The following is a 45,440-nucleotide window of genomic DNA, read 5'->3' on the forward strand; positions in this document are numbered from 1 at the left end:
CACACTCACCAGCGATTCGAAGACGCGCCACGACCAGTTCCATCTGATTCATCGCCATCAGACGAGATTACGCGGCTGTCGATGTGATCGACTGATGCTGGAAAGCTATTATGATACTCTTGCTTAACATCGGTATCAACTAAGTCTAGGTATTGTTGAGTTGTTGATATATCCTCATGACCAAGATGCTGACGAATAAACGATATGTCGATCCCCGACTTTAGCGAGTGAACCGCATGGCCATGTCTGATAGCATGACTAGTGATCCGGTATCGGGGATCCCCGTTAACATCCTCTCCTACCTCTTCCTGAATTCCCGCTAACTCGGCAGCCTTCCGAACTACCTTGTTGATGTTACCGGGTGCGATTCTCTCTGATTTCCGTGAGACGAATAGATAACTTGAGTTTTCGGCAGATGTGAATCTACTCCGGTATCCACCATTGATGTATTGTTCCAGTAGAATATCTAGACTAGGCTGATAGAATACTTCTCTCCAAGTCCCGGTTTTCGGAGCGAATATATCGATCTTCCGTTCGTCCCAGACAATATCGTTCAATTCGATCAACGATGCTTCAGATTGACGTATGCCGGTTTGCCACATTAGTTCGATCAGTAGCTCATTACGGAGTTTAGGATCCGGGACGTTAGCTTTCAGAAGGTCTTTTTCTTCTTTATTGATGTATTTGATTTCCTCTTTATCCTCTCGCTTCTTTCGCTCTTCGGCAGAACCGGATGAATCATTCGTATAATCGGCATTTTTGAGTTTACTGCTATTGAAAGGTGATTCATCCTCTTCGGTAATGTAGTCGTAATACTTTTTGAGAGAGTAGTATCGGTTAGAAATACTTGCGTCAGAATATCCGTTCTGCCGTATCTCATTCAGATATTTGTTAATTTCATCGTATCCAGCATCAGCGGGATCTGTGCTATTATCTTGGCACCATTCTAGATAATCTTCTAAGTCCGCTCTTCTCTTGGCTACCGTCGCATCTGCCAAACTTCCACCTTCTAACTCTTGCTGAATGAATCTCTGGATATTCATTTACACGTCTCTCCAATACCGTTCTACTCCATTATGGTCCGTCGTTCGAACCCTTCCCGACATATCAGACGCTAGCTTCTCTAAGGCCTTTCTCATGTCCAATTCAGTTACTTCAAACACCTCTGCTAAGGCGCTCGGGGTTCCTTCCCAACCGGCTTTGAATTCTTCGGGGGATCGCTCACCCTCATTATGCTCAAGAGCCTGTATTTCTCTTCTTTTAGCTTCCCATTTTTTCGAACCCGGCTTTTCGTCCGGGAGAAGAGAGAATACATTATTTGCTAGTCGGCTAATCTCGGGATCTTCTTGAGTCGTGTGTTCTACTCTCTCAAGTCGTGAATCTAGCTTTCCGATTTCAGTCTGAATTTGCTTGAGAGTCTTACTGATATCCTCCAAGTGTTCCGATCCACTATCAGAACCTTCCCGTTGGCCGTTGATCTCCTTTTCAACGGAGAGGCGAATAAGATCGGACATGCTGTTAACTTCCATCGATTCATCAGCGTATTCTTGCCACCGTTCTTTCGCCTCCGAAGCGACTTTGACATTGACTTGTTTTCGTTCAGGCATGGCAACACGTCGCAGTTCGGTACCGAGTAGTAAAACACTTTCTACCAATTTTGTCTAATATGGACCGGATCTCCGCGTTACGGAACGTCGAGGACGCGCTCCGTGCGTTCGAGAACGGCGAGGAGGACCTGTCGGGGACCGAGCGGCGCGTCGCGGCCGTGTTGCGGACGTACGCCACGGAGTTCGACGGCGAGGACGACGTCTTTCGCGCCGTCGGCGACCCGCCGATCGACGGACGCGTCGTCGTCGCCCCCTCGAAGCCGGCGGCGCGAGAACGGGTGCTGGCGGCCGCCGGGATCGATCCCGCGACGGACGACGACCCTCCGGCGTTCGACCTCGAACGCGTCTGAGTTCGGCGCGTTTCCGACCGATCGATGACGCCGACCGCCGACGAACACCTACTTCCGCCGCCGACCGTCGATCGCGTTCGGAACCGATTTATTTCCCACCCGAGCACCGACGCTCGTGTTACTGGTCGTAACGTACTCGGAGGCTGCCCGGACCGGGCTCCGCAACGCGTGCCGCCGTCACGACGACCAGGTCGCCCGACGGTTCGGCCGCGCGGCGTTGCTCGAAGCGACGGCGTACGGCGCGTTCCTGGCGTTGCGGCTGCGCGAGACGCACGGTGACGCCGTCCAGATCGAGCGGACGGAGCCGTTCAACGAGTTCACGCTCGTCGACGACGCCGTCAGGGAGGCCGCGAGCGCCTACGCCGATCGCGAGACACGATCGACGCCGTACGCGTCGTTCGCCGCCGGAACGGACCATCCCGATCCGGAGACGATGAAGCGCCGGGAGCTGTGACCGCGCCCGAATCCGGTAACGTCGACGACGCACCCGTGGCGGGAGACGCAAGCACGTCGGACGCGTCGAACGGTCGCGACTCCCCCGACCGCGAGTCGTCGTCGCTCCCCGACGACGAACCGGTACCGGACCCGGAGGACGTGCTCGGACGGCTTCCGACGGGGACGAGCCTTCGGCGGGAGCTCGCCGCCGCGGCACGCTCTCGCGGGCTGGAGTCGTCCCTCGCGGACGAGATCGCGACGGTCCACGCGGATCTGACGACGATCGAGGTTCCGGCGATCGACCTCGAGAGCGCCCGGCGGCGGCTCGCCGACGCCACCGGCGAGGAGGACCGACTGAAGGAACGCGTCGCGACGGCCCGCGGCGACGTTCGGGCTCGCCGGGCGGTCGACGCCGATCCCACGGAGGCACTCGCCGACCTCGAGGCGGCCGCGGCGGAACTGGCGGAGGCACAGACCGCACGGATCGCCGCCGAACAGGCACTCGAGCGGGAGCGCGAACGGGCGGCCGCGGCGCGCGACGTTCGCGAGCGTCGGCTCGCCCTCCGCGATCGGCTGGAGAATCGAAAGCGCGACGCACGCGAGGAGCTCGCCCTCGCGGCGTACGCCGAGTTCCGCGAGGCGCTGTCGACGGTTCCGGGAGGCGATCCCGTGGACGCCGGGACGCGTCCGAGCGAGTACGAGGGCTCCGACCTCGCCGCCTCGTTCGCGGCGATACGGATCGCGGAGATCGAGGGGCCGGTGGCCCTGGACCCGTCGGTCGTCTCCGTCCTCGAGGCGGCGGAGGGGACGCGCCCGGAAGCGGTCCTCGACGTTCCCGTGACCCGTCCCGACCTTTAGATACGATGGGGCGTCAGTCGGCGCATGAGCGTGGACCTCTCCTGGAGCGTCGAACGCGAGGAGGGCGTGCGGTTCGTCGCCTGTCGCGTCCACAACGCCGCCGCCGTTCCCCGACGCGTGCGCGTTCGGAGCCGGATCGAAGAGCCGGTCCTCCCGCCGCGACGGGCCGGCGTGCCGGAGGAAGGGTGGGACTCGACGGGCGTGACTCTCCGGCTCGACCCGGACGAGCGCCGCGGCGTCGGATTTGCCGTCGTCGCGCCGGCGGACGAGCCGGTCCCCGAACCGCCGGTCGAGATCGCTGACGCGACCCCGATCGATGACTCCGACCCGGTCACCGACGCCGACTCGCCCGCCGTCACGGCCGATGAGGCGGTCCGATCCCTCGGCGATCACCGTCCGCCTCGCGACGCGCTCGTCGGTTCCGAACGGGCGGGTCCCTCCGTCGTCGACGGTGAAGGAGTGGAGACGCGGGCGACCGGAGAACGCGGGCGGATCGAGGATGCCGATGCGTGCGTGGACGACGAGTCCGTCGAAAGGAACACAGAACCGCCGAGCGACGGGGATGCAGAATCGTCGAGCGACGAGGATGTGGCATCACCGGCCGACGACGCGTCCCCACCACCGGCCGACGACGACTCGGACGACGTGGCGGAACGTCGCGCTCTGCGATCACAATCCGGGGATCCGAACGTCGTTTCGACCGAACCGGACGCTTTCGAGGACCGGCTCGAACGGGTGGAGCGTCGTCTGGAGCGGGCGGAGCGATTGACTGACGCCGACCTCGGGACGGCCACGGAGGAAGTGCAGCGTCTCGACGGCGTGAGCGCGGCCTCGACCCTCGCGGATCGGATCGCGGAAGACGCGACGGCGCTCCGGCGGCTGAGCGAGCGCGCGTCGTCGCTGGCGGCCCGCGCGGAGGCGACGGACGTGCCGATCGACGCGCTGGAGCGGCTCGCGTGATCCTCGCCGTCGCGGGCGGCAAGGGCGGCGTCGGGAAGACGACGCTCGCGTACAACGTCGCCGCCGCGCTCGACGCGGTCGTCGTCGACGCCGACCTCGGCATGGCGGACCTCCCGGCCGGCCGGGGCCCGGACCTCCACGACGTGCTCGCCGGGCGCGCGTCCGTCACGGAGACGATCCGTCCCGGTCCGGTCGACGTCGTGCCCTGCGGTCGGACGCTCGCCGGCGCACGGGCGTCGGACCTCACCCGGCTCGCCGACGCCGTCGAGGCCGTCGAACGGACGCACGGGACGGTCGTGATCGACTGTCCCGCGGGCCGGCGCGCCGACGCGGGCGTTCCGCTGGCGGTCGCCGACGCCTGCCTCGTCGTCGTCTCCCCGCGGGCGTTCGCGCTGGCCGACGCGATCCGGACGCGGGAGCTGGCGCGCGAGCTCGACGCCGGGCTCGTCGCGTGCGCGGTCAACCGGGTCGTCGAGGAGCCGCCCGCGGACGCCATCGCCGACGCGCTCGGCGCGCCGACGGCGGTTCTCCCCGCGGACCCCCGCGTCGGCCGCTCGGTGGTCGAGGAACGCCCCGTACTCGACGCCGCCCCCGACGGCGCTGCCGCCGACGCGATCCGGGAACTCGCGCGTCGGGTACCACGATAGCGGGACGGATCGCGGCGCAGCTCCGTCGAGACCGCGCCCTTTTAGCCTCGGCGCGCTCGACGACGGAGCGATGCTCACGGTCGCGCTCCTCCTCGGCGTCGTCGTCCTGGCGTTCCTCGCCGTCGAGGTCGGCCCGCTCTACGCGGCCGACCGCTTTCGAGAGCTCCGCGGGCCGACCGGTCCCGAGCGTGCGGCGCTCGACGAGCTCCGCCGCGAGGCCGGCCTCGACGTCGACCGGGTCGCGATCGTGGAGTCCGCCGATCCGGACTCGGTCGACGTCGCGGTGAAGGGCCCGCCCCGCCGGCAGGTGCTCTTTCTCACCGAGGCCGTCCTCACGGACCTCGACGAGGACGTCGCGGTCGGCCTGCTCGCGGCCGAGTCCGGACGGGTCGGGACGTACTACGGCGAGTTCCGCGCGGTCGCGATCGCGGTCGTCGTCGGGCTCCTGGCCGCGATCGTGACGGCGACCGTCGCGTTCGACGCCGGGTTCCTCGCGCTCGTCACGATCGGCGTGGCCTCCTTCTGGGTCGGGCGACGCGTCCAGTACGCCGCCGACGACCGCGCCGCCGACGCGGTGGGAGCGACACGGGTCGCGGACGCCTTCGAACGCGTCGCGGAGCGGCGCGACCTCGAACCCGAGACCGGCGACTGGTCGACGTGGTTCGAGGTCCAGCCCCCGCTCGGCGACCGGATATCGGCGTTGCGGGAACGAGCGAAATCGGACGACACGGCAACTGACGGCACTGACGGCACCTGACGGCGAGCGCTACTCGGCGATTCGGGCGACGGCCTCCTCGCCGTCGACCCGGACCGCGTACCGGCCGACGGTGAACGAGAGATCGAACTCCGCGTCGGAGCGATGAGCGACGAACGCGTCGATCGCGTCGGGATCGACGTGGTCGTACAGGACGATACCCGCCTCTTCCGCAAGGAACTCGGCGTCCGTGCCCGCGAGCCCGGAGATCGCCTCCACGACGGCGAGACTCGGCGAACGGACGCCACGGCTGTGGTCGACGCGAACCGTCTCGAGGGTCGATCTGCCGTCGAAAGCGCCCGCCGTATCACTGCTCATGTCCGTTCTTTTCCGGATCTGCTTATAAACCATGACTTCCGGGTCTCATAGCCGATAATTCGGGGTTTCGACGAACCGGAGACGGAGACCGCCGTCGGCGTGATTCCGGACGCCGACGGGCGAGGGTCCGTCTCGCCCGTCTGTCGGCTCGCACGGGGGTGTGCGGACCGAACGGATCGAGCGAAACGTATACTTACTCGGAAGGTCCACGCGGGGACATGGCACCCGAACACGCCACGAACGGGACCGTTCCCAGGACCGACGGCGGCGCGTTCGGGCCGTTCTTCGCGTGAACCGCGCGCGGTGGAGCCGTCCCGCGGCGGGGCGGTGAAACCGCGCGGTTCGGTCGGCGGCGAGGTGGAGGGGAACCGCGATCCGCTCGGGCTGCGATCCCGTCCGCCCCCGCCGCCAGGCACTGCGCCGGCGACGTGCCGGAACCGTTACCACTCAGCCACACACGTATCCACACAATCGAATGCGACTCCCGGAACGACAGCTCGCGGTCCTCGAGGCCGCGAGCGCGACGGACGAACGGACGATGGACGAGATCGCGGCCGAGACGGACCTGAAACCCGAGACGGTCACCGGCGCGGCCTTCGACCTCCGCGACGAGGGACTGCTCGCCGTGACGGAGACGGCGACCGAGGTCGCCGAACTCACCGACGAGGGGCGCGACTACGTCGCCGACGGCCTCCCGGAGACGCGCCTCTACCGGGCGGCGGTCGACGCCGGCGCTGCCGACGGGGCCGTCCCGATGGGCGAGGTCATCGGTCGCGCCGACCTGGCGGGGCCCGAGGTCGACATCGCGCTCGCGAACCTCCCGCGGAAGGGGTTCGGCCGGATCGATTCGGGCGAGCTCACCGTCGACCCGGACGCCGACCCGGACGCCGACCCCGAGGCGGCCGCGCTCGAGGCGCTCGCGGACGGCGAGAGCGTCGACGACGAGGCCGTTCTCGACCGGCTCGCCTCGCGCGGGCTCGTCGACCTGGCGGAGCGCACCACCCGGGCGGTCCGGCTCACCGACGACGGCGTCGACGCGCTCATGGAGGGCGTCGAGGCGGCGGAGACGGTCGGACAGGTCACGCCGGAGCTGCTCGCGAGCGGCGAGTGGGCCGACGTCGAGTTCGCCGAGTACAACGTCGAGGCGGACGCGCCGGCGGTCGAGGGCGGCCGGAAACACGTGCTCCGGCGGACCGCCGACCGCGTGAAGGACGTGCTCGTCGGCATGGGGTTCCAGGAGATGGAGGGCCCCCACGCCGACAGCGACTTCTGGATCAACGACTGCCTGTTCATGCCCCAGGACCACCCGGCGCGGACCCACTGGGACCGGTTCGCGCTCGACGTCGACCCGATGGAGGATATCCCCCCCGCGCTTCTCGATCGTGTCGAGACCGCCCACCGCGACGGATGGGGCGAGGACGGCGACGGCTACCACTCGCCGTGGTCCGAGGAGTTCGCCCGCGAGGTCGCCCTGCGGGGACACACCACCTCGCTGTCGATGCGGTACCTCTCCGGCTACGCCGGCGCGGAGCTGGAGCCGCCCCAGCGCTACTTCTCCGTCGAGAAGGTGTACCGCAACGACACGCTCGACCCGACGCACTTACTGGAGTTCTTCCAGATCGAGGGGTGGGTGATGGCCGAGGACCTCTCGGTGCGCGACCTGATGGGCACCTTCGAGGAGTTCTACCGGCAGTTCGGGATCACGGACATCCGCTTCAAGCCGCACTATAACCCCTACACCGAGCCCTCCTTCGAGCTGTTCGGCGACCACCCCGAGACCGGCGAGGAGATAGAGATCGGCAACTCCGGCATCTTCCGCGAGGAGGTGACCGGCCCGCTCGGCGTCGACTGCGACGTGATGGCGTGGGGACTCGCCCTGGAGCGGCTCGCGATGCTGACCACCGGCGCGGAGGACATCCGCGACCTCCACGGGACGCTTGCCGACATCGACTTCCTGCGGACCGCGGAGGTGAGCTACTGATGCCCGTCGTGGACGTCGACCCCGACGCGCTCCGGGGGCTCACGGACCGTACGGAGAAGACGAACGAGGAGTTCAAGGAGGACCTCTTCGGACTTGGACTGGAGTTCGAGGGCGAGACAGACGACGGCGAGCTGCAGTTCGAGTTCGCGCCCGACCGCCTCGACCGGCTGAGCGTCGAGGGCGTCGCCCGGTCGCTCCGCTATCACTACGGCGACGACCGCGGGGTGTACGTCCCCGACACCAACGACGCCGAGTGGACGATCGAGGTCGACGAGTCGGTGCCCGACGAGCGCCCGTACGTCACGGGCGCGGTGGTCCGCGGCGTCGACCTCGACGAGTCGGCGCTGGAGTCGCTGATCCAGCTGCAGGAGAAGCTCCACGCCACGATGGGTCGCGGCCGCGCGAAGGGCGCGATCGGGATCCACGACCTGGCGATGGTGAAGGGCGCGCCGCTCCGGGAGGGCGCGGAGCGCTCGATCACCTACCGGGGGATCGAGCCCGACGGCGAGACGTTCGTCCCGCTGGATTCGAACGACGAGCTGACGCCCGCCGAGGTGCTGGCGGAGCACGACACCGGGCGAACGTACGCCGACCTCGTGAGCGAGTACGACCGCTACCCGGCGATCTACGACGAGCTCGGCCTGTTCTCGTTCCCGCCCGTGATCAACGGGAGGCGGACCGAGGTCGACACCGAGTCCCGCGAACTCCTCGTCGAGCTCACCGGCACGGACCAGTGGACGATCGACAAGATGTGTACGATCGTCTGCTACGCGCTCTCCGCGCGCGGCGCGACGATAGAGGAGGTCGAGGTCGCGTACGCGGACGGGACGACTCATCCGGAGGAGTACGGCTCCGACCTCGTCCGACCGAACCTCGAGGTCGACGAGAAGTCGGTGAGCCACGACCGGATCGAGACGCTGCTCGGCGTCGACTTCGAGCCCAGGGACGTCGTCGACTGCTTCGAGCGCTCGGGACTGGACGCCAGCTACACGCTCGACGAGGCGGTGACCTACGAGGTGGAGATCCCGCCGTACCGCGTGGACGTGCTCCACCCGCTCGACCTCGTCGACGACGTGGGACGCGCGCACGGCTTCGACGAGCTGGAGCCGCGCTATCCCGACGTGGGAACCGTCGGGGGGCGTCACGAGCGCACCCGACTCGAGGACGCCGTCCGGACGAGCCTCGTCGGACTCGGCTTCGAGGACCTCCTCAACTTCCACATGACGAGCGGGGAGGAGAACTACGACCGCATGCGGATCGAGCCGGGGACCGACGTCCTCGGCGGGGACGAGCCCGTCCGGATCACGGAGCCGTACAGCGAGGAGTACACCCAGCTCCGGACGTGGGCGCTTCCCTCGCTTTTGCTCCTGCTCGAGGGCAACACCCACAACGCCTATCCACAGGACGTCGCCGAGGTCGGCTTCGTCGCCGAGCGCGACGAGACGGAGAACACGAACGTGGCCGAGTCCCGCCACGTCGCCGGCGCGGTCGCGCGGCGCGACGCCTCCTACGAGGCCGCGAAGGGCCGGCTCCAGGCGGTGTGTGACGACTTCGGCGCCGAACTCGAGACGCCAAGGACCGACCACCCGACCTTCATCGACGGTCGGACCGCGGCGGTCGTGCTCGACGGCGAGTCGGTCGGCGTGATCGGCGAGGTCCACCCGGCGGTCCTCGTCGACCACGACCTCGAGGTGCCCGTCGCCGCCTTCGAGTTCGACCTCGACGCGCTGCGGTGAGGTGGACGGCCGCGTAGTTCGGCCTCGCTTTTCGCGATCGGTCGGGGAGCCGAAGACCGCTGACCCGGGGTTCAGAACAGGCCGGGAACCAGGACGTACGTCAGCAGCATGCCGAACAGGCCGGCGAACACGGCGAGGATCGCCATCGGGACGATGGCCTTGCGCAGCAGGTCCCCCTCGCGACCGGTGATCCCGACGACGCCGCAGATGGCTGCGACGTTCAACACCGAGACCATGTTCCCGAGGCCGCCGCCGACGTTCTGGAGGCTGACGACTATCGTGCGGGAGAGCCCGACCGTTCCGGCGGCGTCGTACTGGAGCACGCTGAAGAGGATGTTCGAGGACGTGTTGCTCCCGGTCATGAAGGACCCGATCGCGCCGACCCACGGCGAGACGGCGGGGAGTAGTCCCCCGGCACCCATCGCGAGCGCTCGGCTGAGCGCCTCCATCATGCCGAGCAGGCCGGCGGCGTTCGTCTGCGACTGGATCATTATCTGCGTCATCGAGACGGCGATGACGAGCGTGAGCGCGGCGGGCGCGACCTGCTCGACCGAGCGCCGCCACGCCGCACCCATCTCGTCGACGTCCATCCCGTGGAGGAGCCCGGTGAGCACGGCGATGGGGATGAACGGCATCGTCCCCGGGAGATAGAGGTACTGGAGGGTGTAGCCGAGCTCCGTCCCCAGGATCGAGTCGAGACCGACGGTGAAGCTCTGGATCCACGCGAGGACCTCGGTGCCGGCGACGGTCAGGTCCGGCCACCGCGTGACGAGCAGTGCGAGCGCGACGAGCAGGTACGGCGTCCACGCCAGAAGCACCGACATCTCCCGTCTCGGCTGGTCCCGCGAGATCTCCTCGAGTTCGAGGCCGCCGAGCCACGTGTCGCTCCACGTCGAGTCGTCGGGGAAGTCCCACTCGTCTCGGGGGATCAGGACGTCGTTGCTCGCGAGGAGGAGCCCGAGCGCGAGCACGACGAACCCGGCGGCGATGTCCGGAAGCTCGGGCCCGACGAACCACGCGATCAGCAGCTGCGTGCCGCCGGTGACGGTACCGAGAAGCAGCGCGAACGGCGCGATCGGGAGGGTACTTCGGACGGCACGCGTGACGCTTCTGCCGTCGTCGCCGCCGTGACCGAACCAGTACGTCAGGAAGAACACGCCGAGAAGCCCCCAGAACACGTACGTGATCCCCGTGACGACGCCGGACCACGCGGAGACCATCGAGAGGAACTCGGCGACGCCCATCGACCCGGACAACGCCGGTTCGATGACCGCGCCGGTGCCGCCGATGACGGGCGTCCCGGCCGCGCCGAACGGCGGGTTCGGGGCGTTAAAGAAGAGACCGAACACCGCGGCGGCCAGCGGCGGGAACCCGAGACCGATGAAGAGCGGCGCGGCGAGCGCGCCCGGCGTGCCGAAGCCCGTGGCACCCTCGATGACGGTCATGAACCCCAGCCCGATGAGCAACACCTGGACTCGGCGGTCCTCCTCGATCTGCCCGAAGTACCACCTGATGGTAGCGATCGCGCCGCTTCCCTCGAGGTAGTTCATCAGGAGGATCGCGCCGAAGACGATGAGGATGATGTCGACGGCCTGAAGCGCGCCGTAGACGGCCGACGCCACCAGCCAACCGGGTTCCATCCGCCAGTACGTGAGTCCGATACCGCCCGCGAGCAGCCACCCAACCCCCATCGCGCGGGCCGCCGACCAGCGAAACCCGGCGAGAAGCACGAACGCGACGGCGATCGGGACGGCCCCGACGAGCGACAGCGTGAGTACATTCGTCATGATCGTGGTCCTCCGGTCCGTTTCGTCGTCTCACGACCACCCATTTGTAATTTTCTTTCCGATGATACCATCCGTCGGATGTCGTCGCAGGACCGGAGATCACGGTAATATCTAATTATGATATATCCCGCCCGTCCGGGAGGGGAAACGCCCAATAGGCCGTTCGATGAACGTTCGGTGTATGTCAACGGAACCGCTCGCGACGTTCGAGTCGTCGCTCACGGAGATCGGGGTCGAGCTCTTGCGGACGACCGCCGAGGAGTTCGAGTCGACGCTCGCCCCGCGTCTCGACGAACCCGCTGTCGGCACGCCGCTCCCGTTCGAGGGCGTCGGCCTGCCGGACGCCGTGGAGACGGACCCGACGGTGGCGGACCTCGAGGCCGCGAGGACCGGCGTCACCGCCGCCGGGTACGGCATCGCCGACTACGGCTCCGTGGTCGTTCAGGGCGGACACGCCGGCGAGGAACCGGTGAGCCTCTACGCGGACGAACACGTCGCCGTCGTCGCCGCGAGCGACGTCCTCCCGGACATGGACGCGGCGTTCGATCGGTTGGCCGCGGACGTTCGGGAGGGAGCCGGACGGGCCGTCATCGCGACCGGGCCGAGCGCCACCGCCGACATGGGCGCGCTCGTGAAGGGGGCCCACGGGCCGATGGAGGTCACGGTCGTGCTCCTGGAGGACGCGTAGATGAGCGTCGACGACCGCCGGCGGAAGGCCGAGCGCATCCGCCACCTCCTCGACACCGAGGGCGACAGCGTCCACGAGAACACGCGGGTGTTCAACGAGGGCCGATACGAGTCGGTCGCGAAGCTCGACGACTACGAATCCCTCAAGGACGAGGCGAGATCGATCAAGGAGGACGCGATCGAACGGCTCCCGGAACTCCTCGACCACCTCACCGAGACGGTCGAGGCGAACGGCGGCACCGTCTACGTCGCCGACGACGCGGCCGACGCGAACCGATACGTTTCCGAGGTCGTCGACGGCCGGAACGTGGTGAAATCGAAGTCGATGACGAGCGAGGAGATCGAGGTGAACGACGCGCTCGAGGCGAACGGCGCGGAGGTCTGGGAGACCGACCTCGCCGAGTTCGTCCTCCAGATCGCGGAGGAGGCGCCGTCACACATCGTCGCTCCGGCCATCCACAAGTCCCGCGAGGAGATCGCCGACCTGTTCAACGAGGTGTTCGACCCCGACGAGCCCCTCGAGACCGCCGAGGAGCTCACGCGGTTCGCCCGCGAGTACCTCGGCGAGAAGATCCTGGACGCCGAGGTCGGCATGACCGGCGCGAACTTCGTCACGGCGGACACCGGCACGCTCGCGTTGGTCACGAGCGAGGGCAACGCCCGTAAGTGCGTACAGGCCACGGACACCCACGTCGCGGTCGCTGGCGTCGAGAAGGTCGTTCCGAGCGTCGAGGACCTCCAGCCGTTCGTCGAGCTCATCGGCCGCTCGGGGACCGGACAGGACATCACCTCCTACCTCTCGCTTCTCACGCCGCCCGGCGACTCGCCGACCTTCGGCGGCGATGGGTCCGATCCCCTCGACGATCGCGACCTCGGGCCGGGCGACGACCGCGAGTTCCATCTCGTGTTGATCGACAACGGCCGGATGGAGATGCGCGAGGACGACGACCTCCGGGAGACGCTGTACTGCATCCGGTGTTCGGCGTGTGCGAACTCGTGTGCGAACTTCCAGCACGTCGGCGGACACGCCTTCGGCGGCGAGACGTACTCCGGCGGCATCGCAACCGGCTGGGAGGCGGGCGTCCACGGGCAGGACAGCGCCGCCGAGTTCAACGACCTCTGTACGGGGTGTAGCCGCTGTGTGAACCAGTGTCCGGTGAAGATCGACATCCCGTGGATCAACACCGTCGTCCGCGACCGCATCAATCGCGGGAAGGACGGCGACCTCGACTTCCTCGTCGAGGGACTCACCCCCGACGAGGAACCGGGCGGGGTCGACCTCCGGAAGCGGCTGTTCGGGAACTTCGACGCGCTCGCGAGGCTCGGGTCGGCGTTCGCACCGCTCTCGAACCGGGTCGCCCGAACCGACGTCGCCCGCTCGGTGATGGAGCGAACCCTCGGCGTCGACTCCCGTCGCGAACTCCCGGAGTTCGAGCGCGAGTCGCTCGTCGAGTGGTTCGAGACGCGCGGGTCGCGCGTGGCCCCCGAGGAGGCGCGGCGGCGGGTCGCGCTGTATCCCGACGCGTACACGAACTACGTCCGGACCGAACGCGGGAAGGCGGCCGTCCGCGTCCTGGAGGCGCTCGACGTCCACGTCGACGTTCCCGCGGCCGGCGAGAGCGGGCGCGCGCCGCTCTCACAGGGGATGGTGGCGACCGCCCGCTCCAACGCCGAGGCCGTCTACGAGGCGCTCTCGCCCGCCGTCGCCGCGGGCCGCGACGTCGTCGTGATCGAGCCGTCGGACCTCGCGATGTTCCATCGGGAGTACGAACGGCTCCTCCCCGAGGACGAGTACACGGCGCTGAAGGAGGACAGCTACGAGGTCATGGAGTACGTCTACGGGTTGCTGGAGAACGGCGCGAGCGTCGACGTGCTCGCCGACGGGAACGGCGAGCGGATCGCCTACCACAGCCACTGCCAGCAGCGCACGCTCGACCTCGAGCCCTACACGCTGGCCGTCCTCGAGGACTGCGGGTTCGACGTCGCGACCTCGGAGGTGGAGTGTTGTGGCATGGCCGGGAGCTTCGGCTACAAGTCGGAGTACTACGAGCTCAGCGTCGACGTCGGCGAGGCGCTCGTCGACCAGTTCACGACGGACGACACCGCGGACCGAACCGTCGTCGCCAGCGGCACGTCGTGTCTCGAACAGCTCGACGCGCTGCTGGCACGCCGACCGACACACCCGGTTCGGCTGCTCGACGGGCGATGAGGTGGCTTGCCGTTGCGACGTTCCCCGTCCCGCGTCACCCCTCGAAGCCGTCCTCCCACCGGAAGGTCCCGTCGCGCTGGACGACCTCGCCGTCGACGCTCATCGTCGACTCCGCGCTCACGTCGCTTATCATGTCGACGTGGACCGCGCTCTCGTTGCCCGATTCCCCGTCGGGCAGGCAGGCGTCGTAGGCGCGGCCGAGCGCGAGGTGGACCGTGTCCCCCATCTTCTCGTCGAAGAGGATCGAGTCGGTGAACCGGTCGATCCCGCGGTTCATCCCGATCCCCAGCTCGCCGAGTCGACTGGCTCCGGGGTCCGTCTCGAGCACGCTCGCGAGCGCGTCCTCACCCGCCTCCGCGGCGAAGTCGACCACCTCGCCGCCCTCGAAGACGAGGCGGACGTTCCGGACGCGCGTCGACTCGATCGTCATCGGCACGTCGAAGAGGACCTCACCCTCGGCGTCGTACGGCGCGGTGAACACCTCGCCGCTCGGCAGGTTGTGTGAGTCGTACGCGACGGAGGCCGCGGAGTTGACGGCGGTCCGACCCGCGATCGACATCCGAAGGTCGGTGTCGGGCGCGTCCGCGCGCTCGGTGACGATCCGGACCTCGTCGCCGTCGTCGAGGACCTCCTTCATGTGGGCCATCTCCTCGGCGAGCGCCTCCCAGTCGCGGAGGATCGCGTCGTAGACGAAGTCCTCGTACTCCTCGTGGGCCATCCCGGCCTGCTGGGCGAGGCTCCGGGTGGGGTGGACCGTCGACACCCAGTCGGTGTCCATCCGCGCCTCCCGGACGCCCTTTCTGGCTCTGGTGTAGGCCTGACGCGTCTCGCGGTCGACGTCCGCGGTCGCGGCCGTGTTGCGGCCGCCGCCCAGCCGGAGGTAGACGTCGGCAGCCTCGAAGATCGCCAGGTCGACCGCGGAGTCCTCGTCGAAGTCGGGCGTCCCGCCCTCGGCACCCGCCTCGGCTCCCTTCAGGTAGGCGCGAGAGACCTCGTCGGAACCGTACAGCGTCGTCACGGTCGCGCCCCGTTCGCCGAGCGCCTCCGCGACCGCGACGCCGAGGTCGTGGGCGTCCTCGGCGACGCTCACGACGACGTGTTCTCCCGGGTCGACCCGCGCGCTCCAGTCGACGAGCACCTCCGCGTGTTCGCGTACGCGTTCGTCCATGCGTGGGGCTCGCGTGCCGGGAATATAACGGATCGGCTCCGCCGCTACTCTTCGGGCAGTCCGAAGCCGAAGCCGACGCCGCCGGCGACGATCCAGTCGACCTCGGCTCCGTGAGGTGTTCGAGCGCGTCCGCGGCGGCCTCCCCCGCTCACTCCCCCGACTCGTCGGTCGTCGGCGGCAGTGGGACGTCGATGGCCGTCTCCTCCGGTTCGTCGCTTCCGTTCCGGGTACGGACGTCGTCGTCGATCGAGCGACGATACGTCAACCGCAGACGTAGCGTGCTCACGTCGTCGCCGACGTCGGGAAACAGCACCGTTCCGGTGCCGTCCGCGCTCCGGACCACCCGCACGTCTTCACACGGATCGAAGGCGTCCGCGGGCGGGACGGTTCGACGGTGTCCGACCGTTCCCCGCGGGCCACGCAGCCTGAACGTCGTCGGCGTCGGAGGGAGCCGGCCGGCCGCGTCCCCGTTTCGCGCCCGCCCGACCACGCCTGCCGGCAGGTCGGCGTCCGTCGGCGGCTGGTCGGCGATCCGGACGCGGGTGCCCGCCGGAAGCGCCGGCTCCGACTCGAAGACGTGGTACGGCACCCAGCCGTCTCCCGGTGCGGTGACGCGGACGTCCTCGAACCGCGCGCCGACGTTGGCCCGGCAGTAGACGCCGACCCTCCCGGCGTCGATGACCGGGTCGGTGACCGCGAACAGCCGCTCACCGTCGAGGTAGCCGACGATCTCGTCGTCCACGCAGTCGATCGTGAGGAGGTACTCGCGACCGACCTCGTACGGCTCGTCGTCGGCCCACAACACCGTCGTCTCACCGTTCGAACGGCGGGTGAGTCGACGGTATCCGCGCTCGTGGTCCATCGAGAACCGATAGAACTCGTCGTGACCACGGTACCGGAAGACGGCCCCGATCGCGTCGTCGTCCTCGGAGCGGAGGCGAACGGAGAGCCGGTAGTCGCTCCACGCGTCGTCGCCGGTCACCGCGTACGTCCCCGGCTGTCGGAAGCGGTTCCCGACGAAGCCGTACAGGTTGCTCGTCTGTTCGAGCGTGCCGTCGCGGGTGCGCCAGCGCGAGTGACGGGTCGTGTACGGCGGCTCGTCGACCACCTGCCAGCCGGCGACGTCCTCCCCGCCGGAGGCGTACGGTTCCTCGGACGCGTCGCTCTCGGCGGTTCCGTCCGCTTCGACCGGGTCGTCCTCCGCGAACGCGTCCGCGAGGAGTCGTGCGTCGGCGACCGACGAGTGAACCGACAGCGACGTGAACGTCGCGTCGTCGGCGGTGGTGAACATCCCGGCTGTACCGCCGCCAGGGAACTCGTCGTCGACGCCGAACAGCGGAACGTCGTCGACGGAGACCCACAGCGTCGTGTCGTCCGCACGAACGCGGAGCGTCAGCGGACCCGCCTCCGACCCGTGCTCGAACGGCACTCGCCGAAGGGCCTCGACGCCGTCGCCGGTCCGACGCTGGAGGGCGACCTCACCGTCGCCGACGGCGACCGCGTGGTAGTGGGTCTCGTCGTGGAGGCGGAAGAGGAGCCCAGCCCGTCCGGACGCGCCCGGCGAGACCGTCGTTTCCCAGACGCTCGATGTCTCCTCGACGGGACGAACGAGCCCGGTCCAGCCCTCGGTGCTCGCCGAGAGGCCGTCGTCGTCGACGGTCCACTCCGCGTCCGGATCGGGCGTTCGGGCGTCGCCTTCCGCCGCCGCCGCGAGCGACGCGATCTCGGACGACGTCGACGCGATCCGGACCGACCCCTCGGCGGGGTCCTCACGCGAGGGTACCCGGTTTCCGGGCGCTCGAACCGCGGCGGCCGCCTCGATAAGCTCGTACTCCTCGTCGGTGAGGCCGACGTCGGCGACGAGGTCCGGATCGACCGCCGCCGCCTCCAGCGCGGCCAGCGGGTTCGCGGGGTCCACCTCGACGTCGGCGTTTCGACCGCGGAGCGCCCGCCCGATCCGATCGGAGACGGCCGAGAGCCGGTCGTCGTCGATCGCCGGGTCGAACGGTCGCGACGCGGATGAACCGTCGCTCGGGTCGCTGTCCGGGGCGTCCGGGTCGCTGTCCGGGGCGTCCGGGTCGCTGTCCGGGGCGTCCGGGCCGACGTTCGGACCGTCCGGATCGACGCTCGGATCGAAAAACGGGCCGTCCGGGACGGAGCCCGGGATCGGCCCGTCCGGGTCGACGTCGGGCGGCAGGATCTCGCCCACGAACCCGTCGAACGGGTCCCCCGGCGTCGGCAGGTCACCGACGTCTCCGGGCTCCGGGGTGGGGACCCGTCGGTAGGGGGCGAGGACGCTCCGGTCGAGGAACTCGTCGTCGATCCCCTCGCCGACGGGCTCGGGGGTGAACCCCTCCTCGCCGGTCAGCCGTCGTTCGACGACGTGTCCCTCGGGAGGTTCCGTTTCGGCGAAGAGCACTTCGACGCTCTCGTCCCCGTCCGCCGTGGCTTCCCCGTCGTCCGCGCTCGACTCTGGCGCCCCGTACCGCACGTCCGTCACCTTCGTCACGTCGGGTTCGGTCTCCGGCGGGAGCGCCGTCTCGCTACAGCTCACCGCCGCGGTCGTCCGCGTCCAGTCGATCGGTTCCGGGCTGCGAACGAGGAGCGCGGTCGGCGCGTCCCCGTCGAGGAGCCACGTGGCGTCGAGCCCGTCGATCGACGGTCGATCGCCTGGCGTCAACGCGTGGAAGACGCGATCGTACGCCCGGGCCTCCGCCTCCCCCGGCGGGTCCGGATCGGCGTCCGGAAGCGGGACCGCAGCCTCGGGCGTGTCCACGGGAACCGCCTCGAGCGTGGCTTCGGAGGCGACCTCGAACGTCTCCCCCGGGAAGCTGTGGACCTGATGGACGAAGTCGGCGAAAAGCGAGGTCGTGAACGGGAACCGGTACGCGACGGGTGACCCGGTGCCGAACCCCTCGACGAGCACCTCGGGCACGACGAGGCCCTGAACGTCCGCGAGGCGGACGGCGACGCCGCCCGGCCCCAACGGGTCCGGATCGTCGACGACGAGCCGACGTTCGTCGTCGACGAAGACGTCCACCCGACCGTCGATGACCTGTATGCGGAGGCCGACGTCCATGCCGTCCTCGATCGGCGGCGCGTCGGTCGACGCGAGCGTCGTCGACGCGTCACCGTCGAGACGAACGAGCCGGTAGACGTCCTCGTCCGCGTCGACCTCGAACCGATAGCCGCGGCCCGCGTCGGGTGCGTCGCGGACGACGACGCCGGCCGTGCCGCTCGCGCCGCCCGTGAACCGGAGGTTCGTCGTCACGGCGTAGTCGTCCCACGTCGCCGGCGACGAGTCGCCGGGCGCGTCCGTGAGACGCACCGTGGCGTCCGCGCCGACGGCCGACGACAGCTCCACCCGGCGTTCGGGAGCGATCCGCCAGGTGCCGTCGTCGCCCAGGTCCGGAACGCCCGCCAGCGTGACGGTCCCGTCGGTCGCGTCCACGCCGACGATCCGATAGGTTCCGTCGGGGCGCTCGCGGTCGCCGCGGAACCACACGGCGTCGTCGTTCGGCGAGAGGACGCCGAGGTCCGCGTCGTCGTCGAGGGCGACGGTCGCCTCGCCGTCTACCGTCGACGTCACCGTCGCGGCGTCGCCGTCGAGGCCGTCGTGGCCGTCGGTGGTCACGTCGGCGGTGCCGGTCACGGACCACCGATCGCTCCCGCCGTCGAACGTCTCACGCAGGAGCGCCGGAACGAGCCGGGCCTCGAGCGTCGCGTCCGGGTCGAACACGAGCTGCGGGTCCCGATCCTCGAGGACGTCCTCGTGCGGAAGCGTCTCCTCGTCGACGCCGCCACACTCCTCGGCGACCCTGGAGAGCCACGTCCGGTCGTGTCGCTTCAGCGCGCGGCTCCCCGCCTTGCCCCATCTGGCCGAGCCGAGCCGCCCGTCGACGTCCCGAACCGGCCGGTCGTCCGCGTCGTACACCTGGAGTCGAAGGTCGCGGTCGGCCATCGCGTACAGCGTCTCGACGTACGCCTCCCCGAACCTGACGCCGACGTCGTAGGCGCGGTACACCGGCCGTGGCGTCGACGGACGCTCCCCGTCGGGGGTCACGCTCTCCGGGACGCTCCCCTCGACGTATCGCGAGAGCGTGTCGAACGATCGCACCTCGTCCGCGTCGGTACCGTTCCCGCCGTTGCCGCCGGGTGTCAGGGGCGTGCTCACGTCCGCGAGCGCCGGCGGCCCGCTCGTCTCGAAGTACGCGACCTCCCGCATCGTCCCGTCGTCGGGCCAGCGGTGCTCGAAGTCGGCGAGCGGTCCGCCGGCGACGCCACGGGCCTCGACGACGGTGTCGACCACGAGCCGATACCGCTCGTTCGGCTCCAGTACGCGGGGCTCGTCGCTCCATCGATCGAGTCGGTCCCGCACGTGTGCGGCGCCTTCGACGCCGCCGGCTCCCAAGGTTCCGATCGGGACGGTCGCCTGACAGACCTCGACGATCCCGAAGGTGCCGGTCGAGGTCAACACGACCCGGTCGATCCCCGGCTCGGCGTCGAACGTGACCGTGTGTCGCTCGAAGCCGATCGGTTCGGCCTTGGCGACGTGGTCGCCCTCGTCGGGGCGGAGGTCGAAGACCTCTTGTGGAACCGAACGGATGTCCGTGTCCTCGACGACCCCGTGCCCGTACGCGGTCGCGGTGAGGTGTGTGTGATCCCGCCGGAGCACGAGCGTGACCTCGACGGACCGATGGCTCCCGTCGAGGTCGATCGTCGCCGACCGCGTCGTCCCGCCGCCGTCCTTTCGGCTGGGGCCGGCGTACGTCAGCGCCTCGAACGTACCCTCGTCCGTCGGGAGCGTCGCGACCGACGGGAGCGCGCCGGTCGTGTTCGAGACGAACGCGGGCCATCCCTCCTGCTCGTGGGTGACCGTCACCTCGTCGGCCGTCTCACGGACCAGCTCCTCGCCCACCTCGGTGCCGGCGAGCCGGAAGCACCGGCCGTCGGCGTAACACGGGTACGTACCGAGGAGGCGGTCGGTCCCCTCCTCCCACGCGCCGCCCGTGTTCCGCCCGTAGTCGTACGGGTTGACGGACCAGAGCCGGAGTTTCGTGTTCGCGGTCGGCGGCGTGCCCGCCTCGTCCGGGGCGCCTCCCGCGCCGATCCGCGTGTCGGGCAGCGGCGCCCAGGAACCGAAGACGGGGCCGTCGTCGACCCACCCGTCGGCGTCGGCGTCCCAGCGCTCCAGCGAGACGTCCCGTAGGCCGTAGCGCGCCTCGACGGGGCCGTCGTCGGTCGGGTCGCCGACGAGCCGCCACTCGGGGCCCGCCGTCGACGCGTTGACGCCGACGTCGCCGTCGTCGATCACGGACTTCGAGAAGGTCAATTCGGGCCGCACGTCAGGGGGCACGACGGGGACGTCCTCCGGCGGGACGGTCCCGTCGTCGGGCGGCGTCGGCAGCCCCTCGTCGTAGCCGAGCAGCCGGTCGCCGTTCTCGCCGCCCTCGCCCGCCGTCGCGTAGTCGGGCGTCAGGAGCGACTCGGAGCGCGGGAGCGGCCACCGCGTCGTCACGCGTTCGTGGCCGAGCGCGACGCCGTCCAGCGGGGCGGGCACCGGCGGCGGACTCGGCACGGGCCCCCACTCGAGCGAGACGCTCGCCTCCGGATCGGGCAGCGGCCAGGGCGTCTCGAGCGCGACGCGCACGTCGCCGTGTAGGTGGAACGGATCGAGCGCCTCTGCGCCGAGCGCGGCGTCCGCGGTGATCGACGCGCCGACGCCGAACGCGGACAGCTCGACCGAGCCGTGGAGAAGCACCTCACCAGAGAAGTGGGTCGGCTGCCAGCTGAGCCGGACGTGTCCGGCGACCCACGCCTCGAAGGAGACGGCGAGCGGGCCGAACTCGAACGATTCGTCGTAGCCGGCGCGGGCACCGGTGGCGACCCGGTCGGCGTCGATCATCAGGTACCCCTCCGCGGTGAAAAGCAACGCCTCCGCCCGCACGCGGTCCTCCCGCGGCTCGCGCCGACCGAGGTTCAGATACCAGGCGGACGGGTCGGCGAAGTCGTAGTGCGCCTCGACGCCGGCCCGCACGTCGAGGAGGGTCGCGTCCGCCGACCGCTTCGTGAACGCGGCGTCGATGCCGAAGGTCACGTTTCCGGCGTCGCCGTCGAGCACCGCGAGCGCGCGTAACGCGCCCTCCGCGTCGACGTCCGCACCCGAAGAGAGGACGTCGGCACGTCCCTCGAGCATGATCACGGGGCCGGGGAACGCGATGACGAGCAGCAGGTCGGAGCCGAGCGCGAAGCCGTTGTCAGCGCTCGTGCCGAGCGTGACCCCGGCGCCGAACGCGAACGCGCCGGCACTGGGTCGCCACTGGGCGTCGAAGTCGTCGACGCGGGGCTCGCCGCTCGCGTGATACCAGCTCTCGTCGGCCTCGCCGCTCAGGGCGTACCACTCGCGGTCGCCGCGGTGCGGCTCCATGTTGTGCGCGTACAGCCCGCCCATGCCGTAGATGGACAGCCCGGTCGAGAAGAGGGGAATACCCGCCGGGAGGCTCGCGTCGAGCGAGACCCCGAGGAAGGTGAACGCCTCCCCGTCCGGTCCGGTCTCGCGGCCGACGATCAGCGTCGCCGAGATCGAGGTGTCGAGGGCGAGCAGGTCGAGGTCGACGTCGCCGTAGTACCGTTCGTCCGCGGGGTCGAAGGCGATCGATCCGGAGAACGCGAGGGCGTCCGGCACCTCGAACTCGACGCCGATGCGGTCGAAGGTCACCTCGACGCCGTCGCCGTCGGGGTTCCACGCGACCCGGAGTCCCTCGGTCGACGCGCCGGCGGGGATCCCCTCGACGATGGCGATCGACCCGCCGAACGCGACGTACCGCCAGCCGTCGTCGCGGGTGCCGAACCCGAGTTTCGTCACCTCGAGCTCGATCCCCTGGAGCTCGGTCGACCGCTGTGACGGCAGTTCGATCCAGCTCCCCTCGAAGTCGACCTCGCCGTCGCTGTCGATCGTTATCTCCGGCACTTCGATCGTCGGGAGGTCGAGGTCGTCGACGCCGGGGTCGACGTCGGGGCCCCCCTCGCCGACGAGCGGTCGAAGGGTGCCGGCGACCGAGACGCCGACCCCCTCCGCGTCGCCCGCGACGACCAGCCCGAACGAGTCGACGTCGAACGCGGCGACGCCGGGCACCTCGAGCGAGACGAGGTCCTCGTCCGTGACCTCGCCGACCGACTCGGCCCCAGGGTCGGGGAGACCGACCAGCCGCGCCGTGAGCGTGCCGTCCATGTCGAACGCGAGGTCGACGACGACCCGTTCGTCGAAGTACGGGACGAACAGCTCGCCCGCGATCGAACAGGTCGACAGCGCGGTCTGGACGAACTCCACCTCGACCGCGGTGACCGCGAACGCGAGGTCGCCGAGCGACCCCGCACCCTCGCCGGTGTACGTCTCCGCGTCGGGGTCGAAGGAGACGTCGGGTTCGTACCCGATCGTCCCGCTGAGGCCGCCGGAGCCGATCGCGGTCCCGCGTAACACGACGTCTCCGGACACCGGCCAGCGATCGGGGAAGGAGACCGACGCGTCGCCGACGAAGAGCCCGACGAAGCCGTCGTCGACGGACGAGCCGTCGAAATCGTCGTGGTCTGCGATCGCCGGGGAGAGCCCCGTCGGCGAGACGTCGAGGACGACGTCGGTCGCCTCGATCACGACGCCAGTGTGTCCGATCTCCGCGGGCGGCAAGTCGACGCCCTCGAAGCCGTTCACGTCGAGCGACCACGCGTGGTCGACGACGACGTCGACGGTCGTCGTCACGTCGAGGTGCTCCGGCCTCGTGCCGTCCTCGTCCGGTGTCGGCCGGAGCACGTCGCCGTCGACCCGGGCCGTGAGTCGGACCGATTCGATCGTGAGCTCCCACTCGGCGTCGACGATCAGGGTGGCGTCGACCGTCGTCTCGCCGGTTCCCGGCTCGCCGAGAACGAACGTGACGCCGGCGCTGCCGGGGATCGAGAGGAAGGGCTCGCCGGCGACGAGCAGCGAAACGCTCGCCTCGCCGTCCTCGTAGTCGTAGTCGTCCACCAGCACCTCGCCGAGGAAGTCGGGTAGGTCGTCGGTCGAGACGCCGATGGGGTCGAACTCGTCCGCCATGAGCTCGTCGAGCGGTTCCGCGTCGGCCGTGGATGATCGTGTCGTCGGCATGGTTACACCTCCGTCAGGGTCAGATCGTCACGGCCGCCGGTCGGCCGCAGGACGAGCAGTCGGTAATCGTACGTCGTGTTCGGGTCGCGACTCCCGTCCTCGTACGTGGTCCGGTCGAGCCAGGGGCTCACGGGACGCCAGTCGTCCCCGTCGCCGCCGTGGGGGCGGCGGTGTAGCTGATAGCGGAGGTCCGACGGCGCTCCCGTGGCGGGGCTCCACGACAGCGTCACCGCGCCGTCGTCGACCGCGGGGTCCTCGTCGTCCCACGTCGGCGGATCCGGCGGCGAGCGGTCGAACGCCTCCGCGGACGCGACCGCGGTCGGCTCCGTGTACGCGCCGGACTCCCCGACCCCGACGACCCGATAGTACGTCGTCGTGAACGGTTCGACGTCGGCGTCGACCCACGCGAGCACGCCGTCCTCGACCGCCACCGCGCCGGCGGCCGCCGAGTCCCGTGGCGCGGCGGGGTCCGCAACCACCTCGGGTTCGTCGGCCCGGCGGAGATCCGTCGCCCGCTCGCGGTCACGAGACCGATAGACGAGCAGTCTCTCGAGCGTCGGATCGTCGACGCCCGCGATCCGCAGGGTGATCGCCCGGTCGTCGGGCGCGTCCGAGTCGGCGTGGCCGGCGGCGGCCTCGACGATCCGCGGTCGTTTCGGTGCCACTCCGCCGGCGGACCGGACCGGCATCGTCGGGTAGCTCATCGGCGGGCCGTCGGTCTCGCCGGCGTCGCTGCGGTTCCCGGCGTCGTCGACCGTGCCGACCCGATAGCAGTAGACGTTCCGTGAGCCGCCGTCGAACCGGTCGACCCAGGCGCACAGGTCGTCGTCCTGCTCGTCGTCGGGGTCGCCGTCCGGACCGACGCGGTCCGGGTGGTCGCTCGGCACGATCGCGTCGACGGTTCGCTGGGAGAAGGCCGCCTCGTTGCCCGGAAGCGCGGCGAGCGTGGCGAGCGTCGCCGGTCGGAGAAGCGCGGCGTCGGTGGACTCCTCGCCCGCGTCGCCTCCGTCGTCCCCGTCGCTCCCCCCGTCAGCGCCACCCGGGTCGCCCCCGTCGTCCGCGTCGGCTCCCTCGTTCGCGTCGCTTCCCTCGTCAGCGCCATCCAGGTCGCCCCCGTCGTCCAGGTCGACCGGCCTCCGGAGGCGACGATACGCCTCCATCGCCGTCTCCACGACCCCCTCGTCCGGGTCGGCCGCGTCGTTTCCATCGCCCGAAACGGCGTCCTCCGCGAGGGTCGTGAAGGCGTTCACCTCCGCGGCGATCGTTTCGCGTGCCGTCTCGGCCGCCTCGTCGTCGCCGCGGTAGGCGGGCGGGAAGAAGCGGTCGTGGGCCGGGTCGTCGGGGTCGAGCGAGCGCTCCGGGGCGTCGCCGTTGCCGGTGTTGTCGCCGTTCCCATCGCCGTCGTCCGCGGCGGCGAGCCGTCGTCCCCAGTCGGTCGCGAACAGCGTCTCGTCCAAGGCACGGAAGACGTGATAGCCGTAGTCGTCGCCGGCGTCCGCGTCGGGCTCCCACCGGACGGTGTACGCCGACTCGCCGTCGTAGTCCGGTTCGGTCGCGTGATGGAACGAGGCCGGCTCCACGGCAACCGACGGCGTCGCCGGCGTCTCGTGGAGGACCCTGGCGATCGTCGCGGTCGCGTCGACGGCGCTCTCGTGTCCGGCGTCGTCGACGGCCGTCACCGCGACGTCGGCGTAGACGGTCGGCATCGAGAGTGACGGCGCGAACGCCTCGCCCTCCCCGCTCGCGGGTGCGTCGACGAACGCCTCGTAGACGCGCGTCCCGTCGTCCGTTCCGGTGAGCCCGTCCGTGCCGGCCAGCGCGCTCGCGTCATCGTACGCGACCGTCGCAACGTTGGCGTCCCAGCTGTCGGGGTCCCGCTCGTCGTCCCACAGCGGGTGATCGATCCGGTACGGCAGGCGCTCGCCCGGCGTGGACGACGCGACCTCCCGGTCCAACACCAGTTCCGTCGGCCCATCGACGCGCGCGACGGTGTAGACGACGTCGTCGTCGACCGACCGGAACCGCTCGCCCTCCAACGCCTCGGTCCAGCCGGTGTCGTGACCGTCGACAACGGTTCCGGTCGTTCCGTCCACCGTCGCCGTCGACGCCGGGTCGACGGAGACCGTTCCGGCGTCGTAGTGGGCCGGAACCGAGACGGTACAGCGGTCCTCGACCGCCGGTTCCGATCGATCGACGTCGAGTGCTCCCCCGACCTGTGGGAACATCGCGACGACATCGGCTGCGCGGCCGCCCGTTTCGGGAACGAGTCCGTCCGCCTCGCCTCCATCGGTTGCCGTCTCACCTCCATCGGTTGCCGTCCCGCCGACGTCCGTCTCGTCCGAACCGCCGTCGGTCGCCGCTTCGTTCCCGCCCGGAACCGGCGGCCTAACCGTGAGCGTCACGCCATCGGCCGCCGCCGTCGCCGCTCGAACCGGAAACGCGGCGTCGTCGATGAGGAGCCTCGTGCCCGCGAGCGTCCCGGGATCGGGGTCGAACGCGTCGTCGAGATCGACCGTGACCTCGTAGCCGGTCGCGGTCGGATCGACGTCGAGCACCTCCCCGAGGAAGGCGTTCGTCCGGCCGGGCGAGACGTACAGATCGAAGGCGTCGACGTCGTCGGCGAGGTCGGCGTGTCCCGCCGGCCAGGTCCACCGGACCCGAATGCCGACCCGCTCGGGATCGTTCGCCCGCCAGGTTCGATACGCCTCGTCCCCCCTGACGTGGCGGTTCGCCGGGAGTTCGTCGGGGTCGGCGTCGACCAGTTCGCCGGGGTCGTCGTACGCGGCCGGATCGAGCGCGGCGGCCTCGACGGCGGCCGGCGACGGGGGCGAAGAGTCGTCCTCGACCCGGATCGCCAGGTCACGATGCGTGCTCTGCGCGGGCGTCGGCGGCTCGAGCGGCGCCGACGGGTCGGTCGTGTACCACGTCGCCGGCTCGCTCGCCTCGCTGAACCGCCCGAACACGTCGACGCCGACGACGCGGTAGCTGTGCCAGCCGTCGGCGAGGTCGCCGTCGGTCCCGTGTAACCGGACGTTCGGCCACCCCTCCGGCGTTCGCGGCGGGCCCGCCGGCGCGGTCGCGAGTATCGGCGTCGCGTCCGCGAGGAGATTCGCCCTCGATCTCGCCGTGATCGGGTCGTAGCCGGCGAGGTCGGAGTTCTCCTCCAGTCGCCACGGCTCGTCCCCGCTCCACCGCCAGAGGTGGTACTTGACGGGCGTCGCCACGTCCGGGGCGGTCGCGCCGAGGTCGTCCATGTCCCATCGGAGCCCGACGGCGTTCGCGGTGTCGGCCGTGACCGGCAGCTCGAACGCCATCGGTTCCTCGGGCGCCGGGAGCGGGTCGCCGTCGCTCCGGCTCACGTCGAAGGCGATGTACCGATCGAGGCCGGGGGTCGTCGGCGAGGAGGGAAGCCCCTCGAGCGCCGGCATCGCGTCCGCCCCCGTTCTCAACGGTGGGATCGCGTCGGCGTGATCGGCGACGATCATGTAGTCGTACGAGACGTCGTCGTCGATCGTGTCGTCGATCCAGTAGAGACCGAGCGCCTGTGCGGCCGCCGGGTCGGTGGCGGCCGTCAGGACGGCGTCGAGCGGGTTCTGCGTGGGAAGCAACGCCGCGGCGTCGTCGGTCGCCGCCGGGTGGATCAGGTAGCGGCGGGGCAGCGTCGCTCGGAGCCCGACCCGGCCGCGAAGGTGGAGCCGTTGGTCGGCCTCGTCGACCGACCCGATCCGGTGGGTGTGGTCCTCGTAGACCACGCAGTCGACGGGGTCGCCGTAGTACGGGCCGCTCACTGGCCGATCGAGTGTACAGATCTCGAGAGTCCGATCGCCGACCCGGAAGTGCGCAACGTCGACGATCCGATACAGCTCACGGTCGTCCTCGATGCGGATCCGGCGGCCGACCGTCGCGTCGTCCCAACCGGCGTTAGCGGTGAACACGTACGGCCGGCCATGGACCACGACCACGTCCGTGTGTGACCCCGTCGAGAGGCGGAGCCGCGATCCCACGAGGTCGGCCGTCCAGTCGGTGTTCCAGCCGTCGACCGCCGACCCGTCGGCGGTTCCACCGAAGACGGTCGGCCCGCCGCCGTTCACGACCGCTAGGCCGTCCGGAGCGCGAAACGCCGGCAGCGTCCGGTTCGCCATCCCGCCCCCACCGCCACCGCTTCCGCCCCCACCGCCGGAGCCCCCCTCGTCGACCAGAACCGAGAGCGTGTCGTGGAGCGAGGCGAACTCGTCGGCGAGGAGGTCGTACGCCAGGTCGCTGCCGCCGGTCCCGCGGTACGGCCGGGAGAGGACGAGTCTGGTGGACCCGTCGGGCGCTTCGCCGACGTCGGTGATCCCGTACGCGGTGGAGTCGCCGTCGATCCGCAGACAGTCACCGACGAGGTCGTCGTCGGGAGACAGATCGCTCGCGAACGCGTACGAGGAACCCGTCGAGACGGTGACCGTCCCCGCTCCGGAAGCGGACTCCTCGGCGTCGACGAGTCGATCGGGCGGGCCGTACTCGATCCGATCCCTCGCGATCGTCCGGGCCTCGTCCAGGTCGCCGATCGTCGTGCCTGCGCTGACGGGTGCGTAGTCGGGGTGAGAAAGCGGGAGACGGATCGGAGCCGGTGCGTTCGGAACGAGGCTCCACCCCCGATCGAGGGTCGAGGAGACGAAGTGTGGCGCGACTTCTGTCACGAACACGGGGGTTCGTTTCGGCTCGCCGCCGGTACAGGAGACGGCGTCGATGCGGTCGCCGGAGAGCCCGACTTGCCCGCCCGTCGTCTCCGTCTCGTCGACGACGCGGTCGTCGGTGAGCGCCCGTACGACGACCGGATCGCTCCCCTCGACGTCGACGGACACGTCGACTGCGTACGACGGCTCCGGCAGCTCGATCGGAACCGGATCGCTTCCGACCGGCATCACCGCATCACTGCCGTCGTGCTGGACGTGAAAGACGCGCTCGTGTTCGGGGAAACAGAACCGATGGCCCGCCTCCGTGTGTGCCTCGGTGAGGGGCTTTGCGGGGTCGTGATCCAACGCGGCGGTCAGCCGAACTCGCGGCCGCCGGGGCGCTTCCCGATGACGACGCCTGAAGAGGTAGTAGCCGCCACGGGGGAAGCCGCGGTGTGGGGGAAACGCCCATCGGAGGTGAATCCCGGGGGAAAGGTCGGGATACTCGTCGCGGGGCTGTGCGTCGCCGTCAACGCCGAGGGGTGTCAGTGCGAGGTGTGTCATGGGCCGGATCGCTCGGCATCGCCCGGATACAGCGATCGGGCGATCCCCACGGGCCGAGGACCGGACGCTGGAACACGAAACGACGCCTACGTTCTTCCTTCCGAAACTTTCGTGATAGTTGTCACGAAACGAGGGTTTAAATTCTTCGGTCAGTGGGGTGGTCGTATCCGTCGGTCGTCACGGAGAGGAGGACGCCGCCGGCCGAACGGTACTCGGTCGCCGTCTCGGCTACGCCAACTCGAGTAACGCCGCCACCTCGTCGAGGTAGTCGTCGTAGATCCCGACGGCGGACTCGATCGGGTCCGGCGAGGCCATGTCGATGCCGGCGAGATCGACGACCTCGAGCGGGTAGTCGGAGCCGCCCGCCTCCAGCATCTCGCGGTAGTCCGCGGCGGCGGGCTCGCCCTCCTCGAGCACGCGCTCGACGATCGCGGCCGCGGCTGAGATGCCGGTCGCGTACTGGTACACGTAGAAGTCGTAGTAGAAGTGGGGGATACGCTCCCACTCGCGTTCGATCCCGCCGCCCAGTTCGGCCGGCTCGTAGTAGTCGCCCTTCAGGTCGGCGTAGAGCTCGTCGAGGACGTCCGGCGTGAGCGCCTCGCCGGCCTCGACGCGCTCGTGGATCCGCCGTTCGAACGTCGCGAACATCGTCTGGCGGAAGAGGGTGGAGCGGAAGCGCTCGAGGTACTCGTCGAGCACGTGGGTCCGGAGCTCGTCGTCCTCGACGGTCTCGAGCAGGTGGTGGGTGAGCAGGGTCTCGTTGACGGTGGAGGCGATCTCGGCGACGAAGATGTCGTAGCTCGCGTCGTGCCACGGCTGTGCGTCGCCGGCGAGCTCCGAGTGCATCGAGTGGCCGAGCTCGTGTGCCAGCGTGTACATCGAGGCCACGTCGTCCTGGTAGTTCATCAGGATGAACGGCTGGGTGTCGTAGGTGCCCGAGGAGAACGCGCCCGAGCGCTTCCCGCGGTTCTCGTAGACGTCGACCCACCGACTCTCGAGCCCCTCGGCCATCCGCTCCTGATACGCCTCGCCGAGCGGCGCGACCGCCTCGACGGTCCACTCGACCGCCTGGTCGTACTCGATATCGGGACCCTGGTCGCCAGTCAGCGACATGTAGAGGTCGTGGCTCTCCAGCGTGTCGACGCCGAGCGCCGCCCGTTTCAACTCGGCGTGTCGGTGGAGCGTCGCCAGGTTGTCGTCGACCGTCTCCACGAGCGTGTCGTACACCTCGACGGGGACGTTCGAGCCGTCGAGGGCGGCCTCGCGGGCGGTGTCGTAGTCGCGGATCCCCGCGCTCGCGACGTGTTCGCGGACCGCCTTCTCCAGGCTCGTCCCCACGGTGTTGCGGACGTTGGCCCACTCGTCGTAGAACGTCTCGTGGACCCGGCGGCGGAAGTCGCGGTCCGGGTTCGTCTGGAGCTTCGTGAAGTTGGCCTGGGTGATCTCCATCTCCTCGCCGTCGGGATCCTCGACGACGCCGTAGGTCATGTCCGCGTTCGTGAGCATCGAGTAGATCTCGCTCGGGGCGCTCGTGACCTCCGAGAGGTCCGCGAGCACCTCCTCGACCTCCGCCGACCGCGTGTGCGGTTTGGTCCGCAACACGTCGTCGAGATAGTGTTCGTACTCGGCGAGGCCGGGTTCGGCCTCGAGGAACGCCGCGACGTCCGCCTCGGTCAGCGACTGGAGCTCCGGCCGGAGGTACGAGATGGCGCTCGAAGCCTCCGACTGGAGCGAGGACGCCTTCGCCGACATCGCCTGATACTCCTGGTTCCGGGTGTCCTCCGCGCTCCGGAGCTGCGCGTACGCCGCCACCGCCGACAGCTCGCGGAACACCTCCTCGCGGAGCCGCAGCAGTTCGAGGAGGGTCTCGGGTTCCTCCGTGACGCGTCCCTCGTAGGCACCGAGCTCGTCGATCCGTCCCTCGACCTCCTCGTAGGCGGCCGCCCACGCCTCGTCGTCGGCGAAGACGCTCGCGAGGTCCCACTTGTACGCCTCGTCGATCTCGGACCGCTCGGGAACCGAACTCATACGCTCCCGTCGATCCCCTCGGCACTAAGCCTTGTCAAGACGGAACCGACCCTTCCGGATGGACGGCGCGCCGACGGTTCACTCGCCTCGGACCCACTCCGCGAGATCGACCACGAGGACGAGCGCGTCCTCGCCGTCGCGATAGTACCGGCTCGCCCGCCGGATCGGCTCGAACCCCTCGGTCGCGTACAGCGACCGGGCGGGGTCGTTTCCCTCACGGACCTCGAGTTTGGCGACCGCCGCCCCGACGGTCCGAAGTCGGGCGAGCCCGGCGCGCAACAGCGCCCGACCGATCCCCTCGCCCCGGACGTCCGGGTGGACGGCGAGGTCCTTGACGTGGCCGATGTCACGACCGGCGTTCGGGGTGACGTCCGCGACGAGGTACCCCACCACCGCCCCTTCCCGCTCGGCAACGAGGAACGTCGGCTCGTCGACCAGCCGCTCGAAGGCGTCGTACGGCCAGGGATCGGAGAAACACTCGCGTTCGATCCGGAGCACCGCCAGGAGGTCGGCACGCTCGACCGGTCGGATCGTCACCTCGGCGGGGGTCACGTGTCCGCTTCGGGAGCGCCCGAAATAAACGCGACGGGCTGGCCGCCGCGACGGGCTCACCGCTCGATCCACGGCTCCGCGGCGTCGACGGTCCTCGGCGTCGGCGCGCGAACGACGAACCGAGCTCCGCTCGGGATCCGGTCCGCGACCTCCGGGTCGGCTTCGATCGCCGACTCGGGATCGACGACTGCGATCTCCCAGCCGTGTGCGACGACGATCTCCCGAACGATGTCGAGGCCGTAGCCGGTCCCGTCGGCTCGCGTGGTGAACCCCGACTCGAAGACGTCCGATCGGTGTTCCGACGGGATCCCGGGGCCGTCGTCGGCGACGACGATCCCGCGGTCGGTCGCACTCACGACCACGGTGAGCGCGTCGGTTCCGGATTCCGGCCGGCTTTCCGTGGAACCGTGTTCCACGCTATTCCGAAACAGGTTCTCGAACGCCTGCCGGAGCCGGCCGCGATCGCCGCGGATCCGTGCGTCGACCGGGACGACGAGCGCCGCCGTCTCGCTGCCGGCGGTTCCCCACGCGTCGCGGGCGACGCCCTCGAGTGAGAACTCGGTCGGCTCGTCGATCCCGGTGCCCTGTCGGGCGAGCGTCAGGAGTTCGCTGATCAGCTGTTCGATCCGATCCGTCGCGCGCTCGCCGCGCTCCAGCGGTTCCGTGTCCTCCTTCAGTCTCGCCATCTCCATCGACCCGCGGATCACGGAGAGGGGGTTCCGGAGGTCGTGTGAGACGATGCTCGCGAACCGGTCGAGCCGCTCGTTTCGGTCGGCGAGCCGACGCTCGCGCCGCTTCCGCTCGGAGACGTCTCGCGAGTTGATAACCAGCCGGCCGACCGCGGCGTCGTCGGGGAGCGCCCGGGCCCGCGACTCGAGCCAGACCCAGTCGCCCCCGGCGGTTCGGTACCGGTACTCCATCGCGTCCGCGCGTTCGGGGTCGGCGAGCGCCTCGTAGAACGCCGCGGTGACCCGCTCACGGTCGTCGGGATGGACGTACCCGAGCGGGGATCGCCCGACGAGCGAGCCCTGCTCGTAGCCGAGCACGTCCTCGACCGAGGGGCTCTCGTACCGCACGCGGCCGTCCGCGTCGACGACGGTGACGATGTCGGTTCCGTACTCGAGGAACTCGCGGAACCGCTCGGGAAAGGTCCGGTCCACGTCGACGCGACGGACGGTGACGACGCGTCCGCCGAACTCGGGGGCGAGGTCGTCGTCGACGACCGACTCGACCCGGGCGTATCCGCCGTTCGCGCGCCGGATCCGATGCGTGACCCGCCGCTCGGACGCGACCGCGGAGAGGGCGTCCGAGACGTCGGTCCGATCGTTCGGGTGGACGTACTCGAGGAAGTTGCCCCCGCGGAGCGTCCCGCGATCCTCGCCGAGGAACGACGGCATCGACGGCCCCGCGAACAGCACCTCGCCGTCGACGGCGACCGCGGCGAGGAAGCGGTCCGGGTCCGAGGGGAACGCGCTCGGCGTGTCGGCGCGGACCGACGCCTCCGTTGGTGCGTCGCTCGCGGGCGTCTTCGAGGCCGTCGGATCCGGACGGTCCTCGTCCCGGCGTCGCGGGCCGTCCGCGGCGGCATCGGGGTCGACGTCGACGCTCGGCGCGGCGGCATCGGCGTCGGGAGTGGATCGTCGACCGGAGGGATACGGCTCCATCTCTTCCTCGGGAGTTCGACCCTCGAGAAGTAAACCCGTTCGCCCCGATTATCCGATTTGATATCCAAGGGGGAGCCGGTCACGCCTCGACGACCGGATCGGCCGATTCGGCGGCCGACGAACCGGACCGGACCCGGTCCCAGAGGAACAACGCGGGCGGGAGCGCGACCACGGAGATGACGAACGAGTAGAGCACGCTCAACGCGATCAGCGCACCGAAGTCGCCGAGAACGGGCGTGATCGCGAGCGCGAGCGCGCCGGTGCCGAGCGCCGTCGTGAGCATGCTTCCGGTCAACGCGCCGCCGGTACCGGTGAGCGTCGTTCGCAGCGAGGCCGCCACGTCGTCGTTCTCGCGGTACTCGTCGATGAACCGGGCGGTGATGTGGACCGAGTAGGCGATCCCGATCCCGATCGCGATGGAGAGGATCGTCGCCGTCAGCGCGTTGAGCGGATAGCCGAGAAAGCGCATCGTTCCCACGAGCGACGTGACGGCGATCGTGATCGGGAACACGTTCACGATCCCGAGCATCGGCATTCCCTCCAACACGCCGTAGGTGATCACGAGGAACACGCCGCTCAGCCCGACCGCGAGCAGGAGTCCCTGTATCGCGGAGTCGAAGATGATCGCGGTGATCGCGTCGAAGACGACGATCTGTCCCGTGGCGGTGGCCGCGTACCGGTACCGCTCGGCCTGTTCGCGGCCGTCGGCGGATATCTCGCTCTGTGTCGCCCCGCTCTCGACGGTGTACTCGACCTGCGCGCCCCGGCGGTCGTCCGTGAGGTACTGGCCCGCCCGCGATCCCGCCGGGGAGTCGAACAGCTCCGCGTAGATCCGGTCGAGATTGCGGTCGGGGATCCCGTTCCCGTCCAGGTCGTTGCGGGCGACGAGCGCGGCGAACTCCTCGTCGCTTTCGGCGTGTGACTGGATGACCGTCACGATGCTCGTCGTCTCCGCACGCCCCCCCTCGCCGACCGCCAGCGTGTCGGGCGGGTCGTCGGTGGGTTCCGCGAGCGCCTCCAAGGCGTGGTCCTCCTCGAAGGGCCCCTCGACGTACACCGTGAGCGACGCGTCCTGGCTCGCCGCGAACTCCTCCTCGAGCAGGTTCAGCGTCGCCGTGACGGTGTAGTCGCCGGGCGCGAACGGCTCGGGAATGTACTCGACGTAGCCCGGCTCCTCCTCGGGCGGGAGGAAGTCCTCCTGTTCGAACGTGGTGTCGACGCCCGCGCCGTACGCCCCCAACCCGCCGCCGACGAGCAGCAGGAGGACGACGAACAGCGCCGGCGCGCGCTCGCCGACGGTGACGGAGACGGCCAGGAGCCGACCGAGCGCGGAGTCTTCGGAGGCGATCGGGGTGGTACCGAACTCCGGCACGCCGTACCGCTCCCTGAGCCGGTCGAGCTCGAGTTTCGCGGCGGGCAGGAACAGCCCGAAGATGAGGAACGTGAAGACGATCCCGACCGCCGAGACGATCCCCAGGTTCCGGATCGGGTCGAGGTCGGAGGTCACGTTCGCGCCGAAGCCGAACACCGCGGTCACCGTGACGATGACGAACGCGATCGCCAGCTGGTCGGCCGCGGTCCGCATCGCGGGCACCGCGTCGTACCCCTTGACCGTCTCCTCGCGGTATCGGTTGACGAAGTGGATCCCGAAGTCGACGCCGACCGCCAGAAGCAGCACGGGGACGGCGATCTGCTGTTGGTCGAACGGGATCCCCGAGAAGCCGAGGAAGCCGAACGTCCAGATCAGCGTCATCAACAGCGCGAACAGCCCGAGCGCGAGGTCGATCGGGTCCCGGTAGGCGACGACGAGGAACCCCAACAACAACACGAGGACGATGGGCATCACGATGAGCAGCGAGTCGGCGATGATCTGACCGGTCTCGGCGTTGATCACGCCGGACCCGAACGCTCGGATGTCGGCCGGTTCGTCGCTCGCCAGCGACTGAACGTCGGTCTGGATCGACTGGAGGTCGTCGAATCCCTCCGGCACGTCGTGCGAGACGACCGTGATCGTCGTCGACGCCGACGCCTCGCTCGGGTTGAAGTCGTCGGAGACGCCCCTCGAGAACCGAGGATCGTCGCTCAGTTCCCGGACGACCCGTCTGAACTCCGTGTCCGTCGTCCCCGCGACCGCCCGCCGCATCTCCGCGGGCGTCTCCGCGGACGGGTCGATCGACCGGGCGATCACCGTCGCGGGGCCGTTGGCCGACCCCATCCGGAGGTCCTCGCGGGCGTCGATCCGCTCCAACAGCCGCAGCATCGTCAGCGTCTCCTCGCGGGTGAGGACGTCGTTCCCGTGATGGATCAGCTGTGTCGACTCCGACTCCGCCTCGAACGGCTCGTCGAACTCGCGGTCTATCGCGTCGAGCGCCTCCTGTTCGGGGAGGTCCTCGGAGAACCCCTCCGTCGGCTCCGTCTGCGTCTCGATGGCACTCATGCCGCCGGCGAACGCCGCGGTCACGAGGAGGAACGCGAGGACGACGGCTCGCGGCCGCGAGACGATGACCCCGTTGAGTCGCGTGGTGGCGTGCTCGACCCACCGGCCGGCTCGACTCATCTACTCCCTCTGTGTGAGGTAGATCCCCGCGCCGAGGACGGCGACGAGCGCGAGAACGCCGAGCACGAGCGGGACGGTGCCGATCCCCGAAAGCCGCGAACTCTCCTCCGCCTGGACGACGGTCACCGGCACGCGAGTCGTGTCCGACAGCTGGCTGTTACCGTCCGCATCGTCGTACCGGAAGTCGAACGAGACGGGGTACGTCTTCGCGACCCCCGACGACTCCGCGGAGAGGTCGAACGTCATCGTCGTCGACTCGCCGGGCTCGAGCGACGCGGCGAACGCCTCGTCGTCGTCGCTCTCGAGGGGGCTGTCGGCGAACAGTCGCGCCTCGACGTCCGTGACCGTCTCGTCGAGGTTGTTCGTCACCTCGACGTCCATCTCGACGCTTCCACCGGCTTCGACCTCGCGCTCTTCGACCTCGAGACGGAACTGGTCCCGCTGTGGCTCGACCGAGTAGAGGAGCTCGACGTCCTCGTACGCGCGCGGCTCGTTCTCGTCGTTACGGTACTGGACGACGAGGTCCGACGAGCGGTCGATCGGCTTCGCCTCGCCGTTGATCTCCAGGGGGAACCGGAACGACCCGGACTCGCCGGCCGCGAGCGTCCCGACCGCCACCGCGGACTCGCGCGGGATCACGTTCGACGACCCGCCCGCGAACCGGACGACGACGTTCCGCGCCTCGTTCGGTCCCTCGTTCGTCACGGTCCCGTACACGGTCCCCTGCTCGCCGACGTAGAGGTCGGACTCCACGTCGTCGACGCCGAACCGCTGTTCGGGTCGCGGCGTCACGCCGACGGAGGGCCCCTCGTCCGCGCGTTCGTACCCCTCCGGCGTCTCGAAGGTCACCGTCCCGTCGAGGAGGTACTCGCGCACCGACGCCCCCGGCGTGAATCCGACGTCGTACCGGACGGTCCGCGTCTCGTTCGGCGCGATCTCGTCGATCCTCGCCGTGTCGCTGGAGCCGCCGCCGATCCCGACCTGCGGGCTCGAGGACTCCAGGACCACCGTGAGGTCGCGCGCGGCGTCCGCGCCGACGTTCCGGACCTCCGCCTCGACCGTCCCCTCCCCGCCGACCGTCGCGTCGGTCGTCGCGTTCGTGATCTCGAAGCGCGCGTCGTCGTCGACCTCGACGTCGACCTCGGTCGAGAGCGTTCGCTCGCGGTCGATGGTTACCCCGCCCGACTGCTGGTAGGTGTAGGAGTACTCGACCTCGACGTCGATCGTGTAGGTGCCCTCGTCGACGTCCTCGGGGACGCTCACGGCGATCGGGGCTTCTCCCGGCCTATCCTCGGTGACCGATCCGATCGCGAGCGTCCCGGTCTCGACCGTCAACGGCGTTTCCTCGGCGTCCGCCTCGACCCGAACGTTTCGCGCGGTCGTGACCACGGCGCGCGCCTCGGACGTCCCCAGGTCCAGATCGCCGTCGTTGGTGACCTGGAGCGGCACCGTGTTCGTTCGGCCCGGAGTGAGCGTCGGATCCGACGTGCTGACCGCCAGATCCGGAGACCCGCGGATGAGCCCGCCCGACTGCTGGGGCGTCACCGCCGAGCCGCCGGGGTTCGTGGCCTCTCCCCCCGAGCCCGCGTCGAGCGGGGCGGACGCGGTCGCGCCGCTGCCCGTTGCCGCCGCGACGGCGAGTCCCGCCGTCCCGCTCGTCAACAGCGTCACCGAAACGAGCGCGACGAGGACCGTCCGTGCGTTCATGCGCCCCTCCGAGCGCCGGCCGCGGGCGATCGGCGGCCTCTCCCTCGATGCAGTCTGGTCCGATCGGCCGGTCGGTCCGGGCGATATCCCCGGGTTTCGGACCGAACGCCGGCGTGATACTGCGTCTGCTTCACGGTCTAACGTGAATCCACGAATCAATAACACCTTTGTTTTTGGGTTCGTACTGCCGCCGTGATCAAACGGAAAGACGCTCCGATCGCCCGAGCGAGGACGCGGTCATGAGTCGATTCTCCGAGTCCGAGCGCGACCGGATCCGCACACAGCTCGTCGAGGACGGCAGCGAGCTGTTCGCCCGGTACGGGTTCGACCGAACCCGGATCAAGGACGTCACCGAGTCGGTCGGCATCGGCACCAGCACGTTCTACCAGTTCTTCGACTCGAAGGAGGCGCTGTACGTCGCGGTCCTCCACGCCGAGCGGGAACGGCTCGAGTCGCGCATCGACGAGGCGGTCTCCGGAGCCGACACGCCCCGCGAGGAGGTGGAGACCATGCTTCGGACCACCCTTCGGGAGGTCCGGTCCAACCCCCTCGCCTCCCGGCTGATCGTCGAGGGCGAACTCCAGCTGCTCTACGAGCAGCTCTCGGAGACGGAGCGGCAGTCGATCGGCCCCGACGCCCGCGAGACCGAGCTCCCCTACGCCAGCCGCTGGGCGGCGATGGACGAGGTCCGGTACGACGACCCCGACCTCATAAGCGGGCTCCTCCGGTCGCTGATCTTCGTCACCCGCGCGCAGGACTCCCCGATCGGCGCCCTCGCCGTCTCCGAGTACGAGGCGGTCGAAACCGCCCTGATCGAGACGATCGTCGACGGGCTGTTCGTCGACTGAGCCGTCCCTCCTGGCCGCCCTCCACGACGAGAGTCAGAAGCGTTAAACGCCCGCCCGAACGACGGACTCGTGAGGGCGCGTAGCTCAGCGGACAGAGCACTTGGTTCCGGACCAAGATGCCGCGGGTTCAAATCCCGTCGCGCCCGTCATAGTTTCTGACGGGGCAGATTGGCACGACGGCGGCCGGATGTATATAAGGCGAGCCCCCAGTGACGGTTTCGAGTTCGTCACGCAGCATGACGGGGGTCGTTGCCTTCGTGCGGTTCGTGAAATACACGTGACGGAGTCGAGGTAAAGTCCTTTGGGTGGTTGATGCCATCGGACTAGCCTGCCTATTTTAACTGATAATCATCGAGAAAGATATTTCACCGTAGTGGATGACATCAACTTGATGTATCGGTTCACCCCGGACGAGATCGATCACGAGCGAGCCCACCACCAAGCGGTCATTCAGGGAGCCGACGACCTGGACGTGAAGCGGATCGGTAACCTCGGTGAGCTCGCGTTCGAGCAGTTCTGTCGCGAGTACCTCCCCGTCGAGATGTGGGAGTGGGAAAACGAGGAGGCGATCCGGCGGTGTAACCCCGAGAGCTTCTCCGGACACGATTTCGAGGTGTTCGGCTACACGGTCGACGTGAAGTCCTCACGGGACGTCTCTGCCTTTCTTCCAGAGTCGCTCGTCGAACGGGACCCCGACGACGACATCGTGGTGATGGTCTGGCACCGGGACAACGAGGACAGTCTGATGCTACTCGGGTGGGAGCGCCTCGAGACGCTGAAGTCGAAGGTCGAAACGGAGGCGGCCTTCTCTGGCGACTCCCCGGAAAAGCTCGATCACCTTGCGGCGCGACCGATGAACGAACTGCTCGATCTCGGGCCCAACACCGCCCACATGAACCAGAAGCCGGAGAATCCGTTCTCGCCGGGGGATCGGGTGGTGAAGGCAAGCGACGCGGAGCCATCGGTGGGGATCGTCATTGAGGTGTTGCCGCCGGAACAGAACACTGGGGCATTCGGGCACGAAATGGACGGGGAAGCGGTGCGGGTCGCGTTCCCGAGTTCGCTCGACGATGGACCGGGTGGATGGCGCGACTACCATCCCGCGATCCTCGCGTCGTACTGTGACGACCAGGATGTCAAGCTCTGGACGTACAAACATGAGAACCTCGCATTCGCGGAGAATTCATATGTGATGGGTGACAAGGTAATCAAAACCAGCCACAACGATCCGAACGTAGCCGTCGTGGTCGAAGGCTCCGAGGAGCGCAGCGATGACAACGTAACAGTCGCATTCTTAGGTGACTTCGAAGAGGAGGATGTCTCGCCGGGGGAGCTTACAAAGCACTGTGAGGAGAATGGAATCAAGTGCTACACGTACGAGTATTCGGAGCTAGATTTCTCAACCAAAGATTGATCCAGCCGCTGTAACATACTGGTCGCTTTGGCGAGAGGATTTTTATTCAGCCGTGAGAACTTCGATCCTGAATGAGAGTATCGACGGCAAAAGAGGAACTGCTTGATAAGGGGTTACAGATTGACCACGAGCAGTTTGAACAGCTCTGTAAAATGGTGATCGAGCGTGCGGAGCCAACTCGTGAACTTGAGCTAACGCCATTCCGTGGCGATGGTGGAATTGATATTCACGCGGTCATCGATCGAGAACTGTTCCACGCACGGCTTGGCATTCAAGCGAAGCAATATGCTTCTGGAAACACAGTCGGAGCCCGCACCCTCCGCGGATTTAAAGGCGCACTCTCAGAGCAACAGTATCACATCGGAACGGTGATCACAACGTCCTCGTTCACTTCTGGCGCCGAGACAAGCGCAAACCAAGATTTCATTCGGTTGATCGACGGTGACCGGCTCACGGACATCATGATCGAGAGCAGTATCGGCGTCGTTACAGACGACGAGTCATACGAACTCGATCCCACGTTCTGGAGCGCGTTCGAGAAGCCGGAGCGCACCGATACGATTCCGTCACTAGAAGTACCACAGGCGGACAACTTTGATGTGATACGCACTGTCATCCAAGCAGTTGGAGTGGGTTCCGACACTAAACCCAATATCGCAGACTACGTCCGAAGACAGACAGATACGGACTCGTTTGATCCGAGGCAAGCGGATTATTACGGTATTGCCGCGTGGCTTCTCCAGTTTCTCCACAAAGAACAGGAGGTCGAAGTCGACAACCACACGATCCGCCGTTGGGGACTCACTCGCCTCGGTGAGGAATACCTCACGTACCTCGATCGTGGCAATCGAGAATCCGCAGATGATCTTCTCACACAACAGATCCGTGATGTCGAGATCATCTCCCGCGTATACGCTCAGCTGGAAGTAGACGATACTCTCTCCCGAAGTGATATTACGGAGATCCTCGCTGCCGAAACAGATCTCTCGGACTCAACCACTCGTCGACGTGCCCGCACCGTCGGACAGTGGCTCGTTCGCCTTCCAGAAATCACTACGAGCGGTCGAGGAGCCCAGCAACAATACGTTCTAGCCTCGACGCCACGCTGAGGGATTTTCGACGACTCATTCTGTAAAGTCGGAGAGGGTCTTTCGCCGTTGCTCATCTGGTGGAACGTTTGTAATGAGTACTTCCGAGACTTCCCCACGACTGCTGGCATCACTATTTATCGCACGAGTGGCGTCTACGTACCTGACCGAGAACGCGTCGTAGCCCTCGTATAATTCTACAACCGGCGGCGAATTAGAGAGAATCACGGAAACACCCATCTCTGTGAGCTCTATGACGACATCACGAAGCCGCCGTTGGTCCTCTCGATCGAATCCAGTCGCCTGATATGAGTTGAAATCCGCGGTTTTCGACACCGGTTCGTACGGCGGATCAAAATACACAAGATCGCCACTAGAAGCCTCATCGACGACATAGCTGAAATCCGTATTAAAAACTACTGTGTCTTGGAGGACACGTGATGCCTTCCGAATCCGCTGCTCTTGTACCCAATCTGGATTTGAATACCGTCCGAAAGAGACGTTGAATTCGCCGTCACTGTTCTCCCGGTACAATCCGTTGAAACACGTCCGATTCAAGTATAATAGTAAGCTCGCCTCTCGAACCCTCTCGTCCTGTGTTAGAGTCGACTGAGTAAGGAGCGTATTGAACTCCGAGCGAGCGTCGTAGTAGTATTCCTCCGTATGCTCGTGTGTTTTGTTCTCGGCAATGAGGGCGTCCGGTTGGTCTCGAACGATCTCATAAAACGTTGTTAACCGCGTGTTCAGATCGTTTATCGTCCCATCGTCAGGATCCTGATGAAAAAAGACAGCGCCACCTCCTACGAACGGTTCGTGATACGCCTCATATGAGATCGGAAACTGCGCTGTGATCTCTGAGAGAAGCTGGCGCTTCCCACCCGCCCATTTTAAGATCGGCTCCACCATTCAAGATAGAGTTCCTCGGTATTAGCAAAAAACTGTCTCGTTGGACTTCTCTCGTCTTCTGTCGTGCCTGGTAGAAGACTGTGTTCTCTCGTCCCCCAAACGCCTTCCTAATGAGTCGCGCCTTTCTGAGCCGTCGCCGTCCGTATACGACGACGGCGATCTCCGCGTTCTTCAAGTCAAATGGCCGTGAAGCCGATCTAGCTTCTCTGACCGGTTCACGAAATCTCTCATAGCGCTGATTTAGAGGGTACCGAATAAAATACTCTGAATAATCATATTCTGAAATATCATATCTCGGAGTACCAGTGATCGAGAATTCTACTAAATCAAAATTAGAATAGATCCGAGATCAACCAGATACGGCGCCAATCATATTAGAAATTCTACCTTTCGTCTCAAATCGCAAAACTGTTTTATAATCTACTTGCGTTATTTGAGACAATATGATATCTGTGAGTCACTTGCGGGTAATCTCTCAGCTCATAGATGGGGGTGACCCGGAAGTGAGTATCAGCACACTCGCTGACCAACTCGAGTGGAGTACCAGTCACGCCTCACGGGTTATCACCGAATTAGAAGCCTACGGCTGCGTCCAAACCAAACAAAGCGGTCGAGAAAAGCTGGTTTCTCTTACTGAAATCGAACCGATAGAGCAGCTCGAAGGACTCCTCACGGAATATCGCCATATGGACCTACCGGCGCTCATCGCTGGCTCCGGATTACAAATCCTCTATTATCTTGACCGAGGACGGACGGCTACCGAATTAGCCGAGCGAAGTGGCGTTAGTCGGGCAACAGTCTACCGCCGGTTAGATGATCTCCAGCTAGTCGGTGTCATCGGGAAATCGAAATCTCGGTACCGTCTCAACGAGCCATTTACCGTATTGGCCTCGATCGCACGAGGACTGTTCCATCAGAAGCATCGCCGTGAAACAAGAGAGCACGTTGTTGGACTCAATTTCCTCTGGGAAACACACGACGAGTATCTCTTTGCGTGCGACAGCGACATCAGCACTGAAGAATTTCATCTGACCGGACCAGCACTGTTCGGTGAGTTCGGCGTTCCACTGCTCACCCGTGACCGCCGCCACTACTTCTGGACAGATCGACTCACAGAGGTTGACCCTGTTGAGCTAGTATGCCATACTCTCTTAATCGATGATGGCTCTCGGTACCGAACGTACTGTCTGTTACTGATACAGAAACAGGATATCGATCGAACGGAACTGCGAGAGCGCGCTGAACACTATCACCCTGAGGCGACGATCGATTTACTCACTATCGTCGACGGTCTCATTGAATACTTGGAAACCAGCGGAGAAACGACGGCTGAGCACCTCCCCGAATGGGAAGAGTTCAAGCAAACAGCTAGGGAGTATGAGGTCACTCTATGAGCTCTCGTGAACGATTCGGCCGTGGTTATATCGAGGCCGAACTTCGGAAGATCGCGGATCACCTCCAAACAGAGGTGGAGGCGTATCTCATCGGTGGTGGCGCGATGGCACTTCACCAGCCGTCTCTCAAGGACACGACCAAGGATATCGATCTCGTTGTTGTGGATGAGACGGCTCTCAGCCGCCTGATGGGCGTACTCGACGAGCTCGGCTATGAGGAGGTCACCGATCTCGATGACGAGTACGATCGGCTGGGCGCACGCCATTGCGTACGGAACGATGCCGGTTGTCAGTTCGACGTCTTTTATCGCCAGATCGCCGATAAGCTGTTCTTCAGCGACGGGATGCAAGCACGGAGCCAACAGTTTCTCTCTTCGGAGTACTTCTCCGTCGGCCTCGTCTCGTTCGAGGATATCTTCCTGTTCAAATCCGTGGCAGAGCGCCCAGACGACATCGGTGATATGGCTACGCTCGTCCAAACGGAACTCGACTTCGACGTCATATCAGACGAACTCGAACGCCAAGTAGAGCTCTTGGGCGGGGAGTTCTTCGTCACGGTTGTCTCTGCGTCTCTGGAGCGACTCGATGAGACCGAAGGTATCCAAACGCCACTTGATGATGTCGTTCAGGATTACTATCAGCGGTACATGGAAGGATACGAGCTCCGGATACAGTTGGACGAGGAAGAACCCAAATCCGTGAGCGAACTAGCCGCTGAGTTGGGCGTTTCAGAAGAGGAGATCGAACGTCGATACGAGTATCTCCATCAGTACGGATTCGCCGAGCGAACTTCTGAGGGAATTCGGGATACGGGCAAGCACGACGAATTTACGCGATCGTAAGTAGATCCATTTTACCAACCCTACATCGACCAGATCTATCAATAATTTCCAACAGAAAATACACTACAAGTCCTGCTCAACCCCTACAAGTGTATTCTACGGGGTGTTATTACACTTATCTGCGTTCGGAACGTGTTTAATTGTAATGATCCACTCTGTCTTTGGTTCAACAGAGTGCTTCAGTTGAACGTCTTCGCTGGCTCTGTTGACTCGATGGAAACGCTGCTACGCCATGAGAGCGTGAAACAAGACATGGGGCGCAAGAGACCGACGGATTTCACGTGCCACAGAGCACGTTCTGTTGACTGGTCCGTGTGCGAAAGAAGTCGAGTCATGGGCGCTACAGCCCGGATGCCGCGCCCCGCGGCATCCGGGAAAGCCCGAATAGGTGAATCTCTGCTTCACGCACTGGCGTCCCGGGTGAACGAACCATGTACCTCGGAATCGACGTCCACAAACGGTACGCACAGGTGGCAGTGATGGATGAGGCTGGGACGATCGTCGAAGAGGTTCGCGTCGAAAACGCGAACCTCGACGAGCTCGCCCAGCGGTACGCCGGCGCACAAGCCGTGCTTGAGGCGACCTCCAACTACTACCACATCCACGATACGCTGTCCGAGCACTTGGATGTGACCGTCGCTCATCCCAAAAAGATCACCCAGATCGCAGACTCCGACAAGAAAACCGACCGCGTGGATGCGAAAGAACTCGCGCGGATGCTCCGATTGAATTCGGTGCCTGAAAGCTACGTACCGACCGAGGAGGTCAGGGAAGCCCGCGCACTCGTGCGCGGGCGACAGACCTTGGTCGAAAACCGTACCAAGTACGCCAACAAGATCCATGGACTCCTCTCTGATCACGGCATCACTGACGACGTGAAACCACTGAACCTAAAGGGGCGAGAGTCCCTGCGGGAACTCTCGCTCCCGGTCCCATGGGACACGTTACTTGAGTCGTATCTCGACCTGATCGAGTCACTCACCGAAGAGATTCAGAAGCTCGATAAGACGATCGAAGAGCGCGCTGGGTCTCTGAAGGAGACCCAGCTGCTGATGACGATTCCCGGTGTGAGTTACTACACCGCGCTGACGATCTACGCAGAGCTAGGCGGGATCGACCGGTTTGACGGTGACAAGGAGGTCGTCAGTTACGTCGGATTGAACCCGGTGATCCGCGAGTCAGGCGACTCGCGGATCGAAGGGAGCATCTCGAAACGTGGATCAGGTCGTGTGCGATGGCTGCTCGTCCAAGCAGCAAACACCGCAGTTCATACCAGTAACGACGAGTATCTGAGCCGGTTCTACGACCGGTTAGCAAGCCGGAAGAACTCACAAAAAGCGATCGTGGCAGCAGCTCGGAAGATGCTGGTATCGATCTACCACATGCTTGATCGGAGAGAAGTGTACGATCCACCTGGTGTGACCGCGTAGACGACGGATCTGAGGGCCGCCGGCTAGTGATAGTCATAACTTTTGAATAGATAGAAAGCGATCTATCCATGACTTTGCGAAGCTTATCCGATCGGCGTAGTCGTGAAAGATCGAACAGATCAGTTCTCGATACGTTTCAAGATCTGACGCG

General features: G+C 67.0%; 29 protein-coding genes and 1 tRNA gene. 17 read left to right on the forward strand and 13 right to left on the reverse strand.

Annotated elements, in window-relative coordinates:
- Positions 1-5: 5 nt before the first annotated feature.
- A complete protein-coding gene (locus tag EAO78_RS15930) occupies positions 6-1,043 on the reverse strand; it encodes a tyrosine-type recombinase/integrase (RefSeq protein ID WP_122106781.1) in 1,038 nt (345 codons plus the stop codon).
- Positions 1,044-1,607, reverse strand: a complete 564-nt coding sequence (locus EAO78_RS17770) for a hypothetical protein (protein ID WP_136516525.1) — start codon at positions 1,605-1,607, stop codon at positions 1,044-1,046.
- Positions 1,608-1,666: 59 nt separating this feature from the next.
- Between EAO78_RS17770 and EAO78_RS15940 the strand changes: the two genes are divergently transcribed.
- From EAO78_RS15940 to EAO78_RS15965, 6 genes are all read left to right on the forward strand, one after another.
- Entirely contained in the window at positions 1,667-1,957 is a 291-nt protein-coding gene (locus EAO78_RS15940) for a DUF7854 family protein (protein ID WP_122106783.1), read from the forward strand.
- A gap of 115 nt (positions 1,958-2,072) precedes the next feature.
- Complete coding sequence (locus EAO78_RS15945) at positions 2,073-2,411, forward strand: DUF7855 family protein (RefSeq protein WP_122106784.1); 339 nt, start codon at positions 2,073-2,075, stop codon at positions 2,409-2,411.
- Positions 2,412-2,446: 35 nt separating this feature from the next.
- Positions 2,447-3,250, forward strand: a complete 804-nt coding sequence (locus EAO78_RS15950) for a DUF7856 family protein (RefSeq protein WP_136516526.1) — start codon at positions 2,447-2,449, stop codon at positions 3,248-3,250.
- Positions 3,251-3,274: 24 nt separating this feature from the next.
- Complete coding sequence (locus EAO78_RS15955; RefSeq protein WP_238987739.1) at positions 3,275-4,210, forward strand: DUF7857 domain-containing protein; 936 nt, start codon at positions 3,275-3,277, stop codon at positions 4,208-4,210.
- Positions 4,207-4,857, forward strand: a complete 651-nt coding sequence (locus EAO78_RS15960; protein WP_122106786.1) for an AAA family ATPase — start codon at positions 4,207-4,209, stop codon at positions 4,855-4,857. Before EAO78_RS15955 ends, EAO78_RS15960 begins: the two co-directional genes overlap by 4 nt.
- A 70-nt stretch (positions 4,858-4,927) precedes the next feature.
- Positions 4,928-5,614, forward strand: a complete 687-nt coding sequence (locus EAO78_RS15965; RefSeq protein ID WP_122106787.1) for a M48 family metalloprotease — start codon at positions 4,928-4,930, stop codon at positions 5,612-5,614.
- 9 nt (positions 5,615-5,623) lie between these two features.
- Here the strand turns inward: EAO78_RS15965 and EAO78_RS15970 are convergent, their stop codons facing one another.
- The gene (locus EAO78_RS15970; RefSeq protein ID WP_122106788.1) at positions 5,624-5,929 is read right to left on the reverse strand and encodes a HalOD1 output domain-containing protein; all 306 of its coding nucleotides are present in this window, start codon (positions 5,927-5,929) and stop codon (positions 5,624-5,626) included.
- A 475-nt stretch (positions 5,930-6,404) separates the two neighbouring features.
- On the opposite strand from EAO78_RS15970, the gene pheS reads away from it, so the two are divergent.
- Positions 6,405-7,910, forward strand: a complete 1,506-nt coding sequence (pheS, locus tag EAO78_RS15975) for a phenylalanine--tRNA ligase subunit alpha (RefSeq protein WP_122106789.1) — start codon at positions 6,405-6,407, stop codon at positions 7,908-7,910.
- Complete coding sequence (gene pheT / locus EAO78_RS15980; RefSeq protein ID WP_122106790.1) at positions 7,910-9,646, forward strand: phenylalanine--tRNA ligase subunit beta; 1,737 nt, start codon at positions 7,910-7,912, stop codon at positions 9,644-9,646. The genes pheS and pheT overlap by 1 nt, the downstream gene beginning before the upstream one ends.
- A 71-nt stretch (positions 9,647-9,717) precedes the next feature.
- Here pheT and EAO78_RS15985 read toward each other — a convergent pair whose 3' ends face one another.
- A complete protein-coding gene (locus tag EAO78_RS15985; RefSeq protein ID WP_122106791.1) occupies positions 9,718-11,433 on the reverse strand; it encodes an L-lactate permease in 1,716 nt (571 codons plus the stop codon).
- A 181-nt stretch (positions 11,434-11,614) separates the two neighbouring features.
- Between EAO78_RS15985 and EAO78_RS15990 the strand changes: the two genes are divergently transcribed.
- Together EAO78_RS15990 and EAO78_RS15995 are read left to right on the forward strand one after the other, a co-directional pair.
- Positions 11,615-12,121 carry a LutC/YkgG family protein gene (locus EAO78_RS15990; RefSeq protein WP_122106807.1) on the forward strand — a complete coding sequence of 169 codons (507 nt, stop codon included), beginning with the start codon at positions 11,615-11,617 and terminating at the stop codon, positions 12,119-12,121.
- Positions 12,122-14,329 carry an LUD domain-containing protein gene (locus EAO78_RS15995; RefSeq protein WP_122106792.1) on the forward strand — a complete coding sequence of 736 codons (2,208 nt, stop codon included), beginning with the start codon at positions 12,122-12,124 and terminating at the stop codon, positions 14,327-14,329.
- 34 nt (positions 14,330-14,363) lie between these two features.
- On the opposite strand, the gene EAO78_RS16000 is transcribed toward EAO78_RS15995, so the two are convergent.
- The 8 genes from EAO78_RS16000 to EAO78_RS16035 all read right to left on the reverse strand — a co-directional run bounded on the left by EAO78_RS16000 (position 14,364) and on the right by EAO78_RS16035 (position 37,367).
- Positions 14,364-15,497, reverse strand: a complete 1,134-nt coding sequence (locus EAO78_RS16000; RefSeq protein ID WP_122106793.1) for an aminopeptidase — start codon at positions 15,495-15,497, stop codon at positions 14,364-14,366.
- A 148-nt stretch (positions 15,498-15,645) separates the two neighbouring features.
- The gene (locus EAO78_RS16005; protein WP_122106794.1) at positions 15,646-23,637 is read right to left on the reverse strand and encodes an RHS repeat domain-containing protein; all 7,992 of its coding nucleotides are present in this window, start codon (positions 23,635-23,637) and stop codon (positions 15,646-15,648) included.
- Positions 23,638-23,639: 2 nt separating this feature from the next.
- Positions 23,640-28,859, reverse strand: coding sequence for a hypothetical protein (locus EAO78_RS17960; protein ID WP_162498084.1), 5,220 nt, complete (start codon positions 28,857-28,859; stop codon positions 23,640-23,642).
- A gap of 228 nt (positions 28,860-29,087) precedes the next feature.
- Positions 29,088-30,887 carry an oligoendopeptidase F gene (gene pepF, locus EAO78_RS16015; RefSeq protein WP_122106795.1) on the reverse strand — a complete coding sequence of 600 codons (1,800 nt, stop codon included), beginning with the start codon at positions 30,885-30,887 and terminating at the stop codon, positions 29,088-29,090.
- A 78-nt stretch (positions 30,888-30,965) separates the two neighbouring features.
- Complete coding sequence (gene rimI / locus EAO78_RS16020) at positions 30,966-31,439, reverse strand: ribosomal protein S18-alanine N-acetyltransferase (protein WP_122106796.1); 474 nt, start codon at positions 31,437-31,439, stop codon at positions 30,966-30,968.
- Between the two features lie 56 nt (positions 31,440-31,495).
- Positions 31,496-33,103 carry a PAS domain-containing protein gene (locus tag EAO78_RS16025; RefSeq protein WP_122106797.1) on the reverse strand — a complete coding sequence of 536 codons (1,608 nt, stop codon included), beginning with the start codon at positions 33,101-33,103 and terminating at the stop codon, positions 31,496-31,498.
- Positions 33,104-33,182: 79 nt separating this feature from the next.
- Positions 33,183-35,660 carry an efflux RND transporter permease subunit gene (locus EAO78_RS16030; RefSeq protein WP_122106798.1) on the reverse strand — a complete coding sequence of 826 codons (2,478 nt, stop codon included), beginning with the start codon at positions 35,658-35,660 and terminating at the stop codon, positions 33,183-33,185.
- Positions 35,661-37,367, reverse strand: coding sequence for a COG1361 S-layer family protein (locus EAO78_RS16035; protein WP_122106799.1), 1,707 nt, complete (start codon positions 37,365-37,367; stop codon positions 35,661-35,663). It abuts the gene before it with no gap.
- Between the two features lie 239 nt (positions 37,368-37,606).
- On the opposite strand from EAO78_RS16035, the gene EAO78_RS16040 reads away from it, so the two are divergent.
- The 4 genes from EAO78_RS16040 to EAO78_RS16060 all read left to right on the forward strand — a co-directional run bounded on the left by EAO78_RS16040 (position 37,607) and on the right by EAO78_RS16060 (position 40,738).
- The gene (locus EAO78_RS16040) at positions 37,607-38,215 is read left to right on the forward strand and encodes a TetR/AcrR family transcriptional regulator (RefSeq protein ID WP_122106800.1); all 609 of its coding nucleotides are present in this window, start codon (positions 37,607-37,609) and stop codon (positions 38,213-38,215) included.
- Positions 38,216-38,288: 73 nt separating this feature from the next.
- Positions 38,289-38,361: transfer RNA gene (locus EAO78_RS16050), tRNA-Arg, on the forward strand.
- A 245-nt stretch (positions 38,362-38,606) separates the two neighbouring features.
- Positions 38,607-39,629, forward strand: coding sequence for a hypothetical protein (locus tag EAO78_RS16055; protein WP_122106808.1), 1,023 nt, complete (start codon positions 38,607-38,609; stop codon positions 39,627-39,629).
- A gap of 71 nt (positions 39,630-39,700) precedes the next feature.
- On the forward strand, positions 39,701-40,738 hold the full coding sequence (locus EAO78_RS16060; RefSeq protein WP_122106801.1) for a restriction endonuclease: 1,038 nt from the start codon (positions 39,701-39,703) through the stop codon (positions 40,736-40,738).
- A 15-nt stretch (positions 40,739-40,753) separates the two neighbouring features.
- On the opposite strand, the gene EAO78_RS16065 is transcribed toward EAO78_RS16060, so the two are convergent.
- On the reverse strand, positions 40,754-41,623 hold the full coding sequence (locus EAO78_RS16065; RefSeq protein WP_122106802.1) for a DNA adenine methylase: 870 nt from the start codon (positions 41,621-41,623) through the stop codon (positions 40,754-40,756).
- Positions 41,624-42,066: 443 nt separating this feature from the next.
- Between EAO78_RS16065 and EAO78_RS16075 the strand changes: the two genes are divergently transcribed.
- The 3 genes from EAO78_RS16075 to EAO78_RS16085 all read left to right on the forward strand — a co-directional run bounded on the left by EAO78_RS16075 (position 42,067) and on the right by EAO78_RS16085 (position 45,289).
- Positions 42,067-43,017: an HTH domain-containing protein gene (locus EAO78_RS16075; RefSeq protein ID WP_122106803.1), complete on the forward strand. Its 951-nt coding sequence runs from the start codon at positions 42,067-42,069 to the stop codon at positions 43,015-43,017.
- Positions 43,014-43,859 (forward strand): DUF6036 family nucleotidyltransferase, encoded by an 846-nt coding sequence (locus EAO78_RS17965; RefSeq protein WP_162498085.1) that lies wholly within the window; start codon positions 43,014-43,016, stop codon positions 43,857-43,859. The genes EAO78_RS16075 and EAO78_RS17965 overlap by 4 nt, the downstream gene beginning before the upstream one ends.
- Positions 43,860-44,290: 431 nt before the next feature.
- The gene (locus EAO78_RS16085) at positions 44,291-45,289 is read left to right on the forward strand and encodes an IS110 family RNA-guided transposase (protein ID WP_122106805.1); all 999 of its coding nucleotides are present in this window, start codon (positions 44,291-44,293) and stop codon (positions 45,287-45,289) included.
- Positions 45,290-45,440 lie beyond the last annotated feature (151 nt).

Source organism: Halobellus captivus (assembly GCF_003697845.1).
GTDB classification, from domain to species: Archaea; Halobacteriota; Halobacteria; order Halobacteriales; family Haloferacaceae; genus Halorubrum; species Halorubrum glutamatedens.

Excerpts from the sequence above, each read along its gene's own strand:
- EAO78_RS15930 (WP_122106781.1), bottom strand. The coding sequence starts at position 1,043 with ATGAATATCCAGAGATTCATTCAGCAAGAGTTAGAAGGTGGAAGTTTG.
- EAO78_RS17770 (WP_136516525.1), bottom strand. The coding sequence starts at position 1,607 with ATGCCTGAACGAAAACAAGTCAATGTCAAAGTCGCTTCGGAGGCGAAA.
- EAO78_RS15940 (WP_122106783.1), top strand. The coding sequence starts at position 1,667 with ATGGACCGGATCTCCGCGTTACGGAACGTCGAGGACGCGCTCCGTGCG.
- EAO78_RS15955 (WP_238987739.1), top strand. The coding sequence starts at position 3,275 with ATGAGCGTGGACCTCTCCTGGAGCGTCGAACGCGAGGAGGGCGTGCGG.
- EAO78_RS15965 (WP_122106787.1), top strand. The coding sequence starts at position 4,928 with ATGCTCACGGTCGCGCTCCTCCTCGGCGTCGTCGTCCTGGCGTTCCTC.
- EAO78_RS15970 (WP_122106788.1), bottom strand. The coding sequence starts at position 5,929 with ATGAGCAGTGATACGGCGGGCGCTTTCGACGGCAGATCGACCCTCGAG.
- pheS (WP_122106789.1), top strand. The coding sequence starts at position 6,405 with ATGCGACTCCCGGAACGACAGCTCGCGGTCCTCGAGGCCGCGAGCGCG.
- pheT (WP_122106790.1), top strand. The coding sequence starts at position 7,910 with ATGCCCGTCGTGGACGTCGACCCCGACGCGCTCCGGGGGCTCACGGAC.
- EAO78_RS15985 (WP_122106791.1), bottom strand. The coding sequence starts at position 11,433 with ATGACGAATGTACTCACGCTGTCGCTCGTCGGGGCCGTCCCGATCGCC.
- EAO78_RS15990 (WP_122106807.1), top strand. The coding sequence starts at position 11,615 with ATGTCAACGGAACCGCTCGCGACGTTCGAGTCGTCGCTCACGGAGATC.
- EAO78_RS15995 (WP_122106792.1), top strand. The coding sequence starts at position 12,122 with ATGAGCGTCGACGACCGCCGGCGGAAGGCCGAGCGCATCCGCCACCTC.
- EAO78_RS16000 (WP_122106793.1), bottom strand. The coding sequence starts at position 15,497 with ATGGACGAACGCGTACGCGAACACGCGGAGGTGCTCGTCGACTGGAGC.
- EAO78_RS16005 (WP_122106794.1), bottom strand. The coding sequence starts at position 23,637 with ATGCCGACGACACGATCATCCACGGCCGACGCGGAACCGCTCGACGAG.
- EAO78_RS17960 (WP_162498084.1), bottom strand. The coding sequence starts at position 28,859 with ATGACACACCTCGCACTGACACCCCTCGGCGTTGACGGCGACGCACAG.
- pepF (WP_122106795.1), bottom strand. The coding sequence starts at position 30,887 with ATGAGTTCGGTTCCCGAGCGGTCCGAGATCGACGAGGCGTACAAGTGG.
- EAO78_RS16025 (WP_122106797.1), bottom strand. The coding sequence starts at position 33,103 with ATGGAGCCGTATCCCTCCGGTCGACGATCCACTCCCGACGCCGATGCC.
- EAO78_RS16030 (WP_122106798.1), bottom strand. The coding sequence starts at position 35,660 with ATGAGTCGAGCCGGCCGGTGGGTCGAGCACGCCACCACGCGACTCAAC.
- EAO78_RS16035 (WP_122106799.1), bottom strand. The coding sequence starts at position 37,367 with ATGAACGCACGGACGGTCCTCGTCGCGCTCGTTTCGGTGACGCTGTTG.
- EAO78_RS16040 (WP_122106800.1), top strand. The coding sequence starts at position 37,607 with ATGAGTCGATTCTCCGAGTCCGAGCGCGACCGGATCCGCACACAGCTC.
- EAO78_RS16055 (WP_122106808.1), top strand. The coding sequence starts at position 38,607 with ATGTATCGGTTCACCCCGGACGAGATCGATCACGAGCGAGCCCACCAC.
- EAO78_RS16060 (WP_122106801.1), top strand. The coding sequence starts at position 39,701 with ATGAGAGTATCGACGGCAAAAGAGGAACTGCTTGATAAGGGGTTACAG.
- EAO78_RS16065 (WP_122106802.1), bottom strand. The coding sequence starts at position 41,623 with ATGGTGGAGCCGATCTTAAAATGGGCGGGTGGGAAGCGCCAGCTTCTC.
- EAO78_RS16075 (WP_122106803.1), top strand. The coding sequence starts at position 42,067 with ATGATATCTGTGAGTCACTTGCGGGTAATCTCTCAGCTCATAGATGGG.
- EAO78_RS17965 (WP_162498085.1), top strand. The coding sequence starts at position 43,014 with ATGAGCTCTCGTGAACGATTCGGCCGTGGTTATATCGAGGCCGAACTT.
- EAO78_RS16085 (WP_122106805.1), top strand. The coding sequence starts at position 44,291 with ATGTACCTCGGAATCGACGTCCACAAACGGTACGCACAGGTGGCAGTG.